This window comes from Rhodococcus sp. SMB37, from assembly GCF_004345605.1.
Classification (GTDB): domain Bacteria; phylum Actinomycetota; class Actinomycetes; order Mycobacteriales; family Mycobacteriaceae; genus Rhodococcus.
The window spans coordinates 170,933-220,382 of sequence record NZ_SLVY01000011.1; the positions used below are offsets into that span (position 1 = coordinate 170,933).

Here is a 49,450-nt window from a genome sequence, read left to right on the forward strand (position 1 = left end):
GAGCACGCGATCATCCGACGTGAGCGGGTAGCGGCCCATCAGGTCGTCGAGTGTGGTTCTGACTGCGCGGTGTTCGACGGCCACGCCCTTCGGCTCTCCGGTCGATCCGGAGGTGAAGATGATGTACGCGAGATCGCCGGCATCCGGTCGGCGAGGAGCGGTGCGCTCGGGATCCAGGAAGCCGTTGTCGCTGATCTTGCCGGCCGCATCGAAGGCGAGGACGTCGACGGCTGCCGGCCATCGGCTCCGGTCGACGTCCGCGGCAACCAGGGCGTGCGCGATGTCTGCCTGACGGACGACGCTGGCGACGCGTTCGGCGGGCCAGTTCGGTTCCACCGGGACGTAGGCGGCGCCGCTCGCGGCGACACCGAGGACTGCGATGATCTGCGCTGGGCTCTTTTCGGCACTGACCGCGACGGTGTCGCCGGGGCCGATTCCGCGCGCGGCGAGACAGTGGGCGATGTCCGCGGCACGACAGCGGAGCGATTCTGCGGAATGCTCGGTGGTGCCCGAGATGACGGCCGGGGAGGAATCATCGGCGCGGGCATCGAACGGATCGGTCAGCAGTGGGCCCGCGGACTCGAATGCATTGGCCGTGATGGGATCTTCCGCACGGAAGCTGGGGTCGTGAGCGAGGGCGCGATCCGTCCAGGCTGCGTCGACGTCGGCCAACCGCCCGAGGAGTCGTGCGTGGGCTTCGGCCATCGATCGCACGAAGTGGGGGTCGAGCGCTCCGTCGACGGTGTCCCATGCAATGCGCAGTCGGCCACCGTCGTCGCGCACGATGTGATCGAGCAGCACCTGAGGCGTTTGCGAGACGCCGAAGACCTCGGATCCCAGCCATGCAGTGGGGGAGTCGTTCCCGTCCGACAGGCCCAGTCCGCTGGTGAAGACCACCGGGTGGCTGGGTCCGGGCAACTGTGCCGAGTCGGCGGACTGGTCGGGCGTGGACGCGCGCGCGGGGCCGAGCCGGAGAACTTCCACCCCGGACACGGTTCGGTGGTCCATATCGGACCAGAACCGGTGATTGACGGCGGACGCGAACGTCGCGAAATCGCAGTCGTCGGCCAACGGCATCTCCACCAGCACTGTGGTGGTGAAGTCGCCGATCGACTCCGCCATGGTCTGTTCGTCGTCCGGGTGTTCGCGGTCGAAGAGCGTGGTGTTGAGTGCGAACTTCTCGGTGGCTCCCCAGCATCGAAGCGTCATGGCGAAGCTCGCCAGCAACACTGCGGTCGGTGTCAGTCCACGCGAGGCGGACGCACTCCGAAGCGAATCCCAGGTGCTGGAATCCAATTCGGTCGAACAGCGCGTGAACCGGGGGATGCCGAGGCTGTGGGGTGCCGTCAGCCAGGGTAGATTCGGGCCTCCGGGCAGCTCGTGTGCTCGCGCGGCCCAGTACTCGCGATCTGCTGCGCGTCGGCGAATCTGGCCGGGATCCGCCTTCCGAGCTCGGACGATCTCCGGAAACGACGGGCCCAGTGGCGGGAAATCGGATCGGCCGTCCACCCGGGCGCCCCACTCGCGCATGAGCGTGATCCATCCGGCCATGTCGAGGGCAAGGATGTCGAAACCGACGAACAGGCGGGTGACTCCGCCGGGAAGCAGCGCCGCGCGGATGTCGTACAGCGGTCCGGTGTCGACCGGAAGCACGCGATGCGAATTCGTGCGGCGAAGCTCGCCGAGTGCCTCCGCGCACGTGTCGGGAGCTGCCTGTGTCAGATCGGTGACCTCGAAGCTGTACCTGTCCACGGAATCCCGGACAACACCCCGCGCGTCGGCGTCGACGACGAATCTCAGCATCGGATGCCGCTGAACCACTGCGTTCCAGGCATTTTCGAGTGTGCGTAGATCCTCATGCGGGTCGTCGGCGACCCGGTCGTATTCGTAGTAGTAGTACGTGGCTACGCCGCCGAGCGGAAACGCCGGTTCACGTCCGACGAGATATGCCTGCTGGACCGCGCCGAGCTCGAAGGAACTGTCGGTCGGTCGTTCATCGTTCTCGGATGCCGCCGGCGGGGTGGATGTCGATATTCGGTCTCCGGCGGGTCTCGCCCGGCGGATGCGCTGGGCGATGCTCATGGCCGTCGCATCCCCGAGGAAGTCCGTCAATTCCAGATCGACATCGGTGTCCTCGAACAGACTGCGGCGCAGTCGTACTGCAGTGTAGGAGTCGATGCCCAGTGCGGTGAGCACCGTGGTCGGGTCGATGGCGTCGGGTGGCGTCTCCATGATGTCGCCGAGTGCTTCGAGAACGACGTCGATCGGCTCCTCGGCTCGGTGGTCCGTGGCGGGGTGCATCTCGGGCGACGGCATGAGGGCGTCCCTTCAGTTGGACATGGCGTGATCGAGCGGTAGGTCTGCTACTCTAGATGATAATGATTACCGTTATCGAATCGGATGCCCGTCTCGGAAGCCGAGCCGACGAGAACGGTCTCGCAGCGATCGAGGGGTGGCCGGTCGCGCAGTGCGCCGAGGACGTCGACGCGCTCGATCGGCTCGTTCTCGTCGGCCTCGCAGACCTGCTGGCACGCACCACCGACATCGCGGCAGCGGACGGCAGTGACCCGCAGGCCTTTGCCGACCGAATGAGTGCCTCACTCGAACACCGGTGGGTGGTCGAGCGCTGGCTGAACGATCTCCTCGCCGCGGGCCTGATGGAGGCCATCGGCGACGGCCGGGTCCGATTGGTCGAGCGACCTCGGCGAAAGGATCTGACGGCCGCGCGCGACCGGATGATCGATGCGTGTGTACGACTGGGTTATGCGGCGTCGCTTCCCACACTCCTTCTCGATTCGCTCCGGCATGCCGTCGACCTGCTGCAGGGACGTGTGAATGTGCAGTCGATCCTCTACCCGGACGGCGACGCGACGGCAGCGCTCGAGGTGTACGGCACCAATGTCGTCAGCCGCTACCTCAATGCGGCCGCTGCCTCGGTCGTCGCCGACCTCGCGCACAGCCGGTCGGCGCCGCTGCGCATCCTCGAACTGGGAGCGGGGGTGGGCGCCACGTCGGAACACATCCTGGGCACGCTCGGCGCCAGCAGTGTGACGCACTATGTCTTCACCGATCTCTCGCCACACTTCCTGCACATCGCGCGCGAGCGGTTCGCCGACGAACCGTGGGCGCACAAGATGAGGTTCGCCACGGTGGACATCACCGTGCCCATCGCAGACCAACTCGGAAACAGTTCCGCAGACCGCGACGGCTACGACGTCGTGCTCGCCGCGACGATGGCGCACAACACCGTCGACATCGACGCGCTGCTACGCGAGATCGGCGTCCTACTCGCGCCGGGCGGCGTCGTGGTGTTGATCGAGACGGTCGTCGAGCACGCCCAGTCGTTGACGACGATGCCCTTTGCGCTGTCGATGCCGGACGGTTCCGGACCGCTGGCCCGCACCGACGTCCGTGCCGGTTCGCACCGCACCTACCTCGCCGCCGACGAATGGACTGCTGCGATGGTGCGCGCCGGGCTCCGTCCGTGCGTCGACCTTCCCCGCAACGGCCACCCGCTCGAAGCATTCTCGCAGCGGCTCCTCGTCGCAGCCCGGCCCGATACCCCTACGACCCACGCGGAGACACACGACAGATGACTGCCCAATTAGACAGCGTCCCAGCAGTACCGGGCACGGACGACATCCGGCGCGTCCTCACCGAGATCTGGGCGGAACTGCTCGATCTGCAACCGGCGGATGTCGTCGACGACGCCAGTTTCCTGCGGCTCGGCGGTGACTCCGTGCTCACCGTCCGCATGTCCGCCTTGATCCGCAAGCGCCTCGACATCGCGCTCGAGCTCTCCGATGTTCGGGTCGAGACGACACTCGGTCAACTCGTCGAGCTGGTCGAGCGGAGGAGCACGGACGAGCCTGCCCGTGCGTGGAACATCGAGATCGCGCGCCGCGACGATCCCCACTCGACGTTCCCGCTCCTGCCGCTGCAACAGGGCTATTTCGTCGGGCAGCAGGACGGCTGGGAGCTGTCCTACGAGTCGGCTCACTATTACCTCGACTATGCGCTCGACGGGATGGAGAGCGACGATGCCGAGGACGCACTGGCCGACGCGTTGGAGCGTCTGGCGCGTCACCAGCCGACGCTACGGGCACGGGTGACGCAGGACGGTCGCCAATACGTGCTCGCGGAGTCGGATCCGTCCGCCCTGCCCCGGGTGACGCTGTACGACCTGCGCGATCGTGACGAGCGGGAGATCGAATCGACGCTGGCGGATGTGCGCCGGGACATGAGCGAACACGGTCCCGATCCGATCACCGGGCCGGGCATCGACGTGCGCTTGACGTTGCTGCCCGGTGGTCGCGGGCGCCTGCACCTCGGGATGAGTCTGTTGACCTTCGACGGATGGTCGTCGGGTGCGATGAATCGCGACCTGCTGTCGTACGCCGCCGACTGGAACGCGACGCTCGTGCCGCTGTCCATCGACTTCGGTGACTATGTTTCCTCACTGTCCGGACTGAGCCGCACCGAAGCATGGTTGGCCGACCGTGAGTGGTGGTGGGATCGCCTCGACGACCTGCCTGCCCCGCCCGCGCTCCCGCTGGTTGCCGACCCGAAGTCCGTCCGTCCGGTCACCATGGGCAACCGCGAGGCGCGGTTCTCGGCCGACGAATGGGCGACACTGCGAGCGCAGTGCACCGCACACGATGTCACCGCGTCGACGGTCATGCTCACAGCCTTCGGTACGGTGCTGGCGCGCTGGGCCGGGCATTCGGATCTGCTGCTCAATGCCCTGCAGCTCAACCGTTTACCGCTGCATCCCGACGTGCACCGTGTGGTCGGGGCGTTTGCAGCCACGATGCTCATCCCACTCGAACTGGACCCCGATGCGAGTTTCGCCGAGTTGGCGGCCTCTGTGCAGTCGGTGTCGAGTGAATACACATCGCACAATCTCGTCTCCGGTGTGGAGGCGGGCCGCGAGCTCGCCCGGAGGCGAGGCAGCCGGCGACCGCCGGCGCCGATCGTCTTCCAGAGTGTGCTGGGAGTGGACGCTGCGATGGGCGGGACGGCCTCGACGGATGCCGGCCCGCTGGGAACGGTCGACATCGCGGATTACTTTCATCAGCTCCGCACCCCGCAGGTCGCTCTCGAAGTGCGTTGCTTCGAGCTCGGTGACGAAGTGGTGACCGTGTTCTCGCTGGTCGACGAAATCTTCGACGAAGCGGAAGTGGCGGTGGCTTTCGAAGAGTTCGTCTCCACCGTTCATGAACTTGCCGCAGGCAGAGGGTGGGAAGCGGTCCCGGACCTGCCCCGCGCGGGTGCCCCTGTCGCCGACGACCGGATGCGGTTGGGTCTGCTTCCCGATCCTCCTGTCAACGAGCACAGCGGCCCGCCCATCGACGACCTCGAATACACCGTGTGTGAGGTGTTCGAAGAGTTCCTCGACGTTCCGGTGCTCGATCGCGGCGGCAACTTCTTCGCCCTCGGCGGAGACTCGATGCTGGCCGTTCGTGTGGTGGCGTTGTTGGCCAAGGAAACCGGTGCGGCCGTTGCCATTCGAGATTTTCTCGACGATCCCACCGTCGCGGGCGCCGCCTCGGCAGTTCGGCTGCGATTGGGAGTCATTCAGTGAGCGGCGGCGATGCGGTCCCGGTGATCGGATTGATCGGTGGTTCCGGGACGGTGGGTCGCACAGCGGCGTTGCGAATGTCCGCAGCCGGGCTCGGATCGCTGCGTATCGGTGGCCGTAACCTCGATGCTGCAGCGGCCGTCGCCGCGGAATGTGTGGGGGAAGCCGAGCCGGTCCGGTTGGACCTGGCGGACGAAGCGAATCTCGAAGAGTTCTGCTGCGGCTGCAGCATCGTGGTGAACTGCGCCGGACCGTCCTATCTCGTGCTGGATTCGGTTGCGCGGACCGCCTTCTCCGTCGGTGCTGACTACATCGATATCGGTGGGGAGCTCCCCGCCGCCGATGCGCTCCGAGCTGCGGACACCGCGCGTGATCGGACTGCGATCTTCTCTGCGGGTGCGATGCCAGGCCTGTCCGGTCTGTTGCCGCGCTTGATTGCGCAGGACCGGCCGCTGCGCCGACTGGAAACGTATGTCGGTGGGGTGGCTCGGTTCACGGAGTTGTCGGCGGCCGACGGACTCCTCACCCGTGGAGAGCGCTTCGGCGAGTCGATGGCTTCGATGCGGGATGGGATGATCGATTCCAATTCTGTTTCGCCGCTTCGTGATGTCTCGATTCCTGGCTTCCCGCGTCCGGTGCACGCGTGGCCGTATCTGACGACCGAAGCCCAGTCTCTGGGTGGGCTACCGGGGGTCGCCGAGGTGCGTGCGTACAACGTCTTCGCGTCCGACCGCCTCACTCGCGCGATGACGCACGCGTGGGCGCAACTGTCGGAATCCCCGGATCACGCCGAACTCGCGCCGTTCATACCGTCGATCGTCGACGCCACCATCGCTGACGAGGACGAATTCGGGTCGTTCTACGTAATGCTTTTCACGGGCCGGCCCGCGCCGGGACATCCTCGAGGTGTCACCCGGGTGGTTCTGCGCGCCGAGGATTCGTACGGTCTCAGCGGCTCGGTGGTTGCCCTCGCTGCCGAGCACATCCTGGTCGGACGAGTGTCGCCCGGTGTCCATCTTGCAGCCGAGGCACTCGACCCGTGCTACGCGGTGAAATGGCTCCGAGAAGATCCACTGGTGCACGAGCTGGTGGTGGCGTGATGCGTGTGACGGTCTCGCCCTTCAGAGGCAGGGGTCACGAATGCCTGAGCGCACCCTGCGTCTGCGCGGTCAGTTCCGGACGGCCTCGAAGGTCCACACCTGGTCTGCGGGCGTCGGAGCGTCGCCGACCCGGTATCCGCCGTGGATGGACACGTCGGTGAATCCGGCTTGGTGCAGCATGGCGGTGAACTCTGCCATCCCGAACCACAGCAGCGAGAAGACTTGAAGCTCGGTGTGGGTCAACGCGCCCGCGTCCCACCGCTCGTAGCGGAGCCAACTGGTCGACCGCTGGGCGATCGGGTCGGCGGTCTTCTGCCACGTAGAGAGTGTGATCAGGCTCCCATCGTGCGACCAGTGGCGGACCGGGTCGGGGCCGGGTTCGACGTGCAGGGACGGCGGTTCGAGGTCGACGATGAGTCGCCCGCCCGAGGCGAGACTGCAGTGCATTGCTTCGAGCGCGGCGAGAGCGCTGTCGCGGTCCGGGACAAGAGCGAAGGACCCGGTCGGGATGACGATCGCCTCGTACACGTACTCATCTCGGTGGGCGGTCATATCGCCCTCGAAGACATCCGCGGTGAGCCCGTGTCGGGCGCAGTTTGTGCGGCACTGTTCGAGCATGGCAGTCGATGCATCGTAACCCCGTACAGAAAAACCCTGCTGGAGCAGGGGTATCAGGATCCGTCCTGTGCCTACCGCGGGTTCGAGAACGGGACCGGCTACGCCGCGCAGGCGCGACGAGTAGAACTCGACATCCCCGAAGGATGTTCCGATCGGCTTGTCGAGTTCGTATGCCAGAGTGGCCAGCGGACCGTACTCCCAGGCTTTCCCTCTCGCTTCCACCGTCACCGATCCACCTCATCATCCAGACCTGCGCCTCGCGGCGCCGAATGCATGTCGCGTGCACGGTATCCGCCGGGCCCGTTCCTGTCGAACCTATTTCGACCGAAGCGCCCGACGGCGGGGCTGTGCCATCCTCCACGGTATGCGAGCTCGGGTGTGTACGCCCGCCTTGCGAGCCAGCGCTGCGCTGCTCCACCGAATCAGGGGCTGTCGATGGGGGTTTCCAGAGCGTGTGGTGCGTGTAAGAGTGAGTTGGCTATAGAAACCATTGCAGACGAATAGATTCCGATTCTTTTGGACGGTGACGACTCGGGGGCGGGCTGCTCGTTGGGCGCGGCTACCTCACGCGACGAGAGTGCCCTGGCTCGGCGGCGAATGCTCTCACCGCAGCGGCCGGAAGCAGTCCTCGTTCAGTGCCGAACCGCTCTGCAGCATGCACAACCAATAGTCGAGTTGCTCCGCCGAGCCGGAGGGTGACGGTGCTGCCGCCGATGTTCCGGTCCCGGCTATGCACATAGTCATCACAGCGGCCGCGATCGTTCCTGGTCTCACTGAACGCCTCAGCACGCGGCGGCGAACCGGATAGGTTATCTGAATCGAACTGTCAAGCATTCGAATCAGTTCGATCCGGATGGCGCCATGCGGAAATATCCGGCGGTGTCCGTTGTTGAGGCTTGCAGCGACCGCGACACATCGCGGCACTCGACGAAGGAGCACACGAATATGCGCATCGGAATCATCGGAGCCGGCCAGATCGGTGGCACGTTGACACGCAGGCTGACCGCGCTCGGTCACGACGTGCGTGTCTCGAACTCTCGGACACCGGACACGCTCGCGGAACTCGAGGCGGAGACCGGCGCCAAGGCGGTACTGAACACCGAAGCTGCCGAAGGAGCAGACCTGGTGATCGTGAGCATCCCGCAGAAGAACGTCGTGGACCTTCCTGCCGACATCCTCGCAGGTGCAGCCGATGGTGCTCCGGTGATCGAGACCAACAACTACTACCCGCAGCAGCGAGACGGATTGATCGCGGCGATCGAAGACGGCCAGGTGGAAAGTGAATGGGTGCAAGAACACCTCGGAGTACCGGTGTTCAAGGCATTCAACGGAATCTGGTGGAAGCACCTTCTCGAGAAGGGTCTACCTGTTGGGGCGAGTGGCCGAATCGCGCTTCCCGTTGCCGGCGACGACGCACGGAACAAGCAGGTGGTATTCGATCTGATCAATCAGCTCGGCTTCGACCCCGTCGACGCAGGTTCCCTCGAGGACTCCTGGCGTCAGCAGCCGGGAACCCCGGTCTACGGCAAGGATCTCGATCGGGAAGCCACGTTGAAGGCACTGGCGCAGGCAACGCCTGAGCGCACAGGCGAGTGGCGTGCTGATCCCGGTGTGAACTGACACCAGTGTCGCAACCAGCGAATGTTAGTGGTGGGGCGGTTCGCCGGTCACCACATGGTCGGCGTGATTGAGACCTTCGCGCACGAGTCGCGCCAGGTGCCCGCCGCGCAGCCGGTAGATCACCCGGCGACCCTCTTTGCGGGTCTCGACCATTCCGGTGAACCGCAACTTGGCCAGATGTTGACTGACTGCGGTGCGCGAGGCCCCGCACGCTTCGGTGAGGGCGGTGACGTCGGCGTCGGTGTGGCTGAGCAGCCACAGCAGATGCAGCCGCGTCGGATCCGAGAGCATCCGGAACACCCCGGTGGCCGCCTCGAGACGTGCCGCATCGGGGGCGACCGGGTGGATCAGACTGGCATCCGGCTCGGCGGGCGATGGGGGAACGTTGTCGGTCACCGTGCTCCCCCTTGTGCTTCGCTTCATGGGCCTTACGTGATCGACGGTTCGGTCGCTTTCGCCGACATGGACCGTGGCCACAGCCGCGTCGCCACGACTACAGCGAGTGTAGCCAGCAACGCGAGCGCTACTGCGGCCACTGGCTGCCCGACACGCGCCCCCACCCACCCGGCGACCGGGTAGGTCAGCAGGAAACACGCGTGTGACAGGGAGAACTGCGCGGTGAACACCGCCGATCGGGTCGAGGGGGTGGACTGATAGCGCAGCAACCGCGCCGATGGAGTGCTGACCAGCGACGTGCCCGCCCCGAGCATTCCCCACATCGCCGCAAGGACCGCCCACCCGAGTACGGGTCCGGGACCGATGAACAGGACCACCGCGACCGCCGTGAGGCCGATCGGCAGGACGGTGCAGCCGGCGAGCATCACCGTCCGATCCGGCGCCTGGCTCAATACCCGCGGCAGAGTCAGCGCCACGGCCATGGATCCGGCGCCGTAACATCCCAATGCCACCGCAACGCCGGTGTTGCTGCCCCCGAGTAGATCCCGTACGTAGACCACGGTGTTGACCAGCACCAGTGCGGTGGCAGCGGCCACCGCCAGATTCATCACGAGCAAGGCCCTCAGTACCGGGCGGGCGGTCATCACCCTGGCGCCGGCGGTGATCCGCGCCCGCAGTGGCTGTCCCCGGTCCGGCGGTGGCAGGGGCGGCAGCGACGTGGTCCACACCAGGACGCCCGAGGCAGCGAAACCGAGTACGGTGCCGATGAACAGGACGTTGTAGTCGATCACCAGTAGCAGCGCTGCCGCGAGCATCGGGGAGAGCACCGCTTCGAGGTCGTGGGCCAGGCGGGAGAGCGACAGCGCCGCGGTGTAGTCGTCCTCGTCTTCGAGAACCGAGGGGATCACCGACTGGAACGCCGGGGTGAAGGTCGCCGACGCGGCCTGGAGCACGAAGATCAGCGCGTAGATCTGCCACACCTGCGCCACGAACGGCAACGCCAGCGCCACGACGGCGCGCACCGCATCGGCGGTGATCAGAACCGTTTTGCGGGGCAGCCGGTCGGTCAGGGCGGCGATCACCGGAGCGACCGCCACGTACGCAAGCATCTTGATCGCCAACGCCGTTCCCAGCACCGCACCGGCGTCGCTGCCTGCCAGATCGTAGGCCAGCAAACCCAACGCCACCGTCAACAGGCCGGTACCGACCAATGCCACCACCTGCGCGGTGAACAGCCGCCGGAACACCGGATGGGCCAACGCCCTGAGCATCGTCCCGGTCTTGTGTGCCTCCACTCGATAAGAATATAAGTGCGCACGTGCGCACACAACTGTGCGAAGAGCTGGCGCATTCCCCCCGGTTGCGCAGGAACCGGGGTACACGACCCCCGATGAGTGGGAGACTGGAACTTGCCGAACCTCCACCGCACGTCCACCGAGGAGTTCGATGATGACCGACCATCAGGAACACACCGGCCACGAGCATGTCCACGCCGACGGTTGCGGACACGTGGCCGTACCCCATGGCGACCACGTCGACTATGTCCACGACGGGCACCTGCACCGCGCTCACGATGGGCATTTCGACGAATGCGAACCCACCGAACATCGGGTTCACGACGGGCATGATCACACCCACGGTCCAGGGTGCGGGCACGTAGCGGTCCCGCACGGTGATCATGTCGACTATGTCCACGACGGGCACAGGCACGCTGCGCACGACGGCCACTACGACGACCACTGACGCGGTTCGTCCGGCGTCCGTGCTACCGGCCGGCAAAGACGGCCACGGGCGGCGTTTTCGCGTCCTGGCAGTCCATCGCCGTGGCGATCACGAGCACGATCAAGCCGGACACCGTGGCGGCTGCGCCCACCCAGATGGGTGAGGTGAAACCCGAACCGGCGGCGATGGCGATGCCGCCCAGCCACGCTCCGAGCGCGTTACACGACTACCCACGGGTGAGAAGCCGTGCGCGCAGAAGCAGTGACAACTATCGCGTGGGAAACGCCCGCTGAGTGAGATCCGCGTTGCTGGCACCAGGAGTGCCCGACCGCGGAGGGTCGCCTTTACCCATGAAGCAGTCTTTCGTCCGATTCGACCTGGCCGCCGATCCGGCATCGATACCCGGCACCCCACGTTCTGAGGAGACCCACCGCAGCTGCTTGACGCCGAGGACCGGTTACATAACTCAGTGGTCCGTGGCTGTCCGAGCCCGCAGCATCGCCCACACCTTCGGCCCGTTGTCGGGAAGGGACACGCTTCCGGTGACCTCGAACCCCAGGCCTTCATAGAAGGCGACATTGGACGGAGACGACGTCTCCAAATATGCCGCATAGCCTTGATCCTTTGCCGCCTTCAGTCCGGGTTCGAGCACAGCTCGACCCAGGCCCCGACCCTGAGAGGCAGGCGCAACACCCACCGTTGCCAGGTGCCAGACATGATCCGTCGGCCGTAAACACGCGGTTGCCTCATCGGCCCTCGCGGCGATTTCCGCTCGGTCACCGTACAAGTCGGTGACCTGGTCCGCGATGTCACCGAAAGCCGCGTCCAGACCTGTCGAGGACGGGGTAATCCACACCGCCACCGCAGCCAGATCATCTGATACCCAGACGTTTCCGATTCGCAGTCCGATCTCGGTCAAGAACAATCGCTGCAACGACCGCACTCGGTCTTGGTGATCACGCGAATCGACGGTATGTCGGGTGAACGGATAGTCGGCAAAGGCAAGACCAAGGGTCTGTGCGGCATCGACAGTGTCACTCGACGTCGCCGGCCGAATCTGAAAACTGCTAGTCACGTGCCGCCACGTTACCCGTCGACTCGGGACGGTTCAGGCTGGCCCGCAAACGAACCGGCCAGCGCATGGTACTGAGGTTCACCCTGCGCCCGCCACCTCGTCGCCGACGCCGGGATCACCACGGTCAGGCGCAAGAGCGATTCCTGCATGCACAGCGAGCGCCCGGCCTGGACGGGAACCGCAAATTCAAACGCGCCCTGCTCTTGTCCGCAATCACGATCGCGGCCTCACGACCCCCACCGGTCGCGTCTACTAAGACCCCGAATACCTGCAGGGCAAGAAACGCAAAGCTGCCCCAGCTGCCTCGCCTGGCACCGCTGCGAGTTCGTCGACGCGAGGCTCAAACAAGACGCCCTACCACTCATCGACGGTGTTGGAAGGCGAACGTAGGGATACTCCCGGCCTTATCCGGAGGTCCTAACTCCGCGCGAGCCGAACGGCCTTCTCGGTGAAGTAGCCGACTTCGCCGTTGGCATCCTCGACCCCGATGACGAACTTGCCCGAGGGCGTGGCTCGGACATCGATGACCGTGCCGCGTCCGCGCGTAGTGAACACGTCGGTTCCTGGCGTGAAGATGGTGTCGCTCATACGCCTGATTATGCAGGCGTCAGCCGCCGGCGAGCCCGTCCGCGGTCGCCGGGGATTCTGCTCCTGCGGCCAGTTCATCGAACACGCAGTCAACCCCTGAACCGCTTCGGCCCGCGCCTCCCGCTGGGCGGACGCACCCGTTGTCGCTGTGGCGGAGCACGGCCCAGTCTGAGTCGCGTCCGACAGGTCTTATGAGCGTTGCGTAGTCCACCACGGGAGTGCTGAATGAATCCACAAATGCCGGCCTCGGCGGAAGAGCCGAAACCCTCTCCTGGCGAGCCGAACTCGTCATCGGTGAATCCGTCGCAGTTGCGGAAAGTGACGCTGTCGAGCTTGCTGGGTACCACCATCGAGTACTACGACTTCCTGCTCTACAGCACGATGGCCGCTCTGGTGCTGGGACGATTGTTCTTCCCGGTGACGAACTCGGCCGTGTCGACGATCGCCGCGTTCGGGACCCTGGCAGCCGGGTACGTGGCGCGTCCGATCGGCGGTCTGATCTTCGGGCACTTCGGCGACAAGCTGGGGCGCAAGAAGATGCTGGTGATCACGATGGTGTTGATGGGTGTCGCCAGCTTCGGGATCGGCATCTTGCCCACCTACGAGCAGATCGGGATTCTCGCGCCGATCCTGCTCGTGACTCTGCGCATCCTGCAAGGCGTCGCAGTGGGCGGGGAATGGGGCGGCGCGGCGTTGATGGTCGCCGAGCATGCGGATCCTCGCCGGCGCGGGTTCTGGACCGGACTCATGCAGCTCGGTTCGCCGTTCGGGTTCCTGTTGTCGACCTCTGCGGTCATGCTCGTGAGCTTCCTGCCGAGCGAAGCGTTCGACTCATGGGGATGGCGGATCCCGTTCCTGTTGAGTGCGTTGCTCCTGGTGATCGGCCTCTACATTCGGATGAGTGTGGTCGAAAGCCCGGTGTTCGAGGCGGCCGCGGAGAAGGCAGCGGCATCGGAGGCCGAGAAGCCTCCTGCTCTACAGATCCTGCGCGCACCGAGGGCGTTGATTCTGGCCTGCGCGGTGGGGATCGGCCCGTTCGCGATGACCGCGTTGATCACCTCGCATGCGATCTCGTATTCCACGTCGATCGGATACGAACAATCGACAGTGATGCAGATTCTTCTGTTGATGTCGGTCGTCTCGATCATCACGATACCGTCGTTCTCCGCGTTGTCGGACCGAGTGGGGCGACGCACGGTGGCTCTCACCGGCGCGGCTGTCGCAGTGGTGTACGCGTTCCCGCTGTACATGCTGGTCGACTCGGGATCGATTGTGCTGCTCGCTGCAGGGTTGTTGTTCGGACAGGTGGTGCAGTCGGCAATGTACGCGCCGCTCGCGCCAATGTTGTCGGAGATGTTCGGTACCGAGGTGCGCTACACGGGTGTGTCACTGGGATACCAATTGGCGAGCCTGATCGGTGCCGGGTTCACCCCGATGATCGCGGCGAGCGTGCTCGTGGCCTCCGACGGATCCAGCACCCCGTTGAGCCTCATTCTCGCTGGTGCCGCTGGCATCTCCATTGTCGCCGCATGGTTGGCGTCGGAAACCCGAGGTAAGAGCCTGGCGGAAGAGTCGGTCCAACAGCAGGTGTCGGCGTAGCCCCGCACCACCCGCTGATCGGATTCCGATCAGCGGGTGGTGATCTTGGCTGCCGCAGGCCGGCGCGGCACGCTCGTGCAGATGGCGGAGATTTCGATTGTCGACCCACACGTCCATTTCTGGTTGCCGTCGGCGCGGCCTTGGTACCCGCTGATGCAGGAACCGGACCCGGCCAGGCCCTCCACACTGGGTGACCTGCGACGGATGGCCCACGACTACACCGCGGCCGACTACCGGGTCGACAGCGCCGGGTTCGACGTCACCGCACTTGTGCACGTCTCGGCGACCAGTCGCCGCGGCGCACACCTGCGGGAGCTGGACTGGCTCGACGGAATGGCCCGTGGCGAAGGCCGGCCCGCCGCAGCGATCGGCACCATCGAATCGGATGCCGACTGGGCGAGAATCGAATCCGAACTCGACACCCAGCGTCGCAGCCCGCTCTTCCGCGGTATCCGAGTTCTGCGTGGACTCGACCCGTCGACCGCAACCACAGCAGCACTGCTGGACCATCTGGAGAAACACGCACTGATCTTCGATCTCGTCGCACACCCGCACTCGATGTCCCGTTGGGCCGAGACCCTGCGAGCCCACGAGAACTTGACCGTCGTGCTCGAACATGCTGGATGGCCGATCAGCGCAGCAGATTTCGACGACTGGTCGTGGGGCCTGGCCCGGCTCGGCGCACTGCCGAACGTGCACTGCAAGATCTCGGGGTTGGGTATGACCGTGCACACCCTCGATGCCACGGTGCAGCGACCGTGGGTGCAGCGTTGTCTCGAGGTATTCGGTCCACGGCGAGCGATGTTTGCGAGCAACTTCCCGGTAGACCGCATGTACGGCGAGTTCGGTCGACTCTACGACGGGTACTTCACCGCCGCAGAACAATACGATCCGCCAGATCAGGAAGCACTGTTCGCCACGAACGCGCGGCGAATCTATCGGCCCGACGAGAGCCGGCCATGACGTCCCGGCCACCGGGCAACTGCCTATTCGATCCGGTTTCCTGAACCTAACGTGACCCGAACCACACTGATGTTCCGAGTCGACCGCAGGAGAGCCGGATGAGCGCACGCGTACCCGTCACACCGATCGATGCTGCCGAGATATCCACCTACGATCACGTAACCGATGTCCTGGTCATCGGTTACGGTTGCGCAGGCGCGTCGGCTGCGCTCGAGGCCGACGCCGGCGGTGCCGAGGTGATCTTGCTCGAGCGGCAGAGCGGCGGCGGTGGCTCGTCGGCCCTGTCGGGTGGGGAGATGTATCTCGGTGGTGGTACCGCGATCCAGGAGGCGTGTGGGTTCACCGACACCGCCGAGGACATGGAAGGATTTCTGCTGGCTGCTCTCGGACCGGACGCCGACCAGGCGAAGGTGGGCCTCTACAGCCGCGAGAGTGTCGCCCATTATCAGTGGCTCGTCGACCACGGTGTGCCGTTCAAGCCTTCGTTGTGGGATTCGCCGACCTGGGTTCCACCCACCGATGACGGCCTGATGTGGATGGGCGAGAACGCCTATCCGTTCAACGAAATCGCCACGCCCGCTCCGCGCGGGCACAGGGTGACCTCAGACGGTTTCGGCGGCAAGGTGCTCATGGCGGTGCTGAGCGAGGCCGTCGACAAGACCGACGTTGCGGTGCACACCGACACCGCCGCACTGCGGCTGATCGTTGACGGTGATCGCGTCGTCGGTGTGGTGGCCCGGCATTTCCAGGAGACGGTGACCTATCGCGCGAGGCGCGGGGTCGTACTGACCACCGGTGGCTTCGCGGACAACAAAGAGATGCTTGCCCAACACGCTCCGCAGTTGGTGGGCAGGGGCGTCAACAGCGATGGCGGCGACGACGGTCGCGGAATCGTCATCGCGCAGGCCGTCGGGGCTGCGGTCAAGCACATGTCGGCCGGCCAGGTCGGTATTTCGCTGGTACCGGGGATGATGGTGCGCGGGATGATCGTCGACGGCGTCGGTCAGCGGTTCATCAACGAGGACGTGTATCCGGGCCTGGTGGGGCAGGCGGCGTTGTTCAAACACAACTTGAACGTGTGGGTGATCCTCGATGAGCAGGCCTACGAGGAGGTGCCGGTCGAGGAGCGGTGGGGAGTGCAGCCGCATTTCGTGGCCGAAACCCTCGGGGAACTCGAACGCGAGATCGGGATGCCCGAGGGCGCGTTGCAGACCACCGTCGGAGAGTACAACCGATTCGCCGAGCGCGGTGAGGATCCGTACTTCCACAAGTCTGCCCGTTGGTTGCGGCCGCTCCGGTCGCCGTTCGCCGCGATCGATGTTCAGCGCGGCATGGCCCCACCCGAGTACGGCGACAGCGCCGGCTCGGGAGGCGCCGAGGTGTTCACGATCGGTGGTGTGCACACTACTGTCGACGGCCGGGTCCTGAACCTCGACGGCGATCCGATACCGGGTCTGTTCGCGGCCGGGCGCGCGACGTCGGGTCTGCATTCGTGGGGGTATATCAGCGGTACATCCCTCGGCGACGGCACGTTCTTCGGCCGACGGGCGGGCATCGCTGCGTCCGCAGACGAGTAGCGTTGCATGCCGGCCGTCGAGCGCGTGCACCTTCTCGGGGGTGAAGCGCTCGGCGGCCGGATCAGCGAAAGCTGTTGTTCGGTCTATGCGTGTGTACCGCCGTCGATGCGGATCTCGGTGCCACTGATGAACGCGCCGTCCGTAGAGACGAGCATCGCGACAACACCGGCGACGGCGTCCGGCGAACCCATCCCGGCCCCGCCTGATTCCAGGATGGTCGGCAAGGCAGGTGAGAGCTTGGCCAGCAACTCCCAGTTGGCGTCGGTAGGCATCCACTGGCCTGTGCCCTCGGTGATACCCGACTTGATGCTGCCCGGGCACACGTTCACTGCACGCAGACCTTGGCGGCTGTATTCGAGTGCCAGCGAATGGGTGAACGATTGAATTCCGCCCTTGCTGGCGGAGTATGCCGCCATGTACGGGTGGGCGAACGATGCCGAGGTCGACGAGAAGTTCACCACCGCGCTGGTGGGATTGGCCAGAAGTGCAGGAAGTGCCTCGCGCACTACCAGAAAGGTGCCGGTCAGGTTCACGGTGAGGATCTGATTCCAGGCATCGAGCGACATCGTGTCGGTATGGGCGGCCCGCAGCATGCCGGCGGCGTTGACCACGGAATCGAGCCCGCCGAGCCGATCGACGGTCTCGGCCACGCCCGCCACCACCGAAGCCTCGTCGCCGATATCCATCTCGAGGGTGGTGATCTCCTCGGATATCCCTGTGTCCGCGGCACGCGCAGTAGTTGCGGCCAGGCCGTCGCCGTTGATGTCGGCGGCCACCACAGTGGCGCCCTCGGCGGCCAACCGCAATGCGGTTGCCTGGCCGATGCCGGAACCCGCCCCGGTGACGAGAATGTGTTGCCCGGTGAGGCGATTCATGAGGTACTCCTTGGTTGAGGGTGGTCTGCCGATACGACCGAGGACGGACTCGACGCTATTGACCGGTGAGCATGTCCTCGGGCGACCAGAAAGCACGCATCGACGTGATCAGCCCGTCAGGATCGAAGGTCATCACATCGATCGGCTCGATGGTGATGGTCTGGTCGCCGGTCTTGGTGACGACCCGGAAGTGGAAGGCCGCGTTGCGTTCTGCCACGCGAAGATGCAGGAGCGTGGTATCGATCTCTGCGGCTTCCAATGCTCTGTAGAACTGCGCGATGGCCTCACGCCCCCCGGTGCGGCTCCGATCCGACCGGGTCCTCGACGGTGGCATCGGGCGCGTACAGGGCCGCGATGTCCGCCGCGGGCCCGGTCGCGACCGCTTCGAGATAGCGGACGACGATGTTCTTGATGTCTGCGGTGGAATCGAGAGCTGTGGCATCGGCCATGATGACCTTCCTTCGGTGACAAGACTCGAGAGGGTTCGTGCACGAAGGTAGGTCTCCCGCGAGTAGAGGGGCAGTACCCCCTCCCGCTGGACGGGAGGCGCCATTCACGGAAGGGGGCCCGGAAACATCTTCCCGATCAGCGAAACACGATGCACCGCGCGCCGTTCCGTTCACCTATGTTCGGCCTCCATGACGGACGTGTGCATCTACATCGAGGACCGGGTGGTCACCACCTCCGGTAACGGCCGCGCTTTCGTCGAGGCTTATCAGCGCGACTACGTCCCGTCGGCGTCGGCGCGCGGTATGACACTCGAGCGCATCACCGTCAGCCCGCCGGTCTGGCTCGACGACGAATCCAACATCATCACCATCACGTGGACCGTTGCCGGACAGTCCAGCTGGTGGAAGGCCGCGATCGCGGGTCGGCATGATCCGACACTCGCTCAATGGTGGGAGTCGGTCCGCCTGCTCATCTCCGAACGCACGCGATCGACTGCCGCCGACGCAACCGACATCGAGGAACTGTGCAATGTCTGACACCGCCACAAGGGCCATGACATGGCTGATTCAACTGTCGGACAAGGACGAGAACCTACGCGAGCAGATCATCACCCAGCTCACGTCCGCCGTCTCGAACGCGTCGACCACCGCCGTGGCCGCGCCGACGCTCGCCGGGACGATCAACGGGGGAGACATCCTGGTACACGCACGGTGCACTGATGAGGACGCAGGCATGCTACGGGTGAGTGTCGACGACGTGCTAGCGCAGGCCCCGGTCGATTCCGTCGATTCTGTGGAATACGGCGCAACACCGCCGGTGGGAGCCGCACATCTTTCGGGTACGCGGCAAACGCCGCCACCCACGATCTATCGTGCGCTTCTCCTGCGCGTCGACGACCGAGCCACCCCGGAACAGATCGCACGGTTCGAGCGGGACCTCCTGCTGATGCCGGTCCATGTCACCTCGATCGCGACGTGGCAGCTCAGTCATGTCACGGATGCCGGTGGGCCCACCGAGTGGACCCACGTGTGGGAGCAGACGTTCACCGACCTCGACGGCCTGCGCGGGCAGTACATGGCGCACCCGATTCACTGGGGTGTCGTCGATCGGTGGTTCGATCCGGAATGGCCCGAGAACATCGTCGTCGATCGCGTGGCACACAGCTTCTGCGCGCTGGGCTGAGCAGGGCCCCTGCTCAGCCCAGCTTGGTCACGGGCGAGCGAGCACTTCACGCATCATGTCCCAGACCTTCTTGCGAGCCTCGCCGGCAAGGGACAGCGATGGGAAGGTAAGGAACCCGTGGAACAGCCCGTCGAATCGATGTTCCGTGACCGGAACCCCCTCGGCGGCCAACCTGTCCGCGTAGGCCTCCCCGGCGCTGCACGGCGGATCGAGCTCGGCTGTAATGACCACCGCGGGTGGAAGCCCGGCCAGTGTCTCTGCGCGTGCGGGGATCACATACATGTCGTTGCTCCCGCCGGGCGCGTACTGTTCCCAGTACCAACGCATGGCAGATGTGTTGTTGTAGTAGCCGACTCCGTATCGGCGGTACGATTCGGTCTCGAAGTCGTCGTCGATCACCGCGTAGATCAGAATCTGGGCGGCGAGGTGCGGCCCGCCGCGCTCGCGCGCGGCAAGCGACACGGTGGCAGCCAGGTTACCGCCCGCACTGTCGCCCGCCACCGCGATGCGAGCTGGATCGCCTCCGTAAGAGCCGATCTCGTCGACCGTCCATTGCACCGCTGCGTACATGTCTTCCATTGCAGCGGGCGCTCGATGCTCCGGCGCCAGTCGGTAGTCGACGGACACGACGACGGCGTCCACCGCGTGTGCCATCGAGCGGCACAATTCGTCGTGGGTGTCCAAGTTGCAGAATACGAAGCCGCCGCCGTGAGCGAACACGATCACGGGTCGCGGACCCTCGGCGTCATCATGTGGCACATAGATCCGCAACGGCAGTTCACCGCCAGGACCGGCGATGGTGAGGTCGACGACAGACCGCATATCGGGTTCATGCGTCAACGCACCCCGCCGCGAGAGGATCAACTCCCGAAGCTCCGGCGCATCATATTGCGTGACGTCGGGGAAGCCGGCCTCCAACGTGGCCAGCATCGCCTCGACATCGGGATGCAGATCAGTCCTGCGTGCAGCCATCAATGAACCTCCTCGACACCAGAATGCTGCCGATGACCGTAGGGTCGTTCATCCGTCTCGGATGGGTAGTCTCCCGCCCAGCGGAAGCACAGTCCCTCCCGGCTCGATTCGAGCAGCCGGCGATGTGCCCGCTGGGCGGGAGAGCTCGGTCCGCTCGAAGACGGCGTCGCCTACCTTCTGGCCCCACCCAACAATCTCTGCATCAAATCGCTTGTCCGCCATTGAAAGGACTCTTGCTTCATGCTCCGACACCGCCCCATGATCGCTGCTGTCGTGCTGGCAGTCGCACTGTCACCCACCGTCGGCGTCGCCGGCCTCGCGCAGGCACAACCGCCCGTGTTACCGCCGGTCCCGAACATCGACACCGGTTCTTCCGCCCTACTCGGTCCTCACCTGCCTCATGGTGACGCTCCACGTCTGACGAGCGTGCCGAACTTCCGTGACGTAGCCGGTACGGGCGCCGGTTATGTCGGCGCCGAGGGCGCCCGTATGGCGAAGGGGGTCTTCTATCGGGCCGACGCAATCGTTCCGGACGATGCCGACCTCGCAACCCTCGACGCGCTTCGCTTGGAGGCGATTTACGATCTCCGTACCGATGAAGAGGTCGGTGAGAAGCCCAATCGTCTGCCGGCGGGCGTCGACTACGTTCGAATCCCGATCCTGTCGGGGAACCTCTACGAGATGGTCGATCAGATCGGATCCCCGGAGGACGCACGAAACATGATGCGGGAGATCAACCGCGCCTTCGTGACCGGCGACGTCGAACGTGCTGCCTTCAGGGACCTGCTCACAGGTTTGGCCACCACCGAGGGCGAACAGGTATTCCACTGCACGGCAGGTAAGGACCGTACCGGCTGGGCCTCGATGTTGTTGCAGAGCATCGCAGGCGTGGATGATGCGACGATCATGAGCGACTACTTGCTCACCAACGAATACAACAAGGAGTGGGCAGCGAAGACCCGCGCTTCCATAGCTGCAACCCAGGGTGAGGACGTTGCTCAGCTGTTCGAGCCGCTGCTCGGCGTGGAGGGCAGCTACCTGCAAGCCGGCATCGACGAACTCGAAACGCGTTACGGATCCGTGGCCGACTACCTCACAGACGGATTGGGGCTGAGCCCGGACACTCTCGCAGCATTGAAGGACAAGCTGCTCGTCTGAGACGAGGACTGATGAGCAGCATGAAGGAAACGCCCCCACCGAAAGGTGGGGGCGTTTGCCGAGCGGTCCGAGTCGAGTATTCGAGCCGCCTACGCGGCCCGATCATTGGGAGGTTCGGGCCGGCGCGCGACCCGTTCGTCGGGAGGTCCGGGTCGTATTGGAGGCTATATCCGGACGAAACGTGAGGTGACCTGAACAAGGGTGAAGTCCGGGGTGAACTTGCCGTTCCTCAGCGCCGCCGCAAGGCTGTCCTCAGGCGCGAGAACCGTTGCCGACGAAAACGGGGGCACGGGCACTGTGCGCTGTGCGTGAAGTGCTCATGTCGGAACCGTCCACACATTCGACGACCCGGCCGGGAATGTCGCCGCGTCGCCGGGGGGACAAGGTGATGGTGTGACCGTCGTCGGTCGTGACGGTGACCGATCCCTCGAGGATGTAGACGATCTCGTCGGCATGGGAGTGCCATCGGAATCGTCCTGCAGTGGATCCGTGCGCGTACGGGCGCCGACAGTGGGTGTTCCGACTTCTCCACCAGCTCTATGGCCTGCGCTGGCCAGTGCAGGCATGGTCGACCTCGACTCGGATCAGCTGCCAGGTGTGGCCGTGCCACGAACGCCGACAGGGCGATAGCGTGGCCCACTCCTCCCCGCGGTCGGTGCTCGAAGCCGGAGCATCACAAACCTGATATCGAGTCTGCAGAAACCGACGTTACATAACCCTTGTCATCACTTTTGACGTGTCTTTGGAGATGGGGCGGCCGTGAAGGGGTGAAACCGAGGGTAAGATTCTTACTTTCGGGTAACAGAAGCGGGTGTTCGGAGTGGTGGTTCCGGAGATCGAACGAAAGACCCGCTGAGTCTCGGAGTCCAGACAACAAACGCCCCCACCATGACAGAGCTCAATGGCGGGGGCGTCGTTGTTCGTCCCGGATGTCGGGGGAAACCGGGCCGAACCTGAAGGCTATCGTCGAGCTGAGCGTGTTTCCTTCCGAGGAGGGATGAAACGGCGGGTGAAAACAATCCTCAGGGGTCGCTCAGGGCGCCGCCTCGGCCGATATGATGGCCTGTCGTCGCAGCCGCTGACAAACGCGTGCCCGGTGAATGGCCTACTCGAGCCGATCTCTATCGCTGACCTACGAGTGCCGCGGGCTGACCGGTCGGAAGTTCGATTCGGGTCAGGCCGAGGCCAGCACCTCGTCGAACAGTTCGGCGTATCGGTCCTGCGCCGCGCGACGACGGGTGGGCACGTGCTCGGTCGGGACCCGGTTCGCCGGTGCTTCGTAGCCACGCAGGACGAGCTTGGCGACGGTGTCGCGGTGCACCTCGTCCGGGCCGTCGTAGAGGCGGGCCGCCCGGGCCGCCCGGTACATGAAGTCCAGGGGCAGATCCGAGCTGAATCCCAGCGACCCGTGGGTCTGGATGGACCGGTCGATGATGTCGTGCAGGATCTTTGCGCCGAAGTACTTGATCATCGCGATTTCCTTGCGGGCAGCCTTGGTCCCCTGGGTGTCGATCACCCACGCTGCCTGCAGTGTCATCAGACGTAGAGCCTGCATCTCGGCGGCGGAGTCGGCGATCCAGTTGCGAATGGTCTGCTTCTCGCCGAGGAGGCTGCCGTGCGCGAAACGGTAGGTGGCGCGTTCACACATCATGTCGAAGGCACGGTTGGATTGGCCGATCCACCGCATGCAGTGGTGGATTCGGCCGGGGCCGAGCCGCTTCTGGGAGATCAGGAATCCGTCACCTGGATTGCCGAGCAGAGCATCGGCACCCACACGCACATCCCGCAGCACGACCTCGCAGTGCGAGCCGTAGGTGTACTCCCGAGGTGCCGGGTTCTCCATGGACGCGATATCGCGCACCACGTCGAGGCCGGGTGTATCGATCGGAATGATGAACTGTGAAGCGCGGCGGTGCCGCTCGGCGTCGGGGTCGGTGACGGCGACGACGATGACGAAATCGGCGGTCGATGCGTTGCTGATGAACCACTTGTGCCCGTTGAGGACCCAGCTGTCGCCGTCTCTCACAGCGGTGGTCTGCAGGTTCACCGGGTCGGCGCCGGCGTTGTCGGGTTCGGTCAGCGCAAAGGCCGAGTATTTCTCGCCCGCCAGGAGTGGGCCGAGCCAGCGGCCCTTCTGCTCGTCGGTACCTACTGCGGCGAGGATCTCCGCGTTGCCGGAGTCCGGTGCCTGGCAACCGAACACGAGTGGTCCGAGTGGAGAGGAACCGAGAATTTCGTGCATCAGCCCGAGCTTGACCTGACCGTATCCTTGGCCGCCCAGTTCGGGGTCGAGGTGTGCGGCCCACAGTTGCTGGGCTTTGACCTCCCGCTGTAAGGGAGCGATCGCTTTCAGTAGCTGCGGCCACTTCAGCTCGAGAGTTTCGAGCGGTCGGATCTCCTCACGCACGAATGCGGTCATCCAGTCCAGCTTCTGCTGGAACTCGGGCTCGGTGGAAAAGTCCCATGACATGTTTCGTACCTCCGGTATGCGATTGGCGGATCGGGCGATCAAGGGGCGGTCAAAGTGAGAGAAGGGTGCGGTCGAACAGTTGGAGCGCGTACCGGTGGAGGCGGTCACCCACCTCGGTGGGGGCCTGTCCGGAACAGGCGCGGGCATAGGTGCCTTCGAGGATGATGCCGAGCTTGAATCCGGCGAGGGCGGTGTACCAGTCGATGGCGTGCAGATCGCGATCGGTGTTCGCGGCGTATCGGTCCAGTAGTTCCGCACGGGTGGGAAGTCCGCCGGCCGCAGCGAGGCTGCTTTCCAAGAGGTCGGCGCCGCCGTCGGTGTCGGGCCACATCGCGAAGATCCATCCCAGGTCCAGCAATGGGTCACCGATGGTGGCCATCTCCCAATCGACGATTGCCGTAACTGTCGGTTCGGTGCGGTCGAACATGATGTTGGAGACGTGGTAGTCGCCGTGCAGGATGCCCGGTGTCCAATTGCGGGGGCGATTGTCGTCGAGCCACGACGCGATCCGATCGACGCCGGGAAGCAGGACCGTGGAGTAGCCGGGCAGGAGCGTGTACGACTCGAGTTCGCTGTTCCATCGGTCGACTTGACGTTCGAGGAAGCCTTCCGGTCGGCCGAAGTCGGTCAGTCCGATCGCGGTGTGGTCGATCCGGCCGAGTTCGGTCAGTGCGTCGATCATTCCCAGGCCCATGCGATACCGAAGCGTGCGGTCTGTTGCGTGGGCAGGGGACAGGCATTCGCCGGCGTTGTAGCCATCCACAGCGTGCATCAGGTAGAACACCGCACCCAGTACGGTGGTGTCCTCGCTCCCGGCGACGAACGTAGGGTGAGGGACGGGGGTATCGGACAGCGCCCGAAGCAGTGTCATCTCTCGTGACATCATCCGATTCGAGTGCGGGCGAAGATGTTTCGGTCCTCGGCGTAGGACGTACCGGGTCTCGGAGCGTTCGAAGCCGAGCATGATGTTCTGGGTTCCGCCTCCGATGGGTGCGACTGCGGTCAGATCGCCTGTGCCGAGGCCCTGAGCGTCCATCCAGTCCCGCACGGCGGTGAGATCGACTCCGAGGAGGTCGTTGTCTGTGGTGTCGGTCTGCATGATTAGAACGTATCGACCGTGTCTTTCGGTGGCACTGCATGTTTCGAACGAGGTTGTAGACTCCTACAATGCACGTCGGACGTGTACCGATGCTGGTCAGCGGGCTGCGAAGTCGAGGATCTGGAAGGCCAGGCGTGCCGAGAGCAACACGTCGAGGCCGGTCGGGTCCAGGCCGGTCAGCTCCTTGATCTTGCCCATTCGGTACCGCACCGTGTTCTCGTGCACGTCGAGTGTGACGGCCGCGCCTTGCATGCGGCCTTCGGCCGCGACGAAGGCTCTCCAGGTCTCGAGGAGCACCCCGTCGTCGGCGGTACGGACAGTGTGGACGTACTCGTGCGCGAAGCGGACAGCTTCCTTGACGCGACCAGAGCTGACGACGACCCGGAACAAGCCGAGTTCGGTGACATCGAGGACACCCTCGGACCATTCGAACGAATGCGCGATGTCGGCAACCTCCCGCATCTCACGCGCGGCCTGCGGAAAGTCTGTGACCTCACGGCAGATCCCCGAGATCACGGTGACCGAAGTTGCCAGTTCGGGTTGCAGGGATGCCCGTGCGAGGGACACCTGATCACGCAGGCGGGACAGTTCCTCGGCCGATCCGCCGTCGGGTAATGGCACGAGCACGATGATGCTCCCCGGCAGCTTGACGGCCGCCGGTTCGTCGATGCCGAGGATCTCCCGAAACCTGCGCGTGACGAGTCGCTGTGCTGCCGACGCCGTCATTCGGAGATTTGCCGAGAGCGCGAACCGGACCATCACGTGGGGGTGGGTCAGATCAATTCCGAACTGTGGGCCCCGGCGCAGCAGGTGTTCCTTGTCGCGGGTATTGCGCAGGAGGTCGGACAGATAGTCGTCCCGGGCCTGCCCTTGTGTTTCGATCTGCCGGCGTTCCGACAGGATCTGCAGCGACAGTACAGTCGCTCCATGTTCGGCGAGGTTGGTATCGACAGTTTCGAGCGACCTGCCCACTTCGACGATGCCCAGGTATCCGCTGGGTTTTCCTTCGATCACGAGGCGGCACATCAGGTGTCGCCGGCCGAGCCCCACGGACAGAGTCAGTGGGACCACTGCGGATGGTCGTTCCGGGCTCAGTGCAGCGAGTTCTGCCTTGACCGACGGCATGGCGCGGATCTGATCCGAGATCACCGGGGGACGATCGAGGCCGAGTGCAGGAGGGGCAGCCCAGGCGAGTACCCGGAAGTCCTCGTCGTAGAGCACGACGGGTTTGGCTGACAGCTCACTGAGCAGTGTCACGATGCTACGGATGTCGGCGCCTTCGAGAACGGCATTGGTGAGTTTGCGGTGCACGTCGGCCAGGTACGCAAGCGTGTTGCGGCTGCGGGCAATTTCCGACGCCTGACTGCGCAGGCGGACGTTGAGCATCGCTTGGCTGATGAAGAGAGCGCTCAGCTGCGCGAACATCTCGGCGATCTCGATGTCTTCTTGGGTGTAGACGTGCTCGCGGTCCTTGTTGTCGACGAAGAGCAGTCCGATGACTTCACCGTCGAAGACCAGTGGGACGCCCAACATGGCGCGGACCTGCCAGTGCTCCATGGTGCGCCGGTGTGGCCGCGGATCGTTTGCGACGTCATTGATGAGCACGGGCCGCCCGGTTTCGATGACCTCCCGGCTGAACCGGTCGCCCGCGACGCCCGACTCCTGTCGTTTGACGGCCTCGGTGATGTCTCCTTCGTCGGAACAGTGACCAGCGGCACCGCGGAAGCGGCCACCAGGCTTCTTGAGGTAGAGCGACGAGCGTGACACCCCGGTCACACTGCAGAGTTTTACGCATACCGAGCGCAGCAGCTGTTCGAGATCGGCATCGCCGATGGCCTCGCCGGTGATCTCGGCAAAGGCAGTGATGACGTCGCGTTCGCGTGGCCGGCCGGTCGGGAAAGACATCGTCTCGGTGGCAACGTCAGGATGCGGCCTGCTCATCTCGGTATCCGTGCTCGGCAGCGCTGCCATGCTTGTCCCTCACTTCCGCGGATCGATCGCTGCACCCCCCGGTGTTGTCGAAAATCACAATCTACCGCGATCTCAGGTGGCGATCACATCACGGACCTCGGTGTCGAGTTCGTGGCCCATCCTTGCCTGCTTCGTGCGTAGATACCGCACGTTGTGCGCGGTGACGACGGTGGGGAGCGATACTCTGCTGACAATCTCGATCGAATAGCCCTCCAGCCCAACGAGTTTGCTCGGATTGTTGGTGATCAGCCTCATCCGGCGAACGCCGAGGTCGGCAAGGATGCGAGCACCCACTCCGTAGCTCCGCGAGTCGTCGGGCAGACCCAGCGCGCGGTTGGCATCGACGGTGTCGAGTCCTTGCTCCTGCAGTGAGTAGGCGCGGATTTTGTGGGCGAGGCCGATTCCGCGCCCTTCGTGGCCCCGGAGATACACCAGCACTCCGTATCCTTCGCGGGCGATCTCGGCGAGCGCTCGTTCGAGTTGGGCGCCGCAGTCGCAGCGCAAGGATCCGAGGATGTCACCGGTGAGGCATTCACTGTGTACCCGAACCAGCACACCGTCCTGCGTGCGTCCAGCGGCTGCCACGTCGCCCATGACCAGTGCGAGGTGCTCGGTCCCATCGAGGATCGAACGGAAAGCCACCGCCCGGAACTGACCGAATTCGGTGGGCATGGTCGATTCGGCGACGAGTTCCACGAAGGGTTCGGTCGCGGTGCGATACCGGACCAGGTCGGCGATGCGCAGCATCGGCAGACTGTGCTCACGGGCGAACTCGATCAGATCGGTGCCGCGTCGCATCGACCCGTCCTCGGCGACGATCTCGCCGATCACCCCCACGTCGCCGACCCCGGCGAGCCGAAGCAGGTCGACGGTCGCCTCGGTGTGGCCTGCGCGGGCCAGGACACCACCTTCTCGGGCTCGCAGCGGAAAGATATGGCCTGGCCGTCGCAGGTCGGCGGACACCGTCGTATCGGATGCGAGGGCGCGAACGGTCGCAGCCCGGTCTTCGGCGCTGACGCCGGTGCCGGTGGACATGTGATCGACGGTGACGGTGAAGGCGGTGCCTTGCGCGTCTGTGTTGTGTTCGACCATGAGAGGTAGGTCGAGTGCGTCGGCGCGGTGGCCTGTCATCGGTGCGCAGATGATGCCGGTGGTGTGCCGAACGATGAATGCCATCTGCTCGGTGGTGATCGTCGAAGCGGCAGCAACGAGGTCGCCTTCGTTCTCACGGTCGGCATCGTCCACGACAATGACGATGCCGCCGGCGGTGAGGGCTTCGACCGCAAGTTCGACATCCTGGGCGGGGATCCGAGGCATGGCGTTACTCCTGTCCTGCGCTGTGGGTGCCGAATGTGCGCCGGTGATAGGTCAGCGGCGGGTGGTCTGTCCGATCCGCGTGCTCGACGTTCCCGAGAACTACCACGTGGTCACCGCCGTCCACCAGCCCGGCGACACTGCAGGCGACCCATCCGGCTACGCCGTCGATGCGGGGAACACCATCGGACAACGTCCATCCGATGCCGTCGAACTTGTCGGCCCCCTTTCGGGCGAAGGTCAGGGCAAGGTCGCTATGACCACGGCCGAGGACATTGATTCCGAACCTGCCGTATTCACGCACTACGGCGAGTAGGTCGGAGCCGCGATCGAGGGCGACGAGGACCATCGGAGGGGCCACCGACAGTGACGCGAAGGCGCTCACGGTGGTGCCGTGAGGGCGGGCACCGTCAAGCGCGGTCACCACGGTGACCGGGGTGCACACACTGGCCATCACATCACGGAACTCGGCGGTGAAGTCTTGGGTGGCAGTGGAAGTCATTGTTTCCTCCGAAGGGATGGGCAGGCGGTGCCCGGTATGTGTCCGGGCACCGCCCAGCTGGTGTCAGGCGCCGGCCGGAACCGGTGCCTTCATCTTCTGGAGCTCGGGGACGACCTTCTCGCCGTAGAGCTTCAGTGCCTTCTCGGCCTGGTCGATCGGCATGCCACCGAACGCGAATGCGGCGTTGGCGAAGAAGTCGCCGACCTTCTCATGCCGGGCGGCGTACTTCTCGACGATCTGTTCGGGCGTGCCGTAGACGTTGGCCTCGACGTAGGCGTCGGCTGCGGCTTCCATGCCCGCCTCGCGGATCATGTCTGCGCCCACCTGGTATGTCTCGTAGCCCTTCGTGTTCCGCCAGTGCTCGCCGGCGAAGTCGTAGTGCTTGATGACCGAGAGGAAGTAGCGTGCAGTGTGCTCGTAGGCGAGCCGGCGCGCTTCCTCCTCGTCCTCGTGGCAGACCACGAAGTCCTGGATGACCGGCGGCAGCGGCTCGGTGCCCCAGCGCTCACGGTATAGGTCGCGCCACCGGTTGATCGTCTCGACGTGCTTGTCGAACTCGAACTGCATGAAGGTCATCATGCGAACACCGAGGTCGGCGATGACCGGTACAGAGTCGGGCGACATCGCTGCACCGAACAGACGGTCGCGTCCCCACTCGTACGCCGGATTCGGCGCGGGGCGGATGTCGACGCGCGACTGCGGGTAGAACTCCCCGCCTGGGTTGTCGACGACTCCCGTACGCAGGCCTTCGATGGTGATCTCGGCGCCCTCGATGAAGCGTCCGCGGGCTTCATCCATCGGAATGCCGAATGCATCGTATTCCATCTTGGCCAGCCCGCGGCCCATGCCGTAGAGGGCGCGGCCGCCCGACATCATGTCGAGCATCGTCATCTTCTCGACAACGCGGACGGGGTTGTTCCACGGCAGAATCACCGCGCCGGTACCGAGCTTGACGGTGGAGGTGCGTGCTGCGAGGTACGACATGATCTGCATGTTGTCCGGGCACATCGAGTAGTCGTCGAAGTGGTGTTCGGCAGACCAGACCGCGTTGAAACCGTACTTCTCTGCCGCGACGCCCATCTCGAGCTCACGGATGAATACCTCTTGATCGCTGACGTTCTCGTGGTAGTTCTGAAACACGAGCAGCATTCCGACATCCATGGATGATCTCCTTGCGTAAGTGGGTGAATGGGGAGAGAGAATCAGAGGAACACGGCCCGTGTGTGTTCGGTGTCGAGGAACTCCTTGACGGACTGGATGAGTCCGTCTCGGACTTCGAAGACGAAATGGTAGAGGTTGTTGTAGATGCGGCCGTTGTTCATCTCCGAATACGATTCGGTTTCCACGGCGACACGGTCGCCTTCGGCGGTCCATGCAAGCGGGGTCAGTGCGATTGCGCCGGACTTGGTGTTGGCGGACAGGCCGGAGAGCATCTCGCGGAATTCCTGTTTGTCCTTGGTTCCGGAGATCCCCTCGATGGTGCCGGCAACCCACCACGTGGCGGTGGGTGCGAGGTAGCCGAGGATCGATTCGACATTGCCGGTGGAGAAGACCTCCATGAATTCGACGATGAGCTTCTTGTTGGCGGCTTCGAGACTTCCGGCGCTCGCGGCGTTGTCCATGTGAGCTCCTTCGGGAGGGTTACGGCGAAACATGCAGCGTAGGAATAACTTCCGATCTGCTGATGTAGAGGGTAATCGCGCTGATGTGGTGCGGATCACGCCGTCTTTTCGGATCGTTGTAGGCCGCTACAACAATGTGGAGGTCAGGAGCGGGAACTGAATGAGCTCATCAGTCCGCCATCGGTGGCAACGATGCTGCCGGTCATATAGGTCGAATCAGCGACACCCGCGATGACCTGCGCAATCTCCTCGGCAAGGCCCGTGCGACCCATCGGAATCGCCGCGATCAGACGGTCGCGTGCGCGTCCGGCCAACGCGGATGTCATGTCGGTATCCACGACCCCGGGGATCACCAGATTCACCCGGATCCCCCGTGGAGCCAGCTCGACGGCCAACACCTGGGTGAGTCCGTTGAGCCCTGCCTTCGCCGCGCCGTACGCGACATCTCCAGGAAATCCCCGAAACCCCACGACGGCACCGACGTTGATGATCGACGCGCCTTCGGTCAGTCGTGGGACCACGCTGCGAGCGAGCTCGAATGCGCCGGTGAGGTTGGTAGCGAGCACCTCGTCCCAGTGCGTGCGCGAGACGTCACCGATCCGGCCGCCGCGATGCACGCCGGCAGCATTGACAACCACATCGAGCGAGCCGAACGTCTCGAACACCGTGTCCACCGCGAGCCCCAATGCGGACACATCACTGATATCGGTGGGGATCTCCACAACCCGCTCCGGGTGTGTCCACTGCTCGGTGGCGGGCTTGCGTGCGAAAACTGCAACCCGATCGCCGCGCGCGGTCGCGTTCTCGACGACAGCGCGCCCGATCCCGCGGGAACCGCCGGTGACCAGCCAGGTCTTGGATGTACTCATCGGTTCAGGAATCCTGTCAGCTCGGCGAGGTAGCGATCGCGCTCCTCGAGGAACGGTGCGTGGCCACTGGCGGGGAACTCGACGACCTCGGCACGGTGGTTGAGACCCGGTACGGCTTCGGCGGCCGAGAACGGGACGAATGCGTCGGCACGGCCGTGCAGCAGCAAGATCGGGATCTCGAGTGACGTGATCTCCTTGCGCAGATCCACCGTGGCCAGATCGCGCAGAGAATCGTCACCGCGCGGCCCCATCGCCATGAACATGTCCCAGATCGAATCGAGTACGGCCTCGCCGGGGTCCTCGGCGCATACTGCAGCAGCCACCCCGCGGAAGGTTTCCGCGCGGTTGGCGGCAGCCGAGGCCAGCACGCCCTCGACGTCGGCCACTGTTCCACCGTGCGGCCAGTCGTCGGTCGCGGTGTACCGCGGGGAAGCGCCACCGGTCAATATCAGCGCCGAGGCTCGGTCGCCGAGTTGCGCTGCCGCCGCGGTGGCGACGGCGCCGCCGAGCGACCAGCCGTTGATCACCGGTTGTTCGAGGCCGAGGTGGTCGATGAGCCGGACGACATCGGAGGCCAACGTGACGATCGAGACGTCGTCGAAGTCCTTGTCGGAGCGTCCGCAGCACCGCAGATCGACGGTGACAATTTCGTTTCCGTTGGCGCGCAGTGCTGGAAGCGTTGTGTCCCAGGCGCGGGTGGTGGCACCCCAACCATGGATCAGGACGATCGGCCGGCCTTCACCCCGGTGGTGTTCGAAGTAGATGCTGTGGTCGTTTTCGACGGGCAAGAATCCCATTGTGTCCTCCGTTGTGAATGGGGAAGTGGAATCGAATGGATGGGTAGAAGCGGTGGAAGTCGGGGGCTCGCGCAGCGCGCGGGGAATCACGGGTTCACGATCTCGGAATCGGGGGATGACATGCTCGGCGAACAGTTCGAGCGACCGCATGACCTTCTCGTGCTCGAGTCCACCGAAACGCATCCAGCAGATCAGATGCTGCAGGCCGGTCTCGTCGTGCAGGGTGTCGATCTGCCGGATCAATCCCTCCGGGTCTCCTACATAGACGACGCCGCCATCTCGTAGACCCTCGACGGTCATTCCACCTGCTTCTTCGGTCGCGGTAACCAACTCGGCATACCGTTCATATGTCGGCGGCACCCCAGGTCCCTGTGGAACCGCCGCCAGAGCGGCATCGAAATACCAGGTCAGAGCCTCACGTGCGTTCTCGACCGCGACTTTCTCGTTGTCTGCGAGGTGGATCTGCCAGTTCATCGGGAAATCGAGGTCAAGGATGTCGCGACCGTGATCGCGCAACCGTCGCTTCGCGCCGACGACGAAGGAATTCAGTTCGGGCATCGTCATCAACGTGGGGGTGACCAACATGTTGTAGCCCTGGTCGGCAGCCAAGTCGAGGGTCTCGGGACTGATCGAGGCGATGTAGATCGGCGGGGTCGGGCGCTGTACCGGGGTGGGCCGGCAGTCGATCTTGTCGATGTCGAAGTGCCGGCCGTGAAAGGAGAACGGCTCGCCCACGGGCTTGCTCCACAGTCCTCGTATGATCTCGAGAGCTTCGACGAATACTTCCCGGCTCTCACCTTGGATGTCGCCGACACCCATGTTGTGGAACTCCTGGGGCTGGTAGCCGCGGCCCACACCGAAGTCGAGCCGCCCACCGGAGAGCACGTCGACCATCGCGTAGTCCTCCGCGATGCGTACCGGCCAGTCGAAGGTCAGGTTGCTCACCGCGATGCCGATACGCATTCGTTCGGTGCGCTCGGCGATTGCCGCGGCGGCGACCTGCGGAGAGGGCATAGACCCGTAGTCGGAGCCGTGGTGCTCCGCCAGCCATACTTCGTCGAAGCCGAGTTTCTCTGCGTAGGAGATCTGTTCGAGCATCTCCCGGTAGGCCCGCGTGAAATCGTGGTCGGGGCATTCGAGGACGTAGAAGATCCCGAACTTCACGGTGTTCCTCCTCGTGACGACGGATCCCCTGTCGGGGCCGGTGGAACCCGACGCTAATGTGACCGGCGCCTCACGTGAGAGAACCCCCTGCGGGACTGTTGTCGGAATCCACAAACAGGCGATTCTCGACCGCGCTGCGCAGGTGCTTCTTGTCCAACTTGCCCACACTGGTGCGTGGAAGGGACTCGACGATCTCGATGCGCTCGGGCAGCCACCACCGCGGAACGATCTCGGTCAGGGAGTTCAGCACACCGGCAGGATCGAGGGCGTGCCCGCGCTCGGCAGCGACGAACGCCAAGGGCCGTTCTTGCCACCGCTCGTGCGGCACCGCGACCACCGCCGCCTCCACGACGTGCGGAATCGTCACCAGGGCCTGTTCGAGCGCAAGGGAGCTGATCCATTCACCGCCGCTCTTGATCAGGTCCTTGGCCCGATCGACGATGGTCAGGTAGCCCTCGGCATCGATGGTGGCGATGTCGCCTGTGCGCAGCCAGCCGTCGGTGAACGCTTCAGGGTGTTCGTCGCGGAAGTAGCGTTCGGCCACCCACGGACCGCGCATGAGCAGCTCGCCCCTGTCCACGCCGTTGTGGGGAACTACAGCACCGGTGTCGTCGACCAACTTCCACCGCAGACCGGGCAGTAGGCGGCCTTGCCGTCGGATGTAGTCGTATCGCCGCTGAGGGGTACCGGCGGCCGAGCGTGGGGGACGCGCGAAGGTACCCATCGGCGACAACTCGGTCATACCCCACCCCTGGTACGCGGGAACCCCGAGATCTTCTTCGATGCTGCGGATCAACTCCGCCGTCGGAGTCGAACCGCCGAGGACGAGGGCGCGCAGACACGTCAGGTCGATACCCGACGACAGGGCGTGACGGACCAGGTCGACCGCGACCGTCGGCACCATGCCGGTGTACGTGACCTGTTCGTTCGCCAGGATCGTCGCAATATGCGGTACTTGGGGATGCGGCCCGGGAAGAACTTGATCGGCCCCGGACATCAACGCGGCGAACGGAATACCCCAAGCATTGGCGTGGAACATCGGCACGACGTGGCAGACAGTGTCGCGTTCGCCGATCGCGTGCCCGTCGACGAGGCACGCTGTGAACGTATGTAGGTACAGGGCCCGATGTGTATACCCGACGCCCTTCGGTGGGCCTGTGGTACCGGAGGTGTAACACAAGGCGGCAAGGTCGTTTTCGTCCCTAGTCACGGGCTCGGCGAGTGGTTCGGTGGCGGCGATGAGCGCGTCCTGGCATGGCAGAGCAGTATCGTCACCGTCGGTGGTGATGATCGGCATGTGGGGGCGCCGTGTCCGCGCTGCGTCGAGCAACGGAAGCAGCGATGTGTCGGCGAAGACGATTCGATCGTCGGCGTGGTCGACGATGTAGGCGATCTCGTCGGGTTCGAGCCGCAAATTGATGGTGTGCAGTACGGCTCCCGCCAACGGCACTGCCATGTACAGCTCGAGGTGACGGTGGTGGTTCCACGCGAGGGTGGCAACGCGGTCTCCAGGGCGGACACCACGATCGATCAATGCCGCCGCGAGCCGCAGCACTCTGTCGGCGTAATCGCCGTAGGTGTACTCGAAGGTTTTCTCGCCGTCCCGATACTGCGTGATGGATTTGGCGGAGAACAGATCTTGTGCCCGGTACAGGAAGTCTGTGATGACGAGCGGGCTGGTGGAAGCGGTAGCCGGCACCGGGGTCATGCGGTCACCTCCGGTCGGGTGGCGGCGATCGCCGCGCGGACCTGTGGGATCACTTTCGAGGTGAGCAGTTCGATGCGGGCCGAGCCGCTGTCGACGGGTTCGCCGGGCAATTGCGCCCAGAAATGCACGTCCTTGATCTGTGGTCGTGAAGCCAGCAGCGTCGTGAGCTCGGTGACCGCGGTATCGACATCCCAGAGTGTGAACGCCCCGCCGTCGAGGAGGTCCTGTGGCGTCGCGAACGTAGGGACGGACTCGGGCGGGCCGAAGGCGCCCATCTCGATGTACCCGTTGATCTGGTACAGAGCGTGCTGACCGATCCGTGCCCATTCGCGTTCGGGGTCGTCGGCCACTACAGCCCATTGACCTGCATAGATTCGTCCATCTTCCCGCGACCGGCCGACTCGCTCCAGCGCATCGAGATACATACTGTGATGCGCATTCTGCGTGCTGAGGTAGCCATCGGCAATTCGCGCGGCCCGCTCGATGGCGGGTTCGGCCATCGCGCCCACCAGAAGGCGCGGGACGGACTCGGGTTGTGGAGTGACCGGAAGGGCGGGGAAATCGTATCGCTTGCCGTGGAACTCGGTGGGTTCGGCCGACCATGCTCGGCGGATCAGTTCGACGCCCTCTTCGAGGAGGCTGGGCCGGTTCCGGAGGGATCGGCCGAAAGCCGCGAACTCGGGCTGCCAATAGCCTTGCCCCACGCCGAGATCGAACCGTCCGTCGGTGAGCAACGAGAGCGTCGCGGCGTCCTCGGCGAGCCGGATCGGGTTGTGCAGTGGAGACACGATGAGATTCGTGCCTATTCGGAGCGATTCGGTGCGGGCACCGATCGCGGCGCCCAGCACGAACGGCGACGGGGTGTACCCGTCCTCCATGAAGTGGTGTTCGGTCAGCCACACCGACTCGATCCCACAGCTTTCCGCCCAGCGGATCTGTTCGAGACTCTGCCGGTAGAAATCGGTGAAAGTGCGCGGCCATCGAGCCGGGTTGCGAAAGTCGTACCACAGTCCGAAAGTGCAGTGTTGATCGTCCACGGTGTATCTCCTCGATCTCGATCGCATCGGTTATGTCGTGGATCACACAATGTCGTGCCCGCCTCGGCCGGTGAAGGGGTCGGGGCGGGCACGTTTGTCGGCGGGTCCAATCGTCGTCAGAAGTTGCCCTTCGCCGCCCAACCGCCATCGACCGGGTAGATCTCTCCCGTGAGGAAGCTGCCTTCACGCATGAGGTAGGCAACCATCGACGCGATCTCCCCAGGTTCGCCCAGGCGCCGCACGATGTGGGCGTTCGCATTGGCCTGCTTCATCTCGTCGGTGATGTCGGCGAGGATCGGGGTGTCGATCGTGCCGGGGCAGATGGCGTTGATCAGGATATTCTTCTCTCCGTACTCGTACGCGGCCTGCTTCGTCAGCGAGACCACTCCACCCTTCGCCGCGGAGTAGGAAGCCAGATTGGGTAGACCACGCAGAGCCGCCATCGACGCGATGTTCACGATTCGGCCGCCACCACGCTCGATCATGTTCGGGATCACCGCTTGCATACCGAGCCAGACGCCTTTGAGATCGGTGCCGATGACATGTTCCCAGGCCTCTTCCGTGAGGCCGACGACGCTGTCCTCGCTGATCATGTTCACCACACCGGCCACGTTGGCGAGCAGGTCGATACGGCCGTGCCGCCCAATGACCTCGTGCACGGTCTCGGCCCAGTTGCTCTTCAGCCGCACATCCAGTTGATGCGTCTCGGCTTTGCCTCCTATCTCGAGGATCGAGCTGACGGTGCCGGCTGCGTCCTGGATGTCCGCGGCGATTACGGTGGCGCCTTCTGAGGCGAGCCGCTGCGCCGTGGCCTTGCCGATGCCTTGTGCAGCGCCGGTGACAATTGCGATCTTTCCGTTCAACGACATCGAGTTCTCATTTCTCACGTGGGAATGTGTGGGTGGAGCTGGAGCCGAGACAAGGGCTCCTCGCGAGACGGAATCTTTTGGGCACGCGATGTTCCGGTGTCTCCGACTGTCGGTGGCGGCCGGTGCACATCCTGCGTGGTGCACACGATACGAAGCCGGTGCGGTCCCCGGAACACGCTTCGTGTCAGTGGTTGGAGAAGAGTACAAAAACGCCGATCGTCCCACGCTGACACTTGCCGACGGGGAATGTGGCGCTGGGCTCGGCGCGTTAGCACATTCGTGGTTTCGCCGAGATCATCGTCGAGCGCACGCTGCCGGTTGGTGCGGGTGAGATGCCGGCGGCAGTCAGGTCGTGGTGGGTGGCGATCAGCGCTTGTTTCGCTTGTTGTCAGTGTCCGCGCTCAACGACAGCGTCCAGAGCGCGCGTGCTCTTTCCGATCGTTTGCAGCGCTGTCTCGGTGATGACGAGTTCTTGGTGGCACCGTCGCGCCCGCGGTTCGAGGGGGTGGTCTCGGCTGTTCGGCGGTGAGCTGCCCCGAGTCTTCAACGCCGTGACCCCGGGTGAGTACGTTGCGCAACTGTTCGAACCGCTGTTCGACGTGGAGGGAAGCTACCTGAAAGCCGGCTTCGACAACCTACCGGAGCCGCAGCGACACGTATGGCGTTCTCACGATCGACCTCGTGGAGTGGTGCCGAGTCCGCGTTGTCTGTTGGCGGCGTGACGGAGCTGCAGGATCCGTAGGCCACCGGCGATTCCGACGATTGCGGCTCCGCCGATCGCAGCGAACAGCAGCGCCACCCCCAGCGGCAGCGAGAAGTCCCACCCGAACAGTTCGAGGGTGATGCTGTCGAGGTTCTGCAGGATGAACACCAAGAGCAACAGCAGGATGAGTAGCCCGGCGATCAGGGCGGTCCAGAGAGCGCCGGTACGGGTGCCCTTGATGCCCTTACCTCGGGCGACATCGGGATGCAGGTCGCTGCGAGCGTCCGGATCAGGTGTTTTGCCCGATGGTGGCACTGGGCCGCTGCTGTGCCGTGGTGATGGCGAGAAGTCGGGGTTCGGATCGTCTGAGCCCGGGCCCTTCGAGGTGGTCGACATGGTTGGTCGGGTACCCACATTCCGGTCCGGCTATTCCGGCCCGATTCGGCCGAACTCGATGTCCTCTGTGCCGGGATCTGCAAACCGCCGTCCTGCCGGTCAGGGCTCGTTCGATGCGAGGGATGGGCGGGCCTGCAGTGTTCGGATGACTGTGGTGAGCAGCGCGTCGCCGGAGCGTACTTCGTCATCGAGGGCGTTGGCGACGGCGGTCGCTTCGGCGGTGAGGATGGCTGCGTCGGTTTCTCCGACGCTCGACACGATGCGGTCGTAGACGCGGCCGCATTCCTGGGCGACGCGCGCGATGCGTTCGTGTGCGCAGCCTGGGGTACAAACCTGAGGATCTGAATCCTCGAGAAGGCCCAGTGCCTTCCGGAACTTGCCGTCATCCCAGTAGCCGGGCGATGTCCGGAGCCATTCCATCAGCTCATGGTGGTCGGGGATTCCTGCGTCGCAGTCGTTGCGCGGTTCAGCGCCCCGGGCGCCGGTCAAGGCTTCGGTGATCTCGCGGGGGCTCGCGCTCATCGGGTCGAGACCGAGGATAGTGCGGAACACGATGCCGGTGGCCGACGACAGTGGAAGGTTTCGTTCGTCTTCGCTGAACGGCTCGGACAACACCCTCGGATTATCGGAAGCACCTTGTATCCAGCGTTCGAACTGTTTCAACCCGTAGGTGATCGCATTCGCTTCCGGCATTCCGGAGTTACGGCGATAGGCACCGGCGGCATCGCGGGTGGCACCCCAGGCCATCCGGTCGAGATGTCCGATCGGGAACAGCTCTGCGCCGCGGACCGTAGCTGCACGCAACGTCTCCTCATGGGTCTCGGTCACGGCCGGTAGGTTGTGCTCGCCCAGCATGCGAACGAAGTATCGGCCGGCTTCCTCGGCGATGAGACGTTGGGTGAGCTCGGTCAGCTCGGTGCGTTCGGGCGGCAGCATGCGAGCCGGGTCGAGGTGCGCAAGGAGGACGTCGACGAAGCCGTCGAGACGGGATTCGGCCGGTCCGTCACCGGGGACGAAGAAACGGGTGCGGTTGGTATAGAAACCTTCACCGAGCGCAGTGTCGCTGTCCCAGGCGAACGCAGTGGTCGGCGAGGTCGGATGGACTTGGAGTAGCCCTGCGTCCCAGGCGGCGATGAAGAGGTCTTTGCTGAGTGAGGAGTTCGGAGCGATCGTCTGATCGTTGATCTCGATGGGATAGATCAACCCGCCCGTGTCGCCGACTGCGTGGATCACCGACAGGGCTCCGAGCTTTGCGTGGAGTGAGGCCTCGGCAAGGAGCTGCTCTTGGTCTTGGGACTCGACCGGGTAGCGCTCTGCGATCACCTCGCGTCGTGCTTGTTCGATTGTCCCTTGCCCTCGCACTTCCAGCGCTCGTTGGGTGTTGCCATTGAGCGCGCGTGGATTGAGGATTCCTGACGCTTGATCGTCGACTCGAGTGTTGCATCGTCGACACTCGACTGCCTTCCCGAAAAGCGCATCGGTGAGTGCTTGCCTCGAGGTCAAGACCAATTCGCCACTGCACGACGCGCACCAGTATCCGAGCAGCGTCGCGGCCACTGCAGCGGCCGCAGCATAGTGTGCTCCGCCCGACCACATCCTGTAGGGAAGTGCACTGATGCTCTGCTCCCAGACCGGCTCGCCGGTTTCAGGATCGAGCCCTTCCAGCCGCCAATACGCGATTCCTACGTCTTGAAGTGCAGCGGGCGCGTAGGCGTTGATCTCGAGTCGGATGTTGGGTTCCGAGGGCGCGGCGGCGTAAGGCATGCCGGATTGTAACGGCACGTCTCGTCGATTCGGTATGTCGGAATCCCATTTGACGACGGTGACCTCGGGAGTGCGCTGTTCGCATCCGTCTCGACCCGCGGATCGGATCGGCGCTGGCCGGTGCTCGTCGGAGGACTCGTGGGGTTCAGCGCGGCGTCACTCGCCTTGTGATCGTCGACGAGTCGGCGTGGTTGTGGCAGGCCGGACTCGGCCGAGGTGCGGCTGCACCTTCCTCCGACCCACAGTTCACTTTGGCTCTGGCCAGGATCACGGCTCTTGCGCCTGCAGCGATGCGCTCCCGCACGCTCGGACGACGCGTGATTCGTAAACTCTCTGAGCAAGAACACTTCTCGCGCGATTTCCGGCTTCCTGCTGCAGAAATCGCGGGAGCGGGAAGCTGGGGTGGGTGCCGGAAGGAACACCCCGCCGAGCATGTCAGACCTGCTCGCGGGCCCCGCCCTTACCGGCGCACTGGCCTGCGGTTCGACCGTCACGGTGGCCGCGACCGTCACGGTCTCAGGTGGCAGCGTCACCGTCTCGGCAGGTGCAACCGGCGTTTCCCGGAGTGCTGAAGCCACGGTCCGACCCGTTCTCGGTCGGGGGCGGCAAGCGCGTATGCGTAGGGTGCGCCGGCGGAGGTTCCCCACACGCTGTATCTCTCGATCCCCAGCGTGTCGAGGAGTGGCGTGACGATGCCATGCCAGTCGCCGATGCTCGTCATCGGTTGTGGTGCAGAGCGGCCGTATCCCGGCCGCGCGAGGGCAATGAGTTCGATGTTGCGGCGTGCGGCCTCGCTCGCAGCGTCGGGGCTCACCGATGCCGATCCGATGAGGCCGTGGTGGACGAGTACCGGGTATCCGCCTGATGCGTCGAACCGCTGATGTTCCAATGTAATTGGTGCTGCCGCTCGAGAGCCTCGATTCCGGTGCGAGATGAAGATCTGCGACGTCCCTCCGCGCAGAACTGTAGCGGGACTTCACTCGGAAATGGTGGGCTACGTTGCCATGGGCGACACGGGCACCAACGAGATCTGCCCACGCCGCTGTCTCGCGGCGAAAGATGCCACTTCACGGCCGCCTTCGAGCCCGCTCCTGAACAGTCCTTCTGTAGCTGTGCCGGCGTGTATACGGCCTCGGCCACCTGACGGAGCGCGCAGTGAGAGGAGAAAACTTTCGGGCAGAGACCTCTCGCGGGACGGCGGTACAGCGCTATTCTTTGATGGCGACGATTTTGTTCTCGGATGGGTCGAGAAACGGTGATAGAGGACGGGTTCGGGGTATCGACCAGTTCACGTTGCTGCTCGAGAAGCGCTCTGTGGCTACATCGGAGGAACCGACGAAAGGAACGTCGATGACCTACCCACCACCCCCGAATGATCCGCAACAGCCAAGCTATCCGCCCGGCGCATACACACAACAACAGCCACCGCCGAAGAAGCGCAGGAAGTGGCCCTGGTTCCTCCTTGCATTCGTCGTCATCATCGTCATCATCGCCGTGTCGACAACGCTCGGCGGTGACAACAGGAATGGGCAAGTAACCAGCACGGGAGAAGGAGACGCGTCGGCCGTCGAACAAGAATCGGGGGCCACTCCTATCGGATCTACCGTCGAGATCGAAGAGGGAGGTGCACGGTTCAGCGCCACGGTCCAAGACCTTGTGCCGGCTACACCAAGCGAGTTCGGACTGCCTGCACAGGGTGAGTTGTACCAGGTCACGGTTGTACTCGAGGGTATCGAAGGAACTGCGAACGTCAACCCGCTGTACCTGACCGCGCGGGCTGCGGACGGCACCAGCTATTCGGCCGCACTCGGTGCGATCGATGGACAGCTCGCCGCGACCGAGCTTCCTTCAGGTGACGTCATCCGCGGTGCGGTCGCTTTCGATGTCACGGGGCCGCCGATCGCGAGCATCCGCTATGAAGGCGCCCTCGGACAGCAACGTGCTAGCTGGACCGTCGAATAGCGCAGGTTTTCGAGGGGGTCGCCGGTGGCGGGACTGTCGCTCAGTGCTCCCGAATCCCGGGCAGCGGCCACGGCCTCTCGGACGATTTTGCGCCAACTGTCGTAGACGGTGTCGTTCAGTGCCTGGAGTTCGGGGCTTCCCAGGGCTGCGGCCCAGAGTTCGATCCACACGCGCCAGGCGGTGTTCGTCGTCACTCCGTCCGGTAGGTAGGAGGCGAGGAGGCCGCGTAGCCCCTGAGGACTGAGCAGATCGATTACCTCCGAGATAATCGACTTCCGTCACAGCCGACGCCGACTATGGACTCAACGCAGCGCGAACGCTGCGCCGTCGAAACGAAAGGCTGTGCCGTGCATACTCCCGTCGATCTCTACCTCGAAACATGGAACGCAACCGATGCCGCGACCCGTGAACGCCTACTCGCCGATCACTGGTCCGAAGCCGCGACCTACACCGACCCGATGGTCGATGTTGCCGGCCACGACGAAATCAGTGCCACGATCGCTGCTGTACAGGCCCAGTTCCCGAGCTATGTGTTCTCGCTTGTCGGCAGCATCGACGCGCATCATCGACAGACCCGATTCCAGTGGGGCCTCGGCCCCGCGCACGCCGAGCCGGTTGTGATCGGCTTCGACGTGCTCGTCAGTGACGAGGGCGGCCGCATTCAGTGTGTCCATGGCTTCCTCGACAAGGTGCCTGGGTGAGGTCTCTGGCCGTCACTGCCGTCGTAGTTCGACCCAGATCTGAGCGAGTGCCCGCGAAATCTCCTCGTTCCGGATGACTCCGTCGTCGTCGACGTCGTCCCGCCCCACCGGTACGGCAATGCACGCCGTCGGGATCAATTGTGCTCCAACGTAATCGAGAACAGTCTCGAGGGTGCTCACGGCGCCGCGCCCGCGACCGGGTGCGGCGGCGTTGATCCACGCCACCGGTTTGTCGGTCATCTCGGTTCCTCCGACGGTCCAGTCCAGAAGGTTCTTGAAGCTGCCGGGCAGGGTGCCGGCGTATTCGGGTGTGCAGAACAGTACTGCGTCTGCGGCTCGGATGAGTTGCCTGAGAGTGGATACTTCGTCGGGGAGTGGATCGTGGTCGTCGTCGGGGCTGAACGCGGGAAGGGCCGACAATCCGCGGTAGATCGTTGTGGTCGCTGTGGGCGGCGCCGAGGCGGCGACCGACGCGAGAGCGGCAGCGTTGGTCGATTTCGCTCTCGTACTCCCGGATAAGAGCAGTAGGTTCACAAGATCGATGCTCCCACGCACGCTGTATCGCTCGTTCTTGGTGGTGGCGCCGCGGGTACCCAACCGGTTTGCGTCGAAACCACGCCGGATGCTCGCGCATGCAGCAAGATCACAAAGGACCACATTCCTCGACCGTCAGGAACTTCGATGCGACCGATTGCCCGCGCCGCCCTGATCGCTGCGGCGACTGTTCCCTTGGCCATGGCAGCTCCTGCTGTGGCCTCAGCAGCCAACGCAGGCGATGTCGCCTACGCATTCGGTGTCGACGGCACGAGAGTGACCAACACGATCACCAACAACACCGGGGGAGTGCTCCTCTGCACGACGTCGCTCGCTTCCGCGCCGGGCGGTGTGCTGCCTCCGATCTGGGAAGTTACGGGGTCGGGCCAGACGCTCTACACGTCGGGCGAGGTGCAGCCCGGCACCACCACACAGACGGTGACGGAAATTCCCGACGGCTCATATGTCGTGTTGGCGACGTGCGGTAATGCCGACAACACGGCCATGTGGGCGTCGGACTATCCCGGTATCGGTGAGATTCTCGACCTCTTCCCATTGACGGCTTTCGCTGTCCAGCAGGCGTCCACGGTCGTCACAGTGCCCGGCGCAGCTCCCGCTCTGCCCGCTCCGGGCGCCGGAGCTCCGCCCTTCGGCAGTAGCTGAGAACAGGTCTGGAGATTCCTCATTGCAGTGAACTCAGGCAATGACAATCCAAGGCACTGAAATGCCGTTCGGCCAGGGATTCGGTAACGACCCACAGGTGCTGGGCGATCGGTTGTGTGTGACCGACCTTGACATCCTCGCACTCCTCACGATCCTCTGGGGAGGACTCTCGATGTTCCGAAACTCATCGGACGCGGAGCCGCAGTGCCGATACTGCGAGACAACGCTCGATCCCGACACGAGCGGCTTCTGTTCGTCCGACTGCGAGATCGAGTTCACCGACTCGAACTTCGTGTGACTGAGGCCGGACGGAAGCGGTAACGACCGAGTTCAGCCACACGATGTCCCGGTCGAGCTGATTGTCGGATTCGTGAGGAGTTGTTGTGGGCATCGAGGTCGCGTCGCAGTACCCCATTGCCGTCGTCGATGAGCAGCCAAGTCGAGTGGCTGTCTGGCACGTCGACGTCAGTGGCGACATTCCTGCGGGCATGTCGCGCCTGACGGGGTCCTGGGTCGTCGACGCCTCCGACACCGAAACGCTGACTACTCTGCTCACCGACCGCTATGTTGCACGCTGCGATCCTGCGTCCGCGCACTCGGTTGTAGAACAATTCTCGATCAGTGGACGAATTGATCTGGATGCCACCGTTGATGCAGTTCGTACCGAGATCCTGGAATTGGACAAACTCTTCACCGAGCATGTCGCCTCGGTGAAAGGAAAGCTCGTCCGGCCGGTCTGGCCCGATGTTCCCGACCCGCGTGCCGTCGTACTGCGACCGGTCAGTGCACCCGACGAGCCGCGACGTAAAGGCGCCGACGCTCTCGATCTGGCACGGGGCATCCGCGACCTCGCAGATGCTTGGGCTCAGATCGAAGCGCTCCGTGCCGCACGTCCTTTCCTTGCTGAGCCGGCAGGAAAAGCTATGCGGCCACTTCCCCTGGAGGTCTCGTGACACCGACATGGGAGCAGGTCCGAGGATCGAACTACGGCACGATGGGACGTACCATCTGCGGAACTGTCCACCGGGCCGACGGATCGTGGAGCCGCATATGGCATGCGCCCGAGGAGACCTGGCGCTACGAGAACGAAGCCGGTGAGCCCACTCGCATCGAGAACACCACCGACAGATGGTTCCGCGACGAGAACGGCACGATGGTGCACTCTGTCAAGTCTCCCTACACGCTCTACGCAACCGTGGGTGTTGCTTCGCCGTCTTATCTCCTCCGCGCCTACGAGATGTTTCCTCCCTCCGGAACACGTGGGGGCAGCGACCAAGGATTCGTCGCCCCGAGTGCACCCAGAGCAGTCCGCGTTCGTGGCCGCGACGGCTGGGAGGTGAGCGCCCACGACCAGCGTGCGAACCAAGCGGTCAGCTACGTGTTCGACGCGGAACTCGGCATCGCACTGCGGTGGCAGCGCGGCGACGACTGGATGGAACTCGAAAATCCCATCCTCGATGAATCATTCGAGCCCACATTGTTCACATGGACAGGGCCGTCGCACCGAGCCGAGGACGACGCCGCGAAATATCAGCGCGAGCGCGAGGAGCGTCAGCGCGTTCTGGCCGCGATTCCTCAAGCGCTCCCGACGTGGCTGCCGCTGAGGATAAACGCACAGTCCCAATCCGGCGAGGCCCGCACGGGCGAACTGAGGGTGTCGATCAGCGGGCAAGCGCCACAATTCACGCTGCGCCGATGGGTGAGCGCAATCGGTGAACCGAAAGCCGAAGGGCCCAGCGATTCGACGCCGGAACGCTACCGCCATTCCATCGGCGACTGGACGTACGAGATCCGCAGTCACCAGGACATCAGCCGGGACGACTGCGCTCGGATCGTGGATTCGATCGTGCCGGTCGATCCACCGAATCGCGACCCCGCCGAGATCGCTGCCGAACTCGTTGCCGAGGAACACGATCGCCGCGAAGCAGAGGTGCTCGCCACCCTCGGCACCGGGCGGGTTCTCACCGACCATCTCGAAGACGAGTCACTGTTCATCCGCACCGACTTCACCGACGACGCTGCCTGGCGCGACATTGCCGTCGCAGCTATGGCCCCGGTACCGCAGGGAGACGGCACCGAATTCGCCGCCTACCTCACTTGCATCGACAACCCGGAGTACGACGGGTTGACCGTCGACGGGCTTCTCGAAGCAATAGGCGAGTCCCCGACGTACTACGCGTTTCTCGTCGACGCCGAGACGGTGACGAACCCCGAGATGCCCATCGTCGTCGTTTACACCGAGCCCGACGAACCGGAACGGCCGCGCGGGAGAACCTTCCGTGTCATTCCTTCCGAGATGTGGGGCGTGGAGAACAACCTGTCGATCGCGAACATGGACTTCGAATCCTTCGCAGACAGCGCCGACGAGGACGGGGTGTTTCGGGGTTTCCCGGAACCGGAGCGACCCGTCGAGGAGGTGACCACCCGCGAGATCGCGCAGTGGATAGCAGACGATGTCGATACCGACGTGCTCCGGGAGTTCCATGCCCAGATCGCCGGCCGAAAGTATCGCTATCCCGTGTCGCTGTTCGAGGCCGATCTGGCGGAGGTGCACGCTCACACCCGCGACACCGAACACGGAGAGCATGCCGCACTTCTCGGCTACGACGAGTTCCTGGACGCGACTGCGGCTGGGGGACCGGCGCTGCGCGGTACTGTGCCGACGCACAACGGCTACTGGACATTCGTCCTCGACCGCGTTTCCCATCGACCGATCGCGGCGTATCGCATCACGCACGCGCCTTACGTGCCCCCGGCTCCTCAGGATGGAGTGCGGCAACCGATGAGGTTCGAGGTGCCGTTCGTATGCACTGAACCGGTCTCGTTCTCGACGTTGACCGATGACGACGATTTGATCGACCGAGATGTCGTGCAGCGAGCGGTTCTGGCCGAAGCTGCACGGCTGCATCCCGACAGTGAGATTGCCGGTGGCGTACCTACTCTCCAGCGGATCCCGCGTCTCGTGGGTTTCAATATCGGATGCTACGTGCACATCGACGGCCGGCCGGTGTTCTATGTGTCCATCGTGACCGACGTCGACGACGAGTTCATCGTCCAGGAGGTGCCGCCCGAGGGGATGCGGGTGGTTGGTCCAGGGGAGGCGTGAGGAAGCCTTCGGCGCTTCTTCCGCGTCCTTCGTGGTGAGCTTCGACGTAGCGAAACTGCCCGCAGATGAGGTGGCTTCGGCGACCCCGTCTGTCGCCGTGAGAAGGACGACTGCGGGTAACCGGTGGCGGATGTCGCGGACCCGATCCGGAACACCCGTGTTGCAGGATCCGGATCCGGAGCAACACCGATGACCTTACCCACCGAAACCGGCTCTGCACTTCGGGACGAATCCGCTATTGAATGCAGCACTCTTCGGCCAGCGCGCGGTCACCCTTCGCTATTTGCAAGTGGTCTTGTCATCGCCGTATCACTCGTTCCGTGCTCGCCGTGAAAAATACGCGAGTATCAGCCGATCCCGACTCGGTTGCAAGATCAACAAAATGCGTATCCGATAAAGCCCTAGTCTTATTTCGGAGCGGCGCACCTTGCTCGGAAGTCGGATCCGTCTAAAAAGTCCGAGTGCGACCCTGTCGTTCGGGATCGGTCGAGGTGCGCCGAGGCGGGTGTGTGTATATCGCTGGACTGCATGAGAACTGAAGATGAACTAGGTGCAACGCGGCGTCACGGGTTGACGGCAACTGTGCAGCTCATGTCGGGTATAGGCTGCCGCGGCCGGATCTGATTCTCGTTGGTTCGATCGTGCGGGAAGGCAATATGAATTTCTTTCCGGTCCCAACCGTTGTCATTTGCCATTTGGGTCAATGCGGGCAATTGCATCATTTCGGAGGCTTGGGGATAGGAAACCCTCACTATGCGGGGGCGTGAGGAATGTTTTATCGACCCTGTAACAAGCGGCGGCGCAATTGCCATATCTCAGATGGCATGCCTGCCCGATTTCCGTTTCTCGTAGAGAAGTGAATGACATGACCTCTGTCGATCAGACCCGTAAACGCCGCAAGATCCGCGCTGTCCTCGCCTCCGGGCTCGTCCTCGGCGTCGGCGCGGCCATCACGCTCGCCGCGTGGAGTGACACCGTGTGGGGTAGCTCGACATTCGGCACCACCGGTAGCGACTTCGATATCCAAGGCTCCTTCGACAACGGCACCAGCTGGGACGACTACCTCTCGCCGGCCACCGCAGGGACCATGACCTTCGCTCAGCAGGCCGACGCGCTGGTGCCCGGCGAACCGGTCTATCAACTCGTCGGATTGCAGGAGGTCGAAAACAACTTCGGGGCCGACATCGAGTTGTCCAAGGACAACGCTGACGGGTCCGGACTGGCCAACCTCGTGACCGTGGCGGTTGCAGATGCCGGTGCCGGAGAGACCGCTCCCGCCTGCGACGCATCTGCTGATTTCGGTACGGGTGTCACTATCGGCGCCGCCTCGACTTCGATGCTGAGCACTACCGTGGAGGCCAACGGGTTCCGCTGGGTGTGCTTCTCGGCCGAGCTCGCGGCGGACGCCACCGTCGAGGCCGGCGGCCTGGAGTCGCAGCCGATCCTGTGGGAATTCGCTGCCACCAGCACCGAATAACCAACTCGCGCGTGCGGTGACCTGCTCCATCGGGGGCGGTCATTGCACGCCCCGGTCTTGACCATGGTGGGCATCTCTGCCCCAGCACAGGAGTGAATCGATGGCGGACACTTCCGCAGCGCACCGATCTCAGTACCCGGACCGTGCTCCACGCACGAAGCGACGGTCGCTGCGGTCCTATCTGGCAGGCGGGGTGATGAACCTGCTCGCCCTCGGCGGAGTGGTGTGCATTGTTCTCGTCATTGCCGCTGTGCTACTGAATATTTCACTCATCATGTTCAAGACCGGGTCGATGTCGCCGGCCATCCCCGCCGGATCGCTGGCAGTGGTGAAGGAGATCTCGGCCGACGACATCGCCATCGGCGATGTCGTCACTGTCGATCGCCCCGGCGAGCTGCCCGTCACCCACCGCGTCATCGCGGTGCATCCGCAAAGGGCGGGTGAAGCGCTCATCGAAATGAAGGGTGATGCCAACCCCGGGCCGGACCCCGGCATGTATCGCGTGGAGCAGGTACGCAAGGTGTTGTGGTCGGTTCCGGACCTGGCGCGTGCGGTGGTGTGGTTGTCGAACCCGTATGTGCTCGGGTCGCTCACTATCGGTGCGTCGGCGCTGGTGCTGTGGGCTTTCTGGCCACGGCGCGACGACGACGGGCAGACGTCTGCAGAGCCGGAGGAACGACCGTGAATCGTCGCAGACCGGTGCAGCTGACCTTGGTAGGGCTCGGTGTGTTGAGCATCGTCGCGCTCGTGGTGGTCAACGGTGGTCTTGTCGGCCAGACCATGGCGTCGTGGAGCGACCGTGTACTCGGTGGTTCGGTATTCCGCACCGCTGAAGTGGAGCAGGTGTATGCACGTGCTTTGTCCGCTCAAGGCAGGATCCAGCGGACCGCGACCATCGGAACTTTCGGTCCGGTCAGCTCATTCACTGATTCGCAGAGCTCTGACCCGTTGGTAGAGACCGGTTGGAAGCCGACTATCAACGGCGGGTTGCTCAACTTGCTGTCGGTGAGAGCAGAGGGTCGGTCTTGTAGTCGTTCGATGAACGCTGCTCCCCGGGAGTGCATTCCTGCTTCTAGCTCGGGGGTGCCGGTTCAGGGTGCCGTCAAAGTCTTCTAACATGCGGATGACCTGGGGTTTTGCATGGTGACACGCCGGAGAATACGGATGCGAGTGCGGGCACAGCGCTCACGTGAAAATGGAAGTTCTGACGCTCACATCTGCAAGGAACGCCATGCCCGCCTCCACA

The 49,450-nt window shown here is 64.2% G+C and carries 45 protein-coding genes and 2 pseudogenes (1 of these 47 only partly in view); 19 read left to right on the forward strand and 28 right to left on the reverse strand.

Annotated features, from left to right (window positions below):
* On the reverse strand, positions 1 to 2,316 hold the 5' portion of the coding sequence (locus tag EV641_RS18545) for a non-ribosomal peptide synthetase (RefSeq protein WP_199233302.1). 1,623 nt of this gene lie to the left of the window's left edge; 2,316 of the gene's 3,939 nt are visible here — the first part of the coding sequence; it begins with the start codon at positions 2,314 to 2,316; its stop codon lies off the left edge, out of view.
* 62 nt (positions 2,317 to 2,378) lie between these two features.
* On the opposite strand from EV641_RS18545, the gene EV641_RS18550 reads away from it, so the two are divergent.
* From EV641_RS18550 to EV641_RS18560, 3 genes are read left to right on the forward strand one after another with little or no spacing between them, the layout of a single operon-like run.
* Entirely contained in the window at positions 2,379 to 3,596 is a 1,218-nt protein-coding gene (locus tag EV641_RS18550) for a class I SAM-dependent methyltransferase (RefSeq protein ID WP_054713203.1), read from the forward strand.
* A complete protein-coding gene (locus tag EV641_RS18555) occupies positions 3,593 to 5,584 on the forward strand; it encodes a condensation domain-containing protein (RefSeq protein WP_054713204.1) in 1,992 nt (663 codons plus the stop codon). The genes EV641_RS18550 and EV641_RS18555 overlap by 4 nt, the downstream gene beginning before the upstream one ends.
* Positions 5,581 to 6,681: a saccharopine dehydrogenase NADP-binding domain-containing protein gene (locus tag EV641_RS18560; protein ID WP_132473633.1), complete on the forward strand. Its 1,101-nt coding sequence runs from the start codon at positions 5,581 to 5,583 to the stop codon at positions 6,679 to 6,681. The genes EV641_RS18555 and EV641_RS18560 overlap by 4 nt, the downstream gene beginning before the upstream one ends.
* Positions 6,682 to 6,750: 69 nt before the next feature.
* Here EV641_RS18560 and EV641_RS18565 read toward each other — a convergent pair whose 3' ends face one another.
* Positions 6,751 to 7,527 carry a class I SAM-dependent methyltransferase gene (locus tag EV641_RS18565; RefSeq protein WP_241997341.1) on the reverse strand — a complete coding sequence of 259 codons (777 nt, stop codon included), beginning with the start codon at positions 7,525 to 7,527 and terminating at the stop codon, positions 6,751 to 6,753.
* Between the two features lie 633 nt (positions 7,528 to 8,160).
* Here EV641_RS18565 and EV641_RS18570 point away from each other — a divergent pair.
* Complete coding sequence (locus EV641_RS18570; protein ID WP_277874511.1) at positions 8,161 to 8,919, forward strand: NAD(P)-binding domain-containing protein; 759 nt, start codon at positions 8,161 to 8,163, stop codon at positions 8,917 to 8,919.
* Positions 8,920 to 8,943: 24 nt separating this feature from the next.
* On the opposite strand, the gene EV641_RS18575 is transcribed toward EV641_RS18570, so the two are convergent.
* Together EV641_RS18575 and EV641_RS18580 are read right to left on the reverse strand one after the other, a co-directional pair.
* Positions 8,944 to 9,315, reverse strand: a complete 372-nt coding sequence (locus tag EV641_RS18575) for a metalloregulator ArsR/SmtB family transcription factor (RefSeq protein WP_241997342.1) — start codon at positions 9,313 to 9,315, stop codon at positions 8,944 to 8,946.
* 32 nt (positions 9,316 to 9,347) lie between these two features.
* Positions 9,348 to 10,610, reverse strand: a complete 1,263-nt coding sequence (locus tag EV641_RS18580) for an MFS transporter (RefSeq protein ID WP_347238242.1) — start codon at positions 10,608 to 10,610, stop codon at positions 9,348 to 9,350.
* A 154-nt stretch (positions 10,611 to 10,764) separates the two neighbouring features.
* Between EV641_RS18580 and EV641_RS18585 the strand changes: the two genes are divergently transcribed.
* Positions 10,765 to 11,058, forward strand: a complete 294-nt coding sequence (locus EV641_RS18585) for a hypothetical protein (RefSeq protein WP_199233303.1) — start codon at positions 10,765 to 10,767, stop codon at positions 11,056 to 11,058.
* A gap of 22 nt (positions 11,059 to 11,080) precedes the next feature.
* Here EV641_RS18585 and EV641_RS29885 read toward each other — a convergent pair.
* From EV641_RS29885 to EV641_RS29520, 3 genes and pseudogenes are all read right to left on the reverse strand, one after another.
* A pseudogene (locus EV641_RS29885) lies at positions 11,081 to 11,257 on the reverse strand (MFS transporter); the annotation flags it as partial.
* A 246-nt stretch (positions 11,258 to 11,503) separates the two neighbouring features.
* Positions 11,504 to 12,112 carry an N-acetyltransferase gene (locus EV641_RS18595; RefSeq protein ID WP_132473637.1) on the reverse strand — a complete coding sequence of 203 codons (609 nt, stop codon included), beginning with the start codon at positions 12,110 to 12,112 and terminating at the stop codon, positions 11,504 to 11,506.
* A gap of 417 nt (positions 12,113 to 12,529) precedes the next feature.
* On the reverse strand, positions 12,530 to 12,700 hold the full coding sequence (locus EV641_RS29520; protein ID WP_199233304.1) for a hypothetical protein: 171 nt from the start codon (positions 12,698 to 12,700) through the stop codon (positions 12,530 to 12,532).
* A 237-nt stretch (positions 12,701 to 12,937) separates the two neighbouring features.
* Here EV641_RS29520 and EV641_RS18600 point away from each other — a divergent pair, with 237 nt between their 5' ends.
* The 3 genes from EV641_RS18600 to EV641_RS18610 all read left to right on the forward strand — a co-directional run bounded on the left by EV641_RS18600 (position 12,938) and on the right by EV641_RS18610 (position 16,839).
* On the forward strand, positions 12,938 to 14,299 hold the full coding sequence (locus EV641_RS18600; protein ID WP_132473704.1) for an MFS transporter: 1,362 nt from the start codon (positions 12,938 to 12,940) through the stop codon (positions 14,297 to 14,299).
* A gap of 36 nt (positions 14,300 to 14,335) precedes the next feature.
* Complete coding sequence (locus EV641_RS18605) at positions 14,336 to 15,262, forward strand: amidohydrolase family protein (protein WP_132473639.1); 927 nt, start codon at positions 14,336 to 14,338, stop codon at positions 15,260 to 15,262.
* Between the two features lie 98 nt (positions 15,263 to 15,360).
* A complete protein-coding gene (locus EV641_RS18610) occupies positions 15,361 to 16,839 on the forward strand; it encodes an FAD-dependent oxidoreductase (RefSeq protein ID WP_132473641.1) in 1,479 nt (492 codons plus the stop codon).
* A gap of 83 nt (positions 16,840 to 16,922) precedes the next feature.
* Here EV641_RS18610 and EV641_RS18615 read toward each other — a convergent pair whose 3' ends face one another.
* Complete coding sequence (locus EV641_RS18615; RefSeq protein WP_054713210.1) at positions 16,923 to 17,714, reverse strand: SDR family oxidoreductase; 792 nt, start codon at positions 17,712 to 17,714, stop codon at positions 16,923 to 16,925.
* Between the two features lie 55 nt (positions 17,715 to 17,769).
* A pseudogene (locus EV641_RS18620) lies at positions 17,770 to 18,163 on the reverse strand (nuclear transport factor 2 family protein).
* A 189-nt stretch (positions 18,164 to 18,352) separates the two neighbouring features.
* Here EV641_RS18620 and EV641_RS18625 point away from each other — a divergent pair.
* Together EV641_RS18625 and EV641_RS18630 are read left to right on the forward strand one after the other, a co-directional pair.
* Positions 18,353 to 18,700, forward strand: coding sequence for a hypothetical protein (locus tag EV641_RS18625; protein WP_054713211.1), 348 nt, complete (start codon positions 18,353 to 18,355; stop codon positions 18,698 to 18,700).
* Complete coding sequence (locus tag EV641_RS18630) at positions 18,693 to 19,346, forward strand: Dabb family protein (protein WP_158289190.1); 654 nt, start codon at positions 18,693 to 18,695, stop codon at positions 19,344 to 19,346. The genes EV641_RS18625 and EV641_RS18630 overlap by 8 nt, the downstream gene beginning before the upstream one ends.
* 27 nt (positions 19,347 to 19,373) lie before the next feature.
* Here the strand turns inward: EV641_RS18630 and EV641_RS18635 are convergent, their stop codons facing one another.
* Positions 19,374 to 20,318 carry an alpha/beta hydrolase gene (locus EV641_RS18635; RefSeq protein ID WP_132473645.1) on the reverse strand — a complete coding sequence of 315 codons (945 nt, stop codon included), beginning with the start codon at positions 20,316 to 20,318 and terminating at the stop codon, positions 19,374 to 19,376.
* Between the two features lie 240 nt (positions 20,319 to 20,558).
* Here EV641_RS18635 and EV641_RS18640 point away from each other — a divergent pair, with 240 nt between their 5' ends.
* Positions 20,559 to 21,476 (forward strand): tyrosine-protein phosphatase, encoded by a 918-nt coding sequence (locus EV641_RS18640; protein ID WP_132473647.1) that lies wholly within the window; start codon positions 20,559 to 20,561, stop codon positions 21,474 to 21,476.
* A 252-nt stretch (positions 21,477 to 21,728) separates the two neighbouring features.
* Here EV641_RS18640 and EV641_RS18645 read toward each other — a convergent pair whose 3' ends face one another.
* From EV641_RS18645 to EV641_RS18720, 16 genes are all read right to left on the reverse strand, one after another.
* Complete coding sequence (locus tag EV641_RS18645; RefSeq protein ID WP_241997346.1) at positions 21,729 to 21,920, reverse strand: hypothetical protein; 192 nt, start codon at positions 21,918 to 21,920, stop codon at positions 21,729 to 21,731.
* 730 nt (positions 21,921 to 22,650) lie between these two features.
* On the reverse strand, positions 22,651 to 23,946 hold the full coding sequence (locus EV641_RS18650; RefSeq protein ID WP_132473649.1) for an acyl-CoA dehydrogenase family protein: 1,296 nt from the start codon (positions 23,944 to 23,946) through the stop codon (positions 22,651 to 22,653).
* Positions 23,947 to 23,995: 49 nt separating this feature from the next.
* On the reverse strand, positions 23,996 to 25,045 hold the full coding sequence (locus EV641_RS18655; RefSeq protein WP_054718441.1) for a phosphotransferase family protein: 1,050 nt from the start codon (positions 25,043 to 25,045) through the stop codon (positions 23,996 to 23,998).
* Positions 25,046 to 25,141: 96 nt separating this feature from the next.
* The gene (locus EV641_RS18660) at positions 25,142 to 27,016 is read right to left on the reverse strand and encodes a GAF domain-containing protein (RefSeq protein WP_241997343.1); all 1,875 of its coding nucleotides are present in this window, start codon (positions 27,014 to 27,016) and stop codon (positions 25,142 to 25,144) included.
* Between the two features lie 72 nt (positions 27,017 to 27,088).
* The gene (locus EV641_RS18665; RefSeq protein ID WP_132473651.1) at positions 27,089 to 28,333 is read right to left on the reverse strand and encodes a bifunctional 3,4-dihydroxy-2-butanone-4-phosphate synthase/GTP cyclohydrolase II; all 1,245 of its coding nucleotides are present in this window, start codon (positions 28,331 to 28,333) and stop codon (positions 27,089 to 27,091) included.
* Between the two features lie 4 nt (positions 28,334 to 28,337).
* Positions 28,338 to 28,832 carry a flavin reductase family protein gene (locus tag EV641_RS18670; RefSeq protein ID WP_054714122.1) on the reverse strand — a complete coding sequence of 165 codons (495 nt, stop codon included), beginning with the start codon at positions 28,830 to 28,832 and terminating at the stop codon, positions 28,338 to 28,340.
* A 63-nt stretch (positions 28,833 to 28,895) separates the two neighbouring features.
* Positions 28,896 to 29,993 (reverse strand): LLM class flavin-dependent oxidoreductase, encoded by a 1,098-nt coding sequence (locus EV641_RS18675; RefSeq protein ID WP_054714124.1) that lies wholly within the window; start codon positions 29,991 to 29,993, stop codon positions 28,896 to 28,898.
* A gap of 41 nt (positions 29,994 to 30,034) precedes the next feature.
* A complete protein-coding gene (locus EV641_RS18680; RefSeq protein WP_054714127.1) occupies positions 30,035 to 30,454 on the reverse strand; it encodes a nuclear transport factor 2 family protein in 420 nt (139 codons plus the stop codon).
* A gap of 143 nt (positions 30,455 to 30,597) precedes the next feature.
* A complete protein-coding gene (locus tag EV641_RS18685; RefSeq protein ID WP_132473653.1) occupies positions 30,598 to 31,323 on the reverse strand; it encodes an SDR family NAD(P)-dependent oxidoreductase in 726 nt (241 codons plus the stop codon).
* Positions 31,320 to 33,284: an LLM class flavin-dependent oxidoreductase gene (locus EV641_RS18690; RefSeq protein WP_132473655.1), complete on the reverse strand. Its 1,965-nt coding sequence runs from the start codon at positions 33,282 to 33,284 to the stop codon at positions 31,320 to 31,322. The genes EV641_RS18685 and EV641_RS18690 overlap by 4 nt, the downstream gene beginning before the upstream one ends.
* A gap of 70 nt (positions 33,285 to 33,354) precedes the next feature.
* The gene (locus EV641_RS18695; protein ID WP_132473657.1) at positions 33,355 to 34,992 is read right to left on the reverse strand and encodes a long-chain-fatty-acid--CoA ligase; all 1,638 of its coding nucleotides are present in this window, start codon (positions 34,990 to 34,992) and stop codon (positions 33,355 to 33,357) included.
* Positions 34,989 to 36,029 carry an LLM class flavin-dependent oxidoreductase gene (locus tag EV641_RS18700; RefSeq protein WP_132473659.1) on the reverse strand — a complete coding sequence of 347 codons (1,041 nt, stop codon included), beginning with the start codon at positions 36,027 to 36,029 and terminating at the stop codon, positions 34,989 to 34,991. The genes EV641_RS18695 and EV641_RS18700 overlap by 4 nt, the downstream gene beginning before the upstream one ends.
* 116 nt (positions 36,030 to 36,145) lie before the next feature.
* Complete coding sequence (locus tag EV641_RS18705) at positions 36,146 to 36,898, reverse strand: SDR family NAD(P)-dependent oxidoreductase (RefSeq protein WP_132473661.1); 753 nt, start codon at positions 36,896 to 36,898, stop codon at positions 36,146 to 36,148.
* A gap of 667 nt (positions 36,899 to 37,565) precedes the next feature.
* On the reverse strand, positions 37,566 to 37,997 hold the full coding sequence (locus EV641_RS18710) for a lipopolysaccharide assembly protein LapA domain-containing protein (protein WP_132473663.1): 432 nt from the start codon (positions 37,995 to 37,997) through the stop codon (positions 37,566 to 37,568).
* A gap of 99 nt (positions 37,998 to 38,096) precedes the next feature.
* Positions 38,097 to 39,761: a hypothetical protein gene (locus EV641_RS18715; protein ID WP_132473665.1), complete on the reverse strand. Its 1,665-nt coding sequence runs from the start codon at positions 39,759 to 39,761 to the stop codon at positions 38,097 to 38,099.
* 529 nt (positions 39,762 to 40,290) lie between these two features.
* The gene (locus EV641_RS18720) at positions 40,291 to 40,650 is read right to left on the reverse strand and encodes an alpha/beta fold hydrolase (protein ID WP_132473667.1); all 360 of its coding nucleotides are present in this window, start codon (positions 40,648 to 40,650) and stop codon (positions 40,291 to 40,293) included.
* A gap of 461 nt (positions 40,651 to 41,111) precedes the next feature.
* On the opposite strand from EV641_RS18720, the gene EV641_RS18725 reads away from it, so the two are divergent.
* The gene (locus tag EV641_RS18725; RefSeq protein WP_132473669.1) at positions 41,112 to 41,723 is read left to right on the forward strand and encodes a DUF1942 domain-containing protein; all 612 of its coding nucleotides are present in this window, start codon (positions 41,112 to 41,114) and stop codon (positions 41,721 to 41,723) included.
* Here EV641_RS18725 and EV641_RS18730 read toward each other — a convergent pair.
* Positions 41,675 to 41,992, reverse strand: coding sequence for a TetR family transcriptional regulator C-terminal domain-containing protein (locus EV641_RS18730; protein ID WP_132473706.1), 318 nt, complete (start codon positions 41,990 to 41,992; stop codon positions 41,675 to 41,677). The genes EV641_RS18725 and EV641_RS18730 overlap by 49 nt on opposite strands.
* 78 nt (positions 41,993 to 42,070) lie before the next feature.
* Here EV641_RS18730 and EV641_RS18735 point away from each other — a divergent pair, with 78 nt between their 5' ends.
* Entirely contained in the window at positions 42,071 to 42,424 is a 354-nt protein-coding gene (locus tag EV641_RS18735) for a nuclear transport factor 2 family protein (RefSeq protein ID WP_054713498.1), read from the forward strand.
* Between the two features lie 12 nt (positions 42,425 to 42,436).
* Here the strand turns inward: EV641_RS18735 and EV641_RS18740 are convergent, their stop codons facing one another.
* Positions 42,437 to 42,958: an NADPH-dependent FMN reductase gene (locus EV641_RS18740; protein WP_241997345.1), complete on the reverse strand. Its 522-nt coding sequence runs from the start codon at positions 42,956 to 42,958 to the stop codon at positions 42,437 to 42,439.
* A 147-nt stretch (positions 42,959 to 43,105) separates the two neighbouring features.
* Here EV641_RS18740 and EV641_RS18745 point away from each other — a divergent pair, with 147 nt between their 5' ends.
* The 6 genes from EV641_RS18745 to EV641_RS18770 all read left to right on the forward strand — a co-directional run bounded on the left by EV641_RS18745 (position 43,106) and on the right by EV641_RS18770 (position 48,889).
* Complete coding sequence (locus EV641_RS18745; protein ID WP_132473673.1) at positions 43,106 to 43,621, forward strand: hypothetical protein; 516 nt, start codon at positions 43,106 to 43,108, stop codon at positions 43,619 to 43,621.
* Positions 43,622 to 43,661: 40 nt separating this feature from the next.
* Positions 43,662 to 43,919, forward strand: a complete 258-nt coding sequence (locus tag EV641_RS18750; RefSeq protein ID WP_132473675.1) for a hypothetical protein — start codon at positions 43,662 to 43,664, stop codon at positions 43,917 to 43,919.
* An 85-nt stretch (positions 43,920 to 44,004) separates the two neighbouring features.
* The gene (locus EV641_RS18755) at positions 44,005 to 44,574 is read left to right on the forward strand and encodes a hypothetical protein (protein WP_132473677.1); all 570 of its coding nucleotides are present in this window, start codon (positions 44,005 to 44,007) and stop codon (positions 44,572 to 44,574) included.
* Complete coding sequence (locus EV641_RS18760) at positions 44,571 to 46,727, forward strand: hypothetical protein (protein ID WP_132473679.1); 2,157 nt, start codon at positions 44,571 to 44,573, stop codon at positions 46,725 to 46,727. The genes EV641_RS18755 and EV641_RS18760 overlap by 4 nt, the downstream gene beginning before the upstream one ends.
* Positions 46,728 to 47,592: 865 nt before the next feature.
* On the forward strand, positions 47,593 to 48,204 hold the full coding sequence (locus EV641_RS18765) for a hypothetical protein (protein ID WP_132473681.1): 612 nt from the start codon (positions 47,593 to 47,595) through the stop codon (positions 48,202 to 48,204).
* A gap of 100 nt (positions 48,205 to 48,304) precedes the next feature.
* Complete coding sequence (locus EV641_RS18770) at positions 48,305 to 48,889, forward strand: signal peptidase I (protein WP_132473683.1); 585 nt, start codon at positions 48,305 to 48,307, stop codon at positions 48,887 to 48,889.
* Positions 48,890 to 49,450: the final 561 nt, after the last annotated feature.

Excerpts from the sequence above, each read along its gene's own strand:
- EV641_RS18555 (WP_054713204.1), top strand. The coding sequence starts at position 3,593 with ATGACTGCCCAATTAGACAGCGTCCCAGCAGTACCGGGCACGGACGAC.
- EV641_RS18695 (WP_132473657.1), bottom strand. The coding sequence starts at position 34,992 with ATGACCCCGGTGCCGGCTACCGCTTCCACCAGCCCGCTCGTCATCACA.
- EV641_RS18670 (WP_054714122.1), bottom strand. The coding sequence starts at position 28,832 with ATGACTTCCACTGCCACCCAAGACTTCACCGCCGAGTTCCGTGATGTG.
- EV641_RS18570 (WP_277874511.1), top strand. The coding sequence starts at position 8,161 with ATGCGGAAATATCCGGCGGTGTCCGTTGTTGAGGCTTGCAGCGACCGC.
- EV641_RS18705 (WP_132473661.1), bottom strand. The coding sequence starts at position 36,898 with ATGTCGTTGAACGGAAAGATCGCAATTGTCACCGGCGCTGCACAAGGC.
- EV641_RS18650 (WP_132473649.1), bottom strand. The coding sequence starts at position 23,946 with ATGTCATGGGACTTTTCCACCGAGCCCGAGTTCCAGCAGAAGCTGGAC.
- EV641_RS18625 (WP_054713211.1), top strand. The coding sequence starts at position 18,353 with ATGACGGACGTGTGCATCTACATCGAGGACCGGGTGGTCACCACCTCC.
- EV641_RS18615 (WP_054713210.1), bottom strand. The coding sequence starts at position 17,714 with ATGAATCGCCTCACCGGGCAACACATTCTCGTCACCGGGGCGGGTTCC.
- EV641_RS18680 (WP_054714127.1), bottom strand. The coding sequence starts at position 30,454 with ATGGACAACGCCGCGAGCGCCGGAAGTCTCGAAGCCGCCAACAAGAAG.
- EV641_RS18630 (WP_158289190.1), top strand. The coding sequence starts at position 18,693 with ATGTCTGACACCGCCACAAGGGCCATGACATGGCTGATTCAACTGTCG.
- EV641_RS18770 (WP_132473683.1), top strand. The coding sequence starts at position 48,305 with ATGGCGGACACTTCCGCAGCGCACCGATCTCAGTACCCGGACCGTGCT.
- EV641_RS18765 (WP_132473681.1), top strand. The coding sequence starts at position 47,593 with ATGACCTCTGTCGATCAGACCCGTAAACGCCGCAAGATCCGCGCTGTC.
- EV641_RS18750 (WP_132473675.1), top strand. The coding sequence starts at position 43,662 with ATGACAATCCAAGGCACTGAAATGCCGTTCGGCCAGGGATTCGGTAAC.
- EV641_RS29520 (WP_199233304.1), bottom strand. The coding sequence starts at position 12,700 with ATGAGCGACACCATCTTCACGCCAGGAACCGACGTGTTCACTACGCGC.
- EV641_RS18585 (WP_199233303.1), top strand. The coding sequence starts at position 10,765 with ATGACCGACCATCAGGAACACACCGGCCACGAGCATGTCCACGCCGAC.
- EV641_RS18600 (WP_132473704.1), top strand. The coding sequence starts at position 12,938 with ATGCCGGCCTCGGCGGAAGAGCCGAAACCCTCTCCTGGCGAGCCGAAC.
- EV641_RS18610 (WP_132473641.1), top strand. The coding sequence starts at position 15,361 with ATGAGCGCACGCGTACCCGTCACACCGATCGATGCTGCCGAGATATCC.
- EV641_RS18550 (WP_054713203.1), top strand. The coding sequence starts at position 2,379 with ATGATTACCGTTATCGAATCGGATGCCCGTCTCGGAAGCCGAGCCGAC.
- EV641_RS18655 (WP_054718441.1), bottom strand. The coding sequence starts at position 25,045 with ATGCAGACCGACACCACAGACAACGACCTCCTCGGAGTCGATCTCACC.
- EV641_RS18715 (WP_132473665.1), bottom strand. The coding sequence starts at position 39,761 with ATGCCTTACGCCGCCGCGCCCTCGGAACCCAACATCCGACTCGAGATC.
- EV641_RS18710 (WP_132473663.1), bottom strand. The coding sequence starts at position 37,997 with ATGTCGACCACCTCGAAGGGCCCGGGCTCAGACGATCCGAACCCCGAC.
- EV641_RS18640 (WP_132473647.1), top strand. The coding sequence starts at position 20,559 with ATGCTCCGACACCGCCCCATGATCGCTGCTGTCGTGCTGGCAGTCGCA.
- EV641_RS18685 (WP_132473653.1), bottom strand. The coding sequence starts at position 31,323 with ATGAGTACATCCAAGACCTGGCTGGTCACCGGCGGTTCCCGCGGGATC.
- EV641_RS18745 (WP_132473673.1), top strand. The coding sequence starts at position 43,106 with ATGCGACCGATTGCCCGCGCCGCCCTGATCGCTGCGGCGACTGTTCCC.
- EV641_RS18725 (WP_132473669.1), top strand. The coding sequence starts at position 41,112 with ATGACCTACCCACCACCCCCGAATGATCCGCAACAGCCAAGCTATCCG.
- EV641_RS18635 (WP_132473645.1), bottom strand. The coding sequence starts at position 20,318 with ATGGCTGCACGCAGGACTGATCTGCATCCCGATGTCGAGGCGATGCTG.
- EV641_RS18660 (WP_241997343.1), bottom strand. The coding sequence starts at position 27,016 with ATGGCAGCGCTGCCGAGCACGGATACCGAGATGAGCAGGCCGCATCCT.
- EV641_RS18665 (WP_132473651.1), bottom strand. The coding sequence starts at position 28,333 with ATGCCTCGGATCCCCGCCCAGGATGTCGAACTTGCGGTCGAAGCCCTC.
- EV641_RS18675 (WP_054714124.1), bottom strand. The coding sequence starts at position 29,993 with ATGGATGTCGGAATGCTGCTCGTGTTTCAGAACTACCACGAGAACGTC.